Below are 57,671 nucleotides of genomic sequence, written 5' to 3'. Positions count from 1 at the left end.
CTACGTCTGATGTTCAGGAACGTTTAGAGAAAAATCGTTCATATATTGAGCGCTTCACGAACCCAAGTGTTCTTGAAATTGGCACAGATGTCCCAGCTAGTGATAAAGCGATGACGGCTGTTATTTCTGGAGCAGAACTCATTCTGCCGCTTGAAGGCTTAATCAACTTAGATGAAGAAATTGCTCGTCTGCAAAAAGAGCTTGATAAACTGACAAAAGAAGTGGAACGAGTTCAGAAAAAGCTTGGCAATGAAGGCTTTATGAAAAAAGCGCCTGAAAGTGTCGTAGAAGAAGAGCGTGCGAAAGAACGTGATTATGTCGCAAAACGCGAAGCTGTTCAAAAGCGTATTGAAGAGCTGAAAGCATAAGAGTGAAAAGACGGCTCCTAATGAATTGGAGTCGTCTTTTTTGAAAATTTCGTATGAAATGAGAGATGACATTGTTTACAACCTATCATGAAGCCATTGAATGGATTCATAGCAGACTCGCTTTCGGTGTCAAACCGGGACTTGAACGAATGAAATGGCTGATGGACAGACTAGACCATCCTGAACAAAAAATAAAAGCGGTGCATGTAGCTGGAACAAATGGAAAAGGATCAACGATTGCATTTACGCGATCCATTTTACAGTCAGCGGGCTATTCAGTTGGAACCTTCACCTCGCCATTTATTTTAACGTTCAATGAACGAATTAGTGTTAATGGGGAGCCGATTTTAGACGAAGAGTGGCTGAGTTTGGTGAACGAAATCAAGCCTTTAGTTGATGAATTAGATGACACTGAGCTTGGTGCAGCAACAGAGTTTGAGATTATTACAGCATGTGCGTTTGCTTATTTTGCCTATGTGCACCAAGTAGACTTTGTCCTCTTGGAAACAGGACTTGGCGGAAGGCTTGATTCTACAAATGTAGCAGCGCCCATCTTAACAGCAATTACGTCGATTGGACACGATCATATGGCCATTTTAGGCGACACACTTGATCAGATTGCAGCAGAAAAAGCTGGCATTATTAAAGCTGGGATTCCGATAATCACGGCCGTTCATCAAGCGGAAGCTCTTACTGTGATTCAACACAAAGCCGAAGAAAAGAATGCGCCGTTTATCTCGTTACATGATACTTGTACCTTTAGGGACCAGCATCCGACTGAAACAGGTGAACGCTTCACATTCACTACCCCAAAAAGGGAGTACTCGCAGCTAGAGACAGGGTTAATCGGAACGCATCAACGGCAAAATGCTTCCCTTGCTGTTCTACTCATTGAATGGCTGGAGCAAGAAGGATATATCCATGTGCTAAATGAGCAAGTTTATGAAGGAATTCGGCAGGCGGTGTGGGCTGGAAGATTTGAAAAGGTCCAAGATCAGCCTCTTGTTTATTTAGATGGTGCTCATAACGAAGAAGGAATGGACCGTTTAATCGAAACTGTACAAGCTCATTTTTCTAGTAAACAGGTTCATGTATGTTTTAGTGCGTTAAAAGATAAACCTTACAAACAAATGATCGAAAAGCTTGAAAGGATTAGTTCATCGATTCATTTTGTTTCCTTTGACTTTCCAAGAGCTGAATCAGCGGAAAAGCTTTATGCTTGCAGTCATTTAGAAGCAAAATCGTTTGATGAAGACCCTCGTGCAGTGCTTGACTTCATTCAGAAGAAAAGAGATGACCCTTCAGCAATGATTCTGGTGACAGGTTCCCTTTATTTTATCTCAGATGTACGAAGTCGTATTTTACAGTAAGGAAAAGACGCAAATTGCTTCTATGCAATGTGCGTCTTTTTTCTTTTGATATGTAGGAGAGGGGGAAAATCACTTTTTCGCAAGGTGATCAAAGGTGAATCGCTATGGTACAATCCGGTCTATTCTATTTCCGGAAGGAGTCACCTAATTTGATTGATTTTTTTATGTTTTTCACAGGCATGGTCATGGGGTCATTTTTTCATCTTGTTGGTGAGAGGCTTCCAATGAAGCGGTCTATTCTTTTTCCTCGTTCACACTGCGGAGCTTGTAAAGAGCCGCTTTCTTTTCGCGACATGCTCCCGCTTATTTCTTATATTGTATTGAAAGGGTCATGTAAGCATTGCGGAACCCGGCTCTCTTTGCTTTATCCAATGGTTGAGCTGTTGACAGGCGGCCTTTTTTTACTCGTTTATAGACATGCTGGTTTCTCTTTTGAGGGCCTTTTTCTTGTGAGTCTATGTAGTTTATTCGTGATTGCTGTCGTGAGCGATCTTTTTTATATGAGAGTACCCAACGAGCTCTTTCTCTTCTTTTTTCCTCTTTTCGTCATATACCGCACGCTAGAACCGCTTTTTATTTGGTGGGAAGGAGCGGCATCTCTTCTTATTTGTCTTCTTTTGTTTTATAGTTTAGAACATTTCAAGCCAAATAGTATGGGGGGAGCGGATGTCAAACTATTTGGTGTGCTTGCATTTTGCTTCGGATTTAAGCCGTTTCTGACCATTCTTTTTCTTTCGTCTGTCACGGGAATGGTTTACGCAAAGGTGTTTTCTTACAAGGCAAATGAACCCTTTCCTTTTGTTCCTGCCATCGCTTGTTCTTTCTGGTTTTATCTTTTTTTGTGTGATCTGTTAAACCCAATTGGTGATTTTTTTGGATGAGAAAATTGGCGAACACTTTTTGAACCTGCCGACAAAAGTCTTGTTCTTTTTTTTATTGGCTATGTTAAAGTGTGAAACAGAAAGAAGGACGGGTTACATTCGCGCTATTTCATTGGACAGAAAGGTCTTTCTTACAAACAATGTCAGAAAGCGGGGAATGACAGTGAAAAAAAGGCAGGCAAAAAAACAAGGGTTAAAGGTCAATATTAATGGCAAGGAAGAAATGCTGCATGGAGAAGAGCATCAGCCTCAAAAACAGCAAGAGGATCAAGTGACGTTTTCGAACTGGGAGGAAAAGAGGCAGTCGGAACAGGAGACAGCCGCTTCCGGGGAAGAACCGTCTAAACCGAAAGAAGAAGATTTTCAATGGGACGATGCGGCTGATCACATTTATCATTCGGATCCAAAGGTCGTCACACCTTATCAAAAGAAAAAAGGTTCTTTTGAACAGAAGTTCAGTAAAAACCGCGGTCCCTTCAAACGAGTGATGACAACGATTGTGTTTGCAGTCGTTCTAGGGACAGGCCTCGGTGTATTTGCACTAAGTTTAAGTAAAGATGGATCTGCCAATCCATCAGGAGGCGATCATATCAGCGTCTCAGCATCTGGAAGCGGGCCTTCGGCGAAAGCTGGGGGAGATGCACCACCGGCTGATCTTGCAGATACGTCAAAGGACAATGAAGGTGAAAAAAGTGCAGCAGGTCATTTTTCAACCTTTGTGGTGCAGGCTGGAAAGTTTTCTTCTGAAAAAGGAGCAGATGACTTAGTTGACAGTTTAAAAGAGGCAGGATATGCAGGTAAAAAGGTATCAATGGATGATGGATATTATGTTATTGCCGGACTTGCCACAGAACAAGGTATGACAAGTGCCGTTGGGAAAAAATTGATCGATCAGCACTTTGAAGCATGGGGAGGAAAAGAGCTCTCATTTCAAGTGCCGGATGAGCTGACAGGTTTAATAGAGAAGGCATCTGTCCTATCCTCTAAGGTGATTGCAGGAGAAGATGTGGATCAAAAAGAAGTCACTCAGTTGATTTCTGAGCTTGAAAATGCCAAAACAACCGACGCACCAGCTAAAAGCAGTTTGCTGAAAGCTGTACAGCTTTTAAATGACCCATCTGCTGAAAATGGCTGGAAATCTCAGCAAGCGCTATTAGATCAACTAAATACGTAAAATCATGTTTTTAACAGCCAAACTAGTCTAAAAATGACTAGTTTTTTTCTTTTGCTTCCAACATAATGATGTAGGAACATGAAAATGGCATTTTCGTTAATTGTCGGTAAGATGTTCATTTGATAGGATGAATGGGTATCTTACTTCTTAGGCTAAACCCTGAAAGGATGAACAAACATGAACCAGTTAATACTCGCATCTCAATCACCTAGAAGAAAAGAATTGCTTGATTTAGCAGGGTTTTCTTATGACATTCAAGCAAGTGATTTAAAAGAAGAAATAAATCGAAACCTTTCTCCTGCTGAGAACGTCCAATGGTTGGCAGAACAAAAAGCAAATGATATTCAAAAAATACATCCCAAAGCTGTGATCATTGGTGCAGATACAATTGTTGCAATTGATGGCAAATGTCTTGGGAAGCCAAAAGACAAGGAAGATGCAGCCTCAATGCTTCAATTATTGTCAGGTAAGACACATCAAGTCTTGACTGGTGTCACGATTCAATCAGAGAATAGAAAAGAAACATTTTATGAACAGACAGACGTGACATTTTGGCCGCTTACACAAGATGAAATAGACCGCTATATTGAAACAGGTGAGCCCCTTGATAAAGCTGGAAGCTATGGCATTCAAGGAAAAGGTGCCCTGTTTGTACAAAAAATAGACGGTGATTATTTTTCCGTTGTAGGACTCCCTATTGCTAAAACAGTCAGAGTGCTTGAAACATTTGGTATCACCCCTTTTTGATGACGGGAAGGAATCAAAAAAGGAGTGTAGATCTTGAATCATTTCCCTATGCTGCTGAAGCATTTTCCTCATGATGAAAAGCCGCGCGAACGATTTGTCAAATATGGCCCAAGCAGCTTATCAAGCCATGAACTTGTCGCAATTCTTTTGAGAACAGGCACAAAAAAGGAATCAGTTCTTCAAGTGTCCGCAAGACTTTTGCAAACATTTGGTGGTCTTCGTTCTGTGAAGGAAGCTTCGATTGAAGAACTATCAAAGATTCGAGGAGTTGGAAAAGCGAAGGCGATCTCTCTTTTAGCTGCTTTAGAACTCGGCACTAGATTACACCATCAAACGACGGACAATCGTTATGTGATCCGCACGCCGGAAGATGGTGCGAATTTTGTGATGGAAGATATGAGATTTTTGACGCAGGAGAATTTCGTTTGTCTTTATCTCAATACCAAAAATCAAGTTCTTCATAAACATACTGTGTTTATCGGAAGTCTAAATTCGTCGATTGTTCACCCGCGCGAAATTTTTAAAGAGGCCTTTAAACGTTCGGCCGCTTCATTTATATGTGTGCACAACCATCCATCTGGAGATCCGACGCCCAGCAGGGAAGATATTGAAGTCACACAGCGACTTTTTGAATGTGGAAAGCTGATTGGAATACAGCTGCTTGATCATCTAGTGATCGGTGATCAAAAATTTGTGAGTTTGAAGGAAAAAGGGTATTTGTAACACTTTTTTTTTCAATGTTTTACGATATAATAGAGTTTATGAGTTTTTCCCTAAAGGGAATTTTGGTTTAAGAAAGGAAGATACATACATATGTTTGGAATTGGTACAAAAGACCTTGGAATAGATCTTGGAACAGCGAATACGCTTGTTTTTATTAAAGGAAAAGGCATTGTTGTGAGAGAACCTTCGGTCGTAGCTTTGGAAACTGATACGAAGTCTATAGTGGCGGTTGGAAATGACGCTAGAAACATGATCGGTCGTACACCTGGTAATGTTGTGGCACTGCGCCCAATGAAAGACGGAGTCATTGCAGACTACGAGACGACAGCAACAATGATGAAATATTACATTAATCAAGCATTAAAAGGTAAAGGGCTTTTTGCTCGTAAACCGTACGTGATGGTGTGTGTACCATCTGGTATTACAGCAGTAGAAGAGCGTGCAGTCATTGATGCAACAAGACAAGCTGGTGCTCGTGACGCATACCCTATTGAAGAGCCATTTGCTGCGGCAATCGGTGCTAACCTTCCTGTATGGGAGCCAACTGGAAGCATGGTTGTAGATATTGGCGGCGGTACAACAGAAGTAGCCATTATTTCACTTGGCGGTATTGTGACATCTCAATCGATCCGTGTGGCAGGAGACGAGATGGATGATGCGATCAGCAGCTACATTCGTAAAACGTATAATCTTATGATTGGTGATCGCACGTCAGAAGCGATTAAAATGGAAATCGGTTCTGCGCAGCCTGACGTACATGATGAGATGGACATTCGCGGCCGTGACCTTTTAACAGGTCTGCCAAAAACGATCTCTATTACGGCAGAAGAAATTGCAAAAGCGCTTCGCGATACGGTGGAAACAATTGTCGATGCGGTCAAAATGACACTTGAAAAAACGCCACCTGAGCTGGCAGCAGATATTATGGACCGTGGAATCGTTTTAACAGGCGGTGGTGCATTGCTACGTAATCTTGACAAAGTCATTAGTGATGAAACAAAAATGCCGGTCATTATTGCTGAAGATCCGCTTGACTGTGTGGCGATCGGAACAGGGAAAGCACTAGAACATATTCACTTGTTCAAAGGAAAATCTAAAGATAATCGATAATTGGGCGTAAATAAAGAGGTGTAAGACATGCCGCAGTTTTTTATGAATAAAAGATTAATGTTGCTCCTTGTCTGTGTCATCGTACTGGTGGCCATGATTGGTTTTTCAGTGAAAAGCGGCAGAGGTGCTTCATGGCCGGAAAAATTAGTGGGGGATACGACAGGCTTTTTTCAAGGTGTCTTTCATAAACCATCACAATTTATTGCCGGTATTTATGGGAACGTACAAGATTTAAAGAACACATATGATGAAAACGAGCGTCTTCGAAAAAAACTTGATGGACAAACCCAATATGAGGCGAAACTTCAAGAACTAGAAGATGAGAACAAAAAGCTTCGCAAGCAGCTCGGATATGTGAACTCTATTCGTGACTACACGCCCATTCTTTCAACAGTCATTGCGAGAAACCCGTCCCTTTGGGATAGTTTTGTCATGATTGATAAAGGGAAAAAACAAGGCGTTGAAAAAGATATGGCGGTCACCAATGAGAGTGGTGCGTTAATTGGGAAAATTGAAAGTGATAAGCTCAACAATTTTACGTCGACTGTAAGGTTGCTAAGCTCTACAGATCAAAATAATAGAATTTCAACGAAAATTTTTGCGAAAAAGGGCAAAGAAGAACTCAATGGAATTATTAACGGTTATGACAGCAAGAAAAAAATGCTGACAATGAACATTTTAAAATCCGATGCTGATGGGGATGTCAAAAAAGGAGATCTCGTTGAAACATCTGGAGCAGGGGGCGTATTCCCGCAGGGCTTGACGATTGGAAAGGTAAGCGAAATTGAGCCGGACCATTACGGACTGACAAAAATTATTTATGTAGAACCAGCTGCTGAACTCAATAATTTAGACCGCGTGATTGTTGTGAATCGCAGTACAAGTTCGGCAGATGCATCTCAATTAACGAAGGAGGAAGGCTCGTGAAACGTGTCCTTCTTGCTTTCGTCATGTTGTTTATTTTCGTATTTGACAGTATTTTTGTCGATTTAGTGAAGCTCCCATTTGTTTCAGATAATCAAATTTTAGCACCTCATTTCATCTTACTCGCACTTGTATTTATGACAGCTTTTGTGAATCAAAAATATGGTGTGATTTATGGATTTATCTTTGGACTTTTATATGATATTTCGTATACAGGTATTCTTGGTGTTCATATGTTTGGCTTTGGTGCGCTCTGCTATTTGTTAGCAAAAGCCTTCAAAGTTCTCCAAACGAATATGTTAGTCGTTGTCTTTCTATCGATGATTGCTGTTGCAGTGATGGAGTTTTATGTGTACGGCGTTCAAGCGACGATTCAACCAGGTATTATGCCTTTTAATACGTATGTCATCGAACGCTTTATTCCAACGATTCTTTTAAATACTGCTGCGTCTCTCATACTTGTTGTGCCGCTTAGGCTCTTTTTCATCAATGTGAAACAAGGACTGATCGACAAATAAAAGCAGGAGTTTGTCCAATTACGGCGAAATGAGTATGTTGTTGAGGTGAGCATCTTGAAAACTCAAAAACAGCAGTATGTGACAATAAAAGGTACAAAAAACGGATTAACATTACAGCTAAATGATGACTGTTCGTTTGAAGACCTTCTTTCTGGCTTGCGAGAGGTTCTTTTACTTGAGCAATATACAGATGGAAGAGAAGGACATAAAGTCAATGTGCATATTAAACTTGGTTTTCGATATTTAACAGAGGATCAAGAGGCGCGTTTAACTGAAGCGGTGTCTGAAAATGAACATCTCGTCATTCACTCTATTGAAAGTGACGTCATGTCAACTGAAGAGGCGAGACGTTTAAAAGCAGAGGCTGAGATTACTTCTGTAGCAAAAATTGTACGCTCTGGACAGGTGCTTTATGTCGAAGGGGATCTTTTATTAATAGGAGATGTCAACCCTGGCGGAACCATTCGTGCAGGGGGGAATATTTTTGTGCTCGGTGCATTAAAAGGTGTAGCGCATGCTGGATGTAATGGAAACAAACAAGCTGTGATTGCGGCATCTCATATGATTCCAACCCAGCTTCGCATCGCACAGGTGTTTAACCGTGCACCGGATCAAAAAGAAGATGGAAATGAAATGGAATGTGCTTATTTAGATATAGATGGCAATATGATCATTGAACGCCTGCAGCAATTGGCTCATATAAGACCTAATCTGACAAGGCTTGAGGGAGGAATGTGAAATTGGGCGAGGCTATTGTGATTACCTCAGGAAAAGGCGGCGTTGGCAAAACAACAACATCTGCAAACTTAGGCACAGCACTAGCAATTCAAGGGAAAAAAGTGTGTCTAGTTGATACCGACATCGGCCTTCGGAATTTAGATGTCGTGATGGGGCTTGAAAACCGCATTATTTATGATCTAGTCGATGTAGTAGAAGGAAGATGCAAGATTCACCAAGCGCTTGTGAAGGATAAGCGGTTCGAGGATCTGTTGTATCTTTTACCTGCTGCTCAAACAAGCGATAAAACGGCGGTAGAGCCGGAGCAGATCAAAGAATTAATTCAATCATTGAAACAAGACTTTGATTATGTTGTCATTGATTGCCCTGCTGGAATTGAGCAAGGCTTTAAAAATGCTGTATCAGGTGCTGACAAAGCGATTGTGGTCACGACACCTGAAATCTCAGCTGTGAGAGATGCAGACCGAATTATCGGCTTGCTGGAACAAGAGGATATTGAACCGCCTCGTTTGATTGTGAACCGCATTCGTACACACATGGCGAAAAATGGCGATTCGATGGATGTGGATGAAGTTGTTCATCATTTATCAATTGATCTTCTCGGCATTGTAGCCGATGATGATGATGTCATTAAGGCTTCAAACAATGGTGAACCGATTGTCATGGATGCTAAAAATAAAGTTTCCATTGCGTATCGCAATATTGCTCGCCGCGTACTAGGTGAATCTGTTCCTCTTCAATCCTTTGAAGAAGAAAACAAAGGGATGTTTGCAAAGCTGAAAGCATTTTTCGGTGTAAGAGCATAATGATTCACGTGAGATGAGACCGATTCGATGAGAATCGGTCTTTTTGGTGCATATCATATGAGGTCGCCACATAAAATGTACAAACTGTTTGTATGTAAAGGGTGATCTTATGAAAAGAGTGGACGAGTATCGAAAGAAAATAGCGCAGCGCCGCAAAATGAAGCAGCCAGCTGCAGCCCCTAAGAAGGCAGCTTTCAAGAAGAAAGATGATATTCCGCCATGGGTCATGTTAACAGAAGAAGAAAAGCATTCTGGCTCGGCTTCCTACGAGTCAACTTCTCATCAGCCGAAAAAATTTCGCCATCCGTTATTTCATTCAAATACATTTGTGCTTAAATGTTTACTTTCTGCCTCTCTTGTACTGATTGCCGCTATTTCATTTAAAGGACAGGCGGGGCCTTTTCAGCAGCTGAAGCCGATGATCAGTCAAACCTTTGAACAAGATTTTCAATTTGCCGCCGCCAACCGGTGGTTTGAGAAGACTGTCGGAAACCCACTTGCCTTTTTAACCGATAAAAAAGAAGGACAAAAGGACGTACAAGCCAATCAAGAGCTGGCTGTCCCTGCCTCTGGAAAAGTGCAGGAATCCTTTACGCAAAATGGTGCCGGAGTGAAAGTTGAAACATCTGCTGAAGCCATCGATAGTATGAAAGAAGGCTATGTCGTAGAAGTGAAAAAGAAAAGTGATACGGGGCTCACAGTCGTGGTGCAGCATGCAGATAACAGCTACAGCTGGTACGGCCAACTAAAAGAAGCTGATGTGGCTTTATACGATTTTGTCGATAAAGGGGAAAAAATTGGTCAAATTGCGCTTGATAAACAAGGCAAGGGGACATATTACTTCGCCATTAAGCAAAATGAACAGTTTATTGATCCCATTCAGGTGATGACCTTTGAATAGATGGCTGCTCATGCTGACAAAGGTCCATGTTCACCCGCTCCTTTGGATAGTCATGGCATTTGCCATGCTATCAGGTCAAATTAAGCCGTTGCTTTGTCTGCTCATCATCGTCTGTGTCCATGAGCTTGGACATGCAGCGGCTGCTTGTTATTATCACTGGCGGATTCGGCGGATTTTTTTACTGCCATTTGGCGGGGCGGTAGAAGTAGAAGAGCATGGGAACCGTCCGCTAAAAGAAGAGTTGGCGGTCATTTTATGCGGACCGCTTCAGCATGTCCCGCTCCAGCTCGTCGCCTGGCTTCTCATGGAAGCCTCACTTATCTCATATGATGTCTTTACGATGTTTACTTTTTATAATGTAGCGATTTTTTTAGTGAACCTTTTGCCCATTTGGCCACTTGATGGCGGGAAATTATTCTTTTTGCTCTTATCTGTTTTTTACCCTTTCCAACAGGCACATGCCCTTGCAATAAAAGGCTCTCTCATTTTTTTCGGTCTTTTGACAGCAGGGTTACTCTGTTTTGCTCCGCTGCAATTCAACGGCTGGATCCTGCTCACTTTTTTAGCCTACTCGCTTGTGATGGAGCACCGGCAGCGGCATTATATCAGGGTACGTTTTTTACTAGAACGTTATTACGGTAAAAAAGAGCAAAAGGTAGAGAAACTCATTCCGCTGAGAGCCAGTGCTGAGGAGAAAATATATGAAGTGATGGCGCGATTCCAAAGGGGCTGTAAGCATCCCATTATTATCGAACGGAATGGTGTGAAAATGAGCCAGCTAGATGAAAATGAATTGCTCCATGCTTATTTTTCAGATCGAAGAACCACCTCTTCCATGGAAGATCTTCTTTTGCCGTACTAATGGTGAAAATACATTGACATTCAGCGTCTAATTTGATATATTTTTTAATGTTATGGATATGTAGCACCCGTGCTACAACCGCGCGGAGCAGGTGTAAAGTGCCTATTGGCCCCCTGTATTCGGCGAGTCTGAGTTTATTAGGAGGTGCAGAGATGTACGCAATTATCGAAACTGGTGGTAAACAAGTAAAAGTTGAAGAAGGTCAAACTGTTTATGTTGAAAAACTAGCTGCTGAAGCAGGTGAAACAGTTACTTTCGAAAACGTATTGTTTGTCGGCGGAGACACTGTCAAAGTGGGTAACCCTTCAGTTGCTGGAGCAACAGTAACGGCTAAAGTTGAAAAACAAGGTCGCGGTAAGAAAATTACTGTGTTCAAGTACAAACCGAAGAAAAACAACCACAAAAAACAAGGTCATCGTCAACCTTACACTAAAGTTGTTATCGAAAAAATCAACGCTTAAGGCGTGTGAGTGATATGATCAAAGCAACCATTACTCGGTCGCCGGCAGATGAAAGCATTACGTCTTTTCAGATGACTGGACATGCCGAGTTTGCTGAAAAAGGTCAGGATCTCGTTTGTGCAGGTGTATCTGCTGTTGTTTTCGGATCAGTCAATTCAATTATTGCACTGACAGGAATGGATCCACTGCTTGATATTGGAGATGAAGGCGGGTATTTCTCTTTTGAACTGCCAGCTGATACAGATCCAGTCACCTTTGAAAAAGCCCAGTTGCTTTTAGAAGGCATGGTCGTTTCCTTAGAAACAATTGAACGAGATTATCACGATTATGTGAGAATATCTACAAAAAAATAGGAGGTGAACTTCATGCTTAGATTAGATCTTCAATTTTTCGCATCTAAAAAAGGGGTAGGTTCTACAAAGAACGGACGTGACTCTGAGTCTAAACGTTTAGGCGCTAAACGTGCTGATGGTCAATTCGTAACTGGTGGTTCTATCCTTTATCGTCAACGTGGAACGAAAATCTATCCAGGTGAAAACGTTGGACGCGGAGGCGACGACACTCTTTTCGCTAAAATCGACGGAACGGTTAAATTCGAACGTTTCGGTCGTGACCGTAAAAAAGTGAGCGTATATCCTGCGGCACAATAATTGCTAAAAACTCCGGTCATTGACTGGAGTTTTTTTCACTATTCAGGGAGCTTTTGCGCTTTTTACAAGTAGTACCGAAGATGATAAAAGAAGATGCACTCCATAAATATCAAAGAATGTTTGCTGACTTTGCCTCATTTTCTCCTATACGATCAGAAAAAACAACCTTTCCTCACATAACTAGTGTTTTTCTAAGCTGTCTTCTCTGTTATAATTCAGGGAGACATATTGATGATAAGACTCCTAAAAGAGAGACCAAACGATTGGGAGTGCGATAATGGAAGAGATACCAAGTAAACAAAACGAAAAATTAACTCACGTTGCATTAACGAATGAATTGATCCATTTGCTTAGTCGTTCAAGACACGACTGGATGAATAAATTGCAGTTAATCAAAGGCAACTTGACATTAGAAAAATATGACCGAGTGTTCGAAATAATAGAAGAAATGGTCATTGAAGCACAGCATGAATCCAAACTCTCAAATTTAAAAATTCCCCAATTGGCCTATTACTTTCTAACCTTTAATTGGGAGTCGCATTTTATCACCCTAGAATATGAAGTGCTTGGTGAAACCCGAGACTTATCAGCATATGAATCGCAGCTGCTAACGGTATCACGGGAGTTGTTTTCGATATTCGATCAATCAGTTTGCCAAAAAACTGAAAATCATTTAACGGTCACTTTCCAAACGGATCATGAAGAGAATGATGTGATCTTATATTTTGATTTCAAAGGAAAATTAACAAGTTTGGATGCGTTAAATGCGTTTCATGACGCAAACTATCCATGTATGAGTATAACGCAATTTCATGTGACGAATCACGAGTCCATGATTGAGCTTTGTTTGAGGCAAGAACGAGATATGTGATGCAGAGAAACGGAGGAAGTTATGTTTGTAGATCAGGTTAAAGTGTATGTTAAAGGCGGTGACGGCGGAAACGGTATGGTGGCGTTCCGTCGTGAAAAATATGTGCCAAAAGGCGGGCCAGCAGGCGGCGATGGCGGAAATGGTGCAGATGTAGTATTTGAAGTAGACGAAGGACTCAGAACGTTAATGGACTTTCGTTATAAGCGTCATTTCAAGGCGGACCGCGGTGAGCATGGAATGAGTAAAAACCAGCATGGCCGAAATGCGGAAGAAATGATTGTTAAAGTTCCGCCGGGTACAGTGGTGACAGATGCCGAGACGGAACAAGTACTAGCTGACTTGACAGAGCATGGACAGCGGGCTGTGATTGCCAAAGGTGGACGTGGTGGACGTGGAAATTCACGCTTCGCAACACCAGCAAACCCTGCACCACAGCTGTCTGAAAACGGTGAGCCAGGTAAAGAACGTGACGTCATCTTAGAATTAAAAGTACTTGCAGATGTTGGACTTGTTGGTTTCCCAAGTGTCGGGAAGTCAACACTGCTTTCGATTGTCTCTTCTGCGAAACCAAAAATTGCGGATTATCATTTTACAACGCTTGTGCCAAACCTCGGAGTTGTTGAAACAGACGATAACCGAAGCTTTGTCATGGCGGATCTGCCAGGACTGATCGAAGGAGCGCACGAAGGTGTTGGCTTAGGTCATCAATTTTTACGCCACATTGAACGTACACGTGTCATTGTCCATGTCATTGATATGTCTGGACTTGAAGGGCGTGACCCATACGAAGATTACGTGACGATTAACGAAGAGCTTGAGCAATACAACATGAGATTGACAGAGCGTCCGCAAATCATTGTAGCGAACAAAATGGACATGCCGGATGCAGCTGACAATCTAGCGGCATTTAAAGAAAAATTAACAGATGACTATAAAGTGTTCCCAATTAGTGCGATCACAAGAGAAGGGCTTCGTGAGCTCTTATTTGAAATTGCCAATCAGCTTGAAACAACACCGGAATTCCCGCTCTACAATGAAGAAGAGCTCTCTGATAACCGTGTGATGTACAAGTTTGATGAAGGAGAAGCAGCATTTGAGATCTCAAGAGATCCTGATGGTACGTTTGTCTTAACTGGTAAAGCACTTGAGCGACTGTTTAAGATGACAGATTTCTCAAGAGACGAGTCAGTGAAACGATTCTCTAGACAGCTGCGCGGAATGGGCGTTGATGATGCCCTGCGTGAACGTGGTGCAAAAGATGGAGACATCATTCGTCTGCTTGAATTTGAATTTGAATTTATCGATTGATCAAAAGGAGGGTCCAGTTCATGGGCTCTCCCGTTTTTAAAAGGGGAGAAAACAGGTGAAAGAAGAAACGTTCTATTTAGTAAGAGAGGATGTACTTCCGGATGCGATGCGAAAAACGCTTGAAGTCAAAAAGCTTCTCGATCGCAAAAAAGCGGATTCAGTTGCTGATGCTGTTCAAAAAGCGGATTTAAGCCGCAGTGCTTTTTATAAATATCGAGATGCTGTTTTTCCATTTTATACTATGGTCAAAGAGCAGATCATCACATTGTTTTTCCACCTGGAGGATCGGTCTGGGGCTCTGTCTAGGCTGCTGCAAATTGTGGCTGACTCTGGCTGTAATGTGTTATCCATTCACCAAACGATTCCGCTGCAAGGAAGAGCGAATGTTACCCTGTCGATCAGTACGGCCGGCATGGCAGATGATATCAATACAGTCATGAATCAATTAAGAAAACTTGAATTTGTCGAAAAAGTTGAAATTCTAGGTTCTGGGGCGTAAAAGGAGAGATCATAGCAGATGAAGCAATTAACGGTAGGTTACTTTGGACCAGAGGCCACATTTACTCATTTGGCTGTCTGTTCTTGTTTTCCAAAAGAAGCAGAGCAACGGGCTTATGCAACCATTCCGCAATGTATGGATGCCGTGTCAAAGGGAGAAGTAGATTTGGCGGTCGTTCCACTTGAAAATGCACTCGAAGGATCTGTGAACTTAACGATTGATTATTTAATTCATGAGGACGCTTTGTCCATTGTGGGCGAAATGACAGCACCGATTCGCCAGCACCTGCTTGTCCATCCATCGAGAGCGGAGAGCTGGGAGACATTAGATGTGATTCAGTCACATCCGCACGCCATTGCGCAGTGTCATCAATTTTTGAAGAGGCAGTTCCCTGATATTCCGCATCGGCCAGTGGAATCAACAGGCTATGCAGCAAAATACATCAGTGAGCATCCAGATGAAGCTGTTGGTGCGATTGCGAATGAAATCGCCGCAAAAACGTACGGATTGACGATTGCGAAAAAAGACATTCATGATTATCCGCACAATCATACACGCTTTGTTATTTTACATAAAGAGGCGAAGGCATCGTTCCCAATGAATTCTGGTTTTTCTTCAAAGCCAAAAACGACCATTGTTGTCAGCCTGCCAAAGGATGATCAGTCAGGTGCATTGCACCGCGTGTTATCAGCTTTTTCATGGCGGAATCTCAATTTGTCCAAAATTGAATCGCGTCCGACAAAAACAGGCCTTGGACACTATTTATTTATCATTGATATCGAAAAAGAGATGGATGATGTACTTGTCCCTGGCGCCATTCAAGAATTAGAAGCGATTGGCTGTGAAGTGAAACTACTCGGCAGCTATCAAACATATGAATTAACGAATGAAAAATAGTGTCCTGCAGGGGACACTATTTTTTTAGTCTTTAATGAGAAATCCAGCGTCATCAAGCGCTTGAATGGCTTGGTCAAGCTGCTTTTGGCTGTAGGAAGTAAGGGTATGTAAGTGTACGCCGTCTGTCAGCTCTGATAAGTAGGAGGCGCCTGTATTAGAAATATGATGTACGAAGTCAGCCACTTGTTTGCGCGTACTCACTCGAATAGAGGCCGTTAGCTCCCCGTAGACAGGGTGCTCAATCATCACGTCTTTCACCGTTACACCGTAGTCTACAATCAGTGTGAGCTCCTCTTCTGTACGATGAGGATCGTGCTTGCAAGCGATAATCTGTTCAATTTCAGTTTCCGGTGTATGCTGCGCCATATACACATAGCCTTGGCTTGTGGCAATAATGGGTTCGTTTTTTGCTTTGAGTAATGAAATATCTTGTACAATGACTTGTCGTGAGACAGCGGCTTTTTTGGCTAAAAAACTTCCAGTGAGTGGTGTATCAGTCTCTTTCAGCCACTTTAAAATGGCGTTTCTTCTTTCTTCGCCAATGAGTTTTCTCTCTTGTTCCACGTTTTATGCTCCTTTCTTCTCCTTTTGCAAGCGCTCAAATGTATGCAAAAGCTGATCGATGTCATCCTTTGATGATCCTCGTCCAAATGATAGTCGAATAAATTGAAGGGCATCACGATCTGATACATGTAATGCCTTTACAGCAGGGGAAGGGTGATGATAACCAGAAGCGCATGCACTTCCAGTAGATATACAAATTCCCTGCCGGTTACAAGCTAACATTACATATTGTCCTTCAAACCCTTCAAAAAAACAACCAATAATATGAGGCAGCGTGCGGCGCTGGTCATTTTCTTGCAGCATGCGGACAGGCAGCTGCCTTTTTTTTAGCTGCTGAAGAAAATAATCACGAAGCTGAATATCTAGCTGTTGCTGTTGATCTATTTTCAGCATGATTTGCTCGCTCGCGGCCACAAAAGCACCAATGCAAGGTACGTTCACTGTCCCTGGGCGTAGACCATTTTCCTGTACAGTATGTTGATATATAGGCTTCCAAGGGACATGTGCTCCCATATAGACAGCACCGGCGCCCTTAGGTGCATACACTTTATGACTCGAAATGGAGAGGGCATCAACCCCAAGTTCTTTAATCGACACATGCATTTTTCCGAATGTCTGCACTGCATCTGTATGAAAAAGAATATCTCTTTCTTTTAAGAGCGTCGCTAATTCAGCTAATGGCTGAATAATCCCAGTTTCTGAGTTGGCATGCTGGATGGATACTAGTCCGGTTTCAGGCAATAGAGCCTGTTTGAGAATCTCCTTTGTGATAATTCCTTCTTGATTCGGGTCTATGACCGTCACCTTCACACCGAGACGCTCCAAGGCATTGACCGCATGATGAACGGAAGGGTGCTCTACTGATGTGGTAATGACATGCTGTTTATGTGGAGGTAGCCCATTTATGATCGATTGAATCGCAAGGATATTGGATTCAGTTCCGCCACTTGTAAAGTAAATGCCATCAGGTTCGCCCCCTAGAATCGCTGCAAGTGATTGTCTGCTGTAAGCCAAGATTTCATTTGCTCTTCCTCCTGCATCATGCAGGCTGCTCGCATTTCCGTAACATTCTTTGCTCAACTGCTGAAATACATGCAGTGATTCCTCAGAAACAGGTGTAGAAGCTGCATAATCTAAATAAATCAAATCCATCCATCTCCTGTGTGAAAATTTTTTCTTGTATTTATTGTAGTGTTGTGTAATGATATGTGTCAAGACAGGTGTAAATGACAGGAGGGGCAATTGTGTCATCTATTAAAAAAGTCATTGTGGTGGGGTCGGGCATTGCGGCTCTTTCCTTTGTGAATACGATCTCAGAGAACTGCCAAGTCATCATGATGACAAAAAAACAATTTTCCTCTAGTAATTCCATGCTCGCACAAGGGGGAATCGCTGCAGCCTTTTCCGCACATGATTCTGTCGATCAGCATGTGCAAGACACTTTAGCTGCGGGGTGTGGTCACAATGATGACAAAACTGTACAGGAGATCGTCCGTCATGGAAAAGATCTTGTAAAGAAGCTCGTAGAAGAGGGCTGCCCATTTGATCGAGATGAAACGGGAATCCCGCAGTTAGGTAAAGAGGGAGCCCATACGACCCATCGTATTCTGCATGCAGGAGGAGATCAAACGGGAAAAACCCTCGTGCAGTTTTTGAAAGGGAAGCTCGGCTCACACATTCATGTATACGAAAATCATCATGTCATGGATCTGTTAGTTCATGATGGGGTATGTACAGGTGTTGTGTGGAAAGACGAAAAAGGTCATGTACATACAATGACCGCAGATGCAGTTGTATTATCCACTGGCGGCTGTGGATCCTTATATGAGACAAACACAAATGATCCGTCTGTGACAGGAGATGGTCTGATGATGGCCTATCGCGCAGGGGCACAGCTAGTAGATCTCGAATTTGTGCAATTCCATCCGACCCTTTTGACCACTTCAGGTAAAGCGATCGGGCTCGTATCAGAGGCAGTCAGGGGAGAGGGCGCCTATTTAGAAGATGAATCAGGCAGGCGGATCATGAAAGGAATCCACCCACAGAGCGATTTAGCGCCTAGAGATGTGGTGGCAAGGACCATTTTCCATGAGCAGCAACTCGGTCATTCCATTTATCTGAACATCCGTGATATTCCGCATTTTTCTGCACGTTTTCCTGCGATTGCTTCGATGTGTCAGCGTGCGGGAGTTGATATGGCAAGCGGGAGGCTGCCAGTTTCACCCGGTATGCACTTTTTAATGGGTGGAATTAAGGTGAATGAACATGGAGAAACAACAGTTCCATCACTTTTCGCCATTGGTGAAGCTGCTTGTACAGGTTTACACGGCGCCAATCGACTGGCAAGTAATTCGCTCTTAGAAGGTCTCGTTCTAGGAAACAACGCAGCACGGTATATTGAGCGGTTGCAAGCCCGGCAAGATAAAAAACTTGCTCCTTCCATTCAAGAAGTATGGTCTGTCCCAACGGTGTCACTGGCTCAGCTCAGAAAATGGATGACAGCATATGCCGCAATTGTGAGAGATGAGAAAGGCTTACAGACTTTGCTCGATCATTTAGAACAAGTCTCTTTTCAGCAAATCAATGTGAAGAATATCACAAATGAACAGATCGAAATAACTAATCAATGGGCTTTAGCCATATGCCTTGTCAAATCTGCATTACTCCGAACAGAAAGCAGGGGCGGTCATTATCGCACCGATTATCCTAATCGGCACGATGCCTCGTGGCGAGCAAAACAGATTGTACATGAACAGGGCCATATTTATATCGTAAAAAATGAAAGGATTGGTGCCAAATGGAACGTTTACAGTTAAAGCAAATGCTCACTCATTTTTTAAAAGAAGATATTGGGTTTGGAGATGTATCCGCTGATGCCATTTTTGGAGACAAGAAAGGAACAGCTTATATCATGGCGAAACAATCAGGCGTATTGGCCGGGACGCAAGTCATTGATATGGGATACAAACTGCTGAATGAACAAGTTCAAACTGAGCTGTTTTTCCAGGAAGGTGATTGGATTCAGGAAGGGGCTGTACTGGCACAAATAACTGGCCCCGTTAACGACTTGCTGAAAGGGGAGCGGGTGGTGTTGAATATCCTGCAAAGAATGACAGGGATTGCTACACTAACGCATGAAGCAGTAGAGCGATTAGCTGATCCATCTATTACGATTTGTGATACGAGAAAGACGACACCCGGTTTGCGCATGATGGAGAAGTACGCAGTAAAAGTCGGAGGCGGAAAGAATCATCGTTTCGGCTTATCCGATGGGGTGATGATTAAAGATAATCATATTGCGGCTTGTGGTTCTATCAGGGAAGCTGTGGAGAAAGCAAGAGCATACGCCGGTCATATGGTGAAAATTGAAGTGGAAATTGAATCAGAAGCACAGCTGATGGAAGCCATTGATGCCAAAGCAGATGTCATCATGTTTGACAACTGCTCTCCAGACGAAGTGAAGCGCTTTAAACAAATGACTCCTGAAACCATATTGACAGAGGCATCTGGCGGCATCACGTTAGAGAATGTGGCTAACTACCGGGGGACAGGTGTAGACCTTATTTCACTTGGATTCCTCACACATTCTGCTCCATCATTCGATTTTAGTATGAATATGGAATTCAGCCATAAAGGGGGAACGACTCATGTCCATGCTTGATGTGTTAGCAGCGCAGCATACAGCCATGATGCCAGATGAATATAAACAGCGCTCTTATGATGAAATGAAAGAGAGAGTATTAGAGATTAAACGCGCCTTTGGATCAAAGCTTTTTATACCGGGTCATCATTATCAAAAAGATGAAGTCATCCAATTTGCTGATGTGACAGGTGATTCATTGCAGCTTGCACAAATTGCTGCTGACAATCACGAAGCAGAATACATTGTATTTTGCGGGGTTCATTTTATGGCAGAAACGGCCGATATGCTATCAAAAAAGAATCAGCACGTCTTTTTGCCAGATATGAGAGCAGGTTGTTCAATGGCAGATATGGCGAATATGAAACAAACAGACAGGGCGTGGGATAAGCTCACTGAGCTGTTTGGAGATACGATCCTTCCGCTGACTTATGTAAACTCAACGGCTGATATTAAAGCATTTGTCGGCAAACATGGCGGATCGACTGTCACATCTTCAAACGCTAAAAAAGTATTGGAGTGGGCGCTGACCCAAAAAGAGCGGATTCTTTTTCTTCCTGATCAGCATTTAGGGCGTAACACGGCCTATGATTTAGGGATTCCGCTAGAGGAAATGGCTGTCTGGGATCAAATAGAAGAAAAGCTCATCACCGACCAACCGCTTCATCGAATCAAAATGATTTTATGGAAAGGTCATTGCTCTGTTCATGAGAAATTTACCATTGAGAATATTGAACAAACGAGAAAACGAGACCGTGACATACAGATTCTTGTTCATCCAGAGTGTACACATGAAGTCGTAAAGGCTTCTGATCTAGCTGGTTCAACGAAATTTATTATTGATACGATCAAGCAGGCACCAGCAGGAAGCAAGTGGGCCATTGGAACAGAAATGAATTTAGTGAAACGCATCATTGACCAGCACCCTGACAAACAAATCGAATCCCTTAATCCAGATATGTGTCCATGTTTGACAATGAACCGTATTGATCTGCCTCATCTACTATGGTCACTTGAAAGCATTGAAAAAGGGGAGCCGGTCGGTTTGATTCAAGTGAATGAAGAGACGACAAAAGAGGCATTGCTCGCTTTAAATAAAATGCTCACCATTAAATAATGAAGTGTCCCCTCCTATCAGAAAACAAGTTTTTATCATATCGGCTTGTAAATAGGCATAAATTTATGTTGAAACATATTGTACTTCTGACATAACCGCTACGTTCACGTTTTGCATAGGAGGGGAAAACGTTGAAAATTCATATTGTGCAAAAAGGAGACTCCCTTTGGAAAATTTCAAAGAAGTACGGAGTCGACTTTCAAGAATTGAAAAAATTAAATTCGCAGCTCAGTAATCCAGATTTGATCATGCCAGGAATGAAAATCAAAATTCCATCTAGTGGTGTTCCTGTGAAAACCGATCATCACAAAGCAAAAGAAATGCCAAAAGCAAAAGAACACCCGTATGTAAAAGAAAAGCCAAAGGATGTCGTGCAAGTTCAAGATACGAAGCCGAAGGAAAAGCCGAATGAACCGGTACCTTATGTGCCACCAGTACCAAAGATTGAACAGCCAGTTTTTCCACAAGTTGATGTAAACTATTATCAGACGAATCTCTACCAGCCATTCACGCCTCCTCCCAAAAAAGAACATCATGAGAAAAAAGATCACGTTCATGAAAAGAAAGATCATGTTCATGAGAAAAAGGATCATAAAGATCACAAGGACCATTTTCATCATGAAAATAAGGATCATTTCAAAGATGAAGTGGCAAAGGGATATGATCCATTCATTCATATCCCACATCAAAAAGAGGAGGGAAAAGATATGGAACATAGTAATTACCCAAACCTTCCTAATTTCCCGCAAATGCCGAATGTTGGAGGGGCAGCAGTAGGGGGCATGGCTGAAAATAAAGAGCATCACCACCATCATCAAGAGTCATATGATCCTTATTATGGTTATGGTCATGGTCATTACATGCCAGCAATGTATCCATATCCGCAGCAAATGGTACCCGCTTCTCCTATTTTACCGGGATCAGGCCTTTGTTATCCGGTACAGCCGTATTATCACCATCACATGATGCCGTATCCTTACCCGGCGGCTCAGCCTTATTATCCTGCGTATCAAGCACCGGCTTATTACGGTGAACATCATGAGCATCATGCAAACGATGGGCATCACTGGCACCACTATATGCATCCAAATGCAGGCGCAAATGTAAATGCAAATGCAAATGCAAATGCCAATCAAGGCTTTTATCCAAACGCTCCAAATGAAGCATATGGCAAGGAAGACTGCGGATGCGATGATGGGATGAAGCATCATCAACCATGGCCTGGACATTATCCAAACCCTGTTCCATATGGTCAAATGGGTGCTTATCCAGCACAGCCTTATATGCAGCAGCCTTATCAAAACCCATCTGTCTTTGCAAGACCAGAAGAAGACGAAGAAGATTAATGACACAAGGGACGATCTCAATCGTTCCTTTTTTTGTTTATAACTGACAGCTTGTTTTTGTCCTCAACTGTACATGCTAAAATAGAGCCTGTTTTGCGCTCATGAGATTCAATTTGTACAGGGGGTTTTTCGTTTGAGACAAAAATGGCAAAAAACAATCGCCTTAGTGCTTCTACCTATTGGATTAACGGCATGTGGTACAAATAACAATGCGGGTGTAGATACACGTCATAATCAATCAGGTCAGCCAGTTGGATACCACTCCAATCAACAGGCAACAGACAACAACCAAGATCATCAAGGACCAGTTTCTGAGCTTATGGAGGGAATGAACGGAAGAAATACAACGAATGTTGATGATCGTTCACGCCCTACACAGGATCAAGTGAGAATGCCACTTACTGGTGGAGATGGACGCTACAGTCATGGAGATATGAACTATCATAACCAAATGTCGTTCTCTGGCTACGATAAACAAGAGAACATCCAGCGTTCAAGAAAAATCGCCAACCGAGTGAACAAAATGAACCATGTGACAGACTCACAAGTTATGGTGACGGATGAAAATGTGTATATTGCTCTTAAAACAGATGGGCGCTTGACATCAGAGGGTGTATCACAAGTAGAAGAAGCAGCGACTCGTTATGCAGATGGAAGAGCTGTCCAAGTCATTAAAGACGAAGGCGCATTTACACGCTTCAGAGATATGAGAAAAACGCAATTTGAAACAGGTCAGACAGGCATGACCCGATAGGCTGGAATAAAAAAGGCTAAAGTTCATGACGAACTTTAGCCTTTCTTTAAAAATAAACTTTGATCCCGATATAAAATTCATAAAAGAAATAACAGCCAAATCCAAGTAATAAAATACCGGCAATAATGGATGTCCACTTAATCATGGTTCGGTTCATCACTTTTCTTGTTAGGGAAACAATCGTGAGAAGACCGATGTCATGAAGAAGAATCCCTGCCAAAATACCCGTAGCAGCCAATATAAATTCAGATGAATTTGTATTTTTATAAGCATCTGCCAGTACAGCACCAAACACAGATACCCAGAACACAAGGTTTCCAGGGGATACCGCGACGAGCAGCCCATTTCGGTATGTTTTAGCGAATGATTTATTCACTTTTTCTCCTGCTAAATGGATGTCTTGATCCGCATTTTTAATCGAATCGTAGGCAAGAATCATTAAAAAGATGGCACCGATCAGCCAGAGCGGAATTTGGATAAAGGGCAAAGATAAAAATTGAGCAAATCCAGCATATAAAGCCAAGATGAGCAATATATCGATGGTCATACCACCAGCGCCTACAGTTAATCCATGAAAGAATCCGTTTTTTAATCCCTGCTTTGTCATTTCAACCGTGATCGCTCCAACAGGTAGAGCAATTGAGAATCCAACGACGATAAATGTAAGAAATGTTTGCAATCGACTAGAACTTCCTTTGAATCATGTTTGTATAAAAATTCTCCGTTTAGATTAATTATACATAATAGGAGAAAAGGATCAATGATTATTTCTGATTTAATCGAAATGAGAGAGATAAATCGTGTATAGAAAGATGTATATCGTGAAGAGCATGTATTCATTGTAGGGGAAAGGAACTATTTTCCTGAAACTTCTTTTTTTCATTTCTCAGCTATGCTACACTGTTGTGGAAATCAATATAAGTGACTAGGGGTGCCCGGAAATGCGGGCTGAGAGAGAAGACAAGCTTCTTAACCCTTTGGACCTGATCTGGCTCGTACCAGCGTGGGGAAGTTGAAGATGATACATGTGCCATATGAATGGCATACATGTTTTTTTCTGACGACGAAACCAGGTTCTTTACATAGAATCTGGTTTTTTGCTGGTGCTGATTCCATCCTGACCGGTCACACGAAAAGAAGGAGAGAACAGCAAATGAATGAAAAGACAAATGTTCCATCAACGCAATCTTTATTATCAAATTTTGAAGGCAGTCGAAAGGTATATGAACAAGGTTCAAGACCTGACATTTTGGTGCCAAAAAGAGAAATCGTGCTCACAAATACAGTGACACAAGCAGGTGATATCCAAAATGAACCGATTCGTGTGTACGATACAAGTGGACCGTATACAGATGAGGAGGCTCATATTGATGTCACAAAGGGATTAAAGCGTCTGAGATCAAAATGGATTAAAGAAAGAGAAGATACTGAAAGCTATGAAGGGCGTCAAGTAAAGCCAGAAGATAATGGATATCGCTTGAATGGGAAAGAATCCTATCAAGCTGCCCATACAGATTTTCATCATGTGCCGCTCCGCGGGAAACAAGGTGCTTGTGTGACGCAAATGCATTATGCAAAAAAGGGGATTATTACGCCTGAAATGGAGTTTATCGCTTTGAGAGAACAGCTAAGTCCTGAGTTTGTTAGAGAGGAAGTGGCTAGTGGAAGAGCGGTCATTCCAGCGAATATTAACCATCCTGAAAGTGAGCCGATGATCATCGGGAAGAATTTTCATGTGAAAATTAATGCGAATATTGGCAATTCAGCTGTGACGTCGTCCATTGAAGAAGAGGTGGAGAAGATGACATGGGCAATTAGATGGGGGGCAGATACGATGATGGACCTGTCTACAGGAAAGGATATTCATACAACGAGAGAATGGATTATCCGCAATTGCCCAGTCCCAGTAGGAACTGTCCCGATTTATCAGGCACTTGAAAAAGTGAATGGAATCGCAGAAAATTTGACGTGGGAAGTATACCGAGACACATTAATTGAACAGGCAGAGCAAGGGGTTGACTACTTCACCATTCATGCGGGCGTCCTGTTAAGGTATATTCCGCTCACAGTCGACCGGGTCACAGGAATTGTTTCAAGAGGCGGAGCCATTATGGCAAGATGGTGTCTCGCTCATCATCAAGAGAACTTTCTGTATACCCATTTTGAAGAAATTTGTGAAATCATGAAAACGTATGACATTGCCTTTTCGCTTGGGGACGGGCTCAGACCGGGATCCATTGCGGACGCAAATGACGAAGCGCAGTTTGCAGAGCTGGAAACGTTAGGGGAATTGACAGAGATCGCTTGGAAACATGATGTACAGGTCATGATTGAAGGACCTGGTCATGTTCCAATGGATAAAATCAAAGAGAATGTCGATAAGCAGATGGAGATATGCAAAGAGGCACCTTTTTATACGTTAGGTCCTCTAACAACAGATATTGCACCGGGATATGATCATATTACATCCGCGATCGGTGCGGCGATGATCGGCTGGTACGGAACCGCCATGCTGTGCTATGTGACACCAAAAGAGCATTTAGGTCTGCCGAACAAAGAAGATGTAAGAGAAGGCGTCATCGCCTATAAAATTGCCGCACATGCAGCTGATGTAGCAAAAGGACATCCTGCTGCTCAAAAGCGTGATGATGCCTTATCGAAAGCGAGATTTGAATTCAGATGGCGGGATCAATTTCACCTGTCACTTGACCCAGAACGAGCGCTGGCATTCCATGATGAAACATTGCCTGCTGAAGGTGCTAAAACCGCTCATTTTTGTTCCATGTGTGGACCAAAGTTTTGCAGTATGAAAATTTCCCATGACATCCGCAACCAATCAGAAGAAGTGAAAAGAGAGATGGAGAAGAAGGCAAAAGAGTTTATCAATCAAGGTAGCCAAATCTATCAATCCTAAAAAAAACCTCGCACTCCTCTAGTGCGGGGTTTTATAAAACGGCTGAAATGGCTTTTCTCACGAGGTGGAAAAATGCTCTTACTGCAATCGCCATCGTTTCAATACTTGGGATGAGGGCATCTGTTAAATGAAACAGGACTGTTTGTCTCTCTGGAGATGTTCGTTTTTTCTTTTGTTTCATAAAGGCAGCCTCCTTTTCATTCAATATACATCTTTTGAACAGTATATAGATAGATATGTTGTGCGAATTTAAACAAAATTTAAACTTCTTGTGTTTAGAAGGAAAGAAGCAGGGGAAACGGATTGAATAGAGAATGAATGAAAAGAGCTGACCGATTTGGTTAGTGAACAAGACAGAGTGGAAGGTGATCTTATGATGAAAGTATTTAAGGTAACATTTCATATGAACAATGGGGAAGTGCTCGATTTCGAGCTAAAACGTCCAGCTACCTATGATGTGTATAAAAAAATTGAGGAAGCCAATCATTGGTTTAAGCTGAATAATGAAATCATTAACCTATTAAATGTGAATAGTATCCATGTAGAAACAGAATAAAACAGAAAGCCGCTCAAAGAGAGCGGCTTTCAGCGTGTAGACAAACCCTCGCATTCTTTGTCAGTCCTGCGTGCCGGTGCTCACGAATGTCAAATTCGCTCCGCGCCGGTACTCGTTCTTCCTAGACTGCAAAGGTTTTCTATCACGCTGAAAAGAAGACAAAGGGCTAAAATTAAGTTCATTTTAGCCCTTTGTCAACAATCTGAAAGCCGCTCTTTTCGAGCGGCTTTCATTATGCAGTAAAATCATTTCGGTTGTTCAGCTGACCTCGAGACAGCCAGTTTTTCTTATACAAATAGGCAATCACTTCAAGCCACAGCCGCGGCGCTTTTTTAGGGAAAAAAGGTTTTTGATAATAGGCGTATGCAGCTTTTAAATCATCCCATTGATGACATGTTTTCGTTTGCGTGAAGCGGGCGACGTCAATGACCCTGACGCGGCCATCCTTTGTTAAAATTAAATTTCGCAGATGAATATCAGAAGGATTTAAACCTTTCGCGCGTGCTTCTTCCAATGCATCATCTACTTGTTCAATCATTTGTTTTTTGATCGGAATTCCTTTTGTCAGGCATTCATAGAAAGTATAACCTTTAATATATTCCATTAAAATATACTGATCCCCAGACTCGTAAATCTCAGGATAATAGGAGGAGCCGGAAAGTTTTTCATAAATTGCAGCCTCTTTGCGGGCGATGTTTCGATAAGAAGGAAAAAAGACTTTTAACGCCATTTTCTTGCCGTCTTTTTTGTATGAAAATACATAGGCACTTCTTCCTTTGCCGCACAGCTCAAGCTCAGCCGGTTTAAAGACGAGCTTATTAAAACGCTTTTCTTCTTGATACTGAATCGATTCGGCTAATCTTTTGACATCTGACATTGACTTCACCTTCTTTGGTTTCAGTTTATGCGGCTGAAAAACGAATGATGAAAAAACCATGTAATTCGGTAGAGCAATGGATTGTATAAAACATAACATTTACGCACGAAGGATACAACGAAAGACTCTCATTATGTGTCAAGACATCGATTTGGTTAATGTTTAGGAAAATGGGTCAAACTACATATGTCATGCATCGATCTTATGTTCTAAAGAGGTGTAAATAGTGAAAGTGAAAATAAAGTATTTCGTTACAGGACTTATCATGACAAGTGTACTCTTTTTCGCTGTTGATATGGAAGCAGCAGAACACTTGCAAAAAGAGTCAAAAACCATCAACGTTCAGCTTGAAAAGGTCTATCTAGACGGCGATGTAAGTATTGAAAGACAGCGGGCATCATTAGAAGACAAAGACACATTTTGGGCCCAGTATAAGGGCTGGACATTGGTAGAACAGCGAGAGGATTTTGCCCTTTTTAGAAAACAAATTGACGATATATCACCTTTGAGTAAAGCAAATGGATATATCGGATTATCAGAAGACGGCGTGATTTCTACGTTTCATGGAAGGCCTGACGGGTGGGCGGAGCCTATTCATCTCTTTTTTCAAATTGATACGTCACGCTTGGAAAGTCATGTAGAGCAGCAGCTTGCACAAGGCATTCCGTTTCGAACAAAAGATGAATTTGAGCATGTGCTTGAAGTCATGAAACCTTACCGAAATGAACAATCGTTTTAATCGTATGACAGCTTGCTGGTGTGAAGACCGCAAGCTCTTTTTCATGGGTTAACTATGAAAAAAGGCTGAGCGAACGTATGTTAACTTTTATTACGGTTTTCTCTTCGATTTATGTTACAATGGAGAACAGTCAAAGAGGTGAAAACGGTGATAGAGTTTGTAAAAGGGACCATTGATTATGTGTGCCCGCAATATGTTGTCATTGAAAACGGCGGAGTGGGATATCAAGTCTATACCCCAAATCCGTTTATCTATCGAGTATCAAAACAAGAAACGATTTATACGTATCATTACATAAAGGAAGACGCTTTTTCGTTATATGGATTCCAAACACGAGAAGAAAAAGCGTTGTTCACAAAACTGTTAAATGTCACAGGGATTGGACCGAAGGGTGCGCTTGCGATTCTTGCTTCCGGTGACCCTGGCGCTGTCATTTCAGCGATCGAACGAGAGGATGAAGCTTTCCTCATTAAATTCCCGGGTGTTGGCAAAAAAACAGCACGTCAGATCATTCTAGATCTGAAAGGGAAGCTCGCAGATGTGGTGCCTGAAATGATAGGAAACTTATTTAACCACGAGGATCATATTCAAATTGAAACGCAGCAAAGCGCTTTAGATGAAGCGGTTGAAGCCTTAAGTGTCCTTGGGTATGGTGATCGTGAAATCAAAAAGGTTCTTCCTTTATTAAAAGAAGAGAAGAATCTTACAACCGATCAATATGTGAAAAAAGCTTTACAAAAAATGTTGAAATAGGGTGATGTCTCATGGATGAACGGCTCGTCTCAACTGAAGCAGACAACCATGAATCAGCCATTGAGCAAAGTCTGCGTCCACAGACGCTTAGTCAATATATTGGCCAGCAGAAAGTAAAGGATAATCTCAGCGTATTTATTGAAGCTGCCCGGATGAGGCAGGAAACACTGGATCACGTCCTTTTATATGGACCGCCGGGACTTGGAAAAACAACGCTTGCGTCGATCATTGCCAATGAAATGAATGTTCAGCTGCGTACAACGTCTGGACCAGCGATTGAACGCCCTGGCGATTTGGCGGCGATCTTAACATCTCTTGAACCTGGCGATGTTCTGTTTATTGATGAAATTCATCGCTTGCAGCGTTCAATAGAGGAAGTGCTATATCCAGCGATGGAGGACTTTTGTCTAGATATCGTGATTGGAAAAGGAGATACAGCACGCTCTGTGCGGCTTGATTTACCGCCATTTACGCTTGTAGGTGCTACAACCCGTGTTGGGCTTTTAACAGCGCCGCTTCGTGATAGGTTTGGGGTTCATGCAAGATTGGAATACTATGAGCAAAGAGATTTGGCTCACATTGTAGCAAGAACAGCCGAGCTGTTTGAGATTGGGATCGACATTCGTTCAGCTGAAGAGATTGCAAGAAGATCTAGAGGCACACCGAGGGTCGCCAATCGTTTGCTCAGAAGAGTAAGAGATTTTGCGCAGGTGCTTGGAAATCATGCGATCACACAAGACATTGCAGAAGATGCTCTTGAGCGTCTGCAAGTTGACAGACTCGGACTTGATCATATCGATCATAAGCTGCTTTTAAGTATGATTGAAAAATTTAGAGGCGGTCCTGTTGGACTTGATACGATCTCAGCGACAATTGGAGAAGAATCACATACGATTGAAGATGTGTACGAACCGTATTTACTGCAAATTGGTTTTCTGCAAAGAACACCAAGAGGGCGGGTCGTCACAAGAGAAGCGTATGAACATTTTCATATGGAGGTTCCGATTCGTGACTGAATTCCCTAAAATGTTGATGATTTTAGGTGGTGTCCTTTTTGCCGCAGGTTTAGTGTTTCAATTGGTTGGGAAACTTCCAGGCGATATTTTCGTGAAAAAAGGGAACGTAACGTTCTTTTTTCCTATGATTACATGCATTGTCATTAGCATCGTCCTAACCATTTTACTCAATGTCTTCGGACGGATGAAATAACGTTAACTAGTTAACTACAGAATAGGTGAAGGAAATGAAGTTAGAACTATTTGATTTTGATTTACCAGAAAGATTGATTGCACAAGTGCCGCTTGAAAAAAGAGATGCATCAAGACTGATGGTCTTAAATAAACAAACAGGTGACATCACACATGATACATTCTCGCAAATCACAGATTACTTTCAAAAGGGTGATTGTCTCGTTTTAAACAATACACGTGTATTGCCTGCACGTCTGTTTGGAACGAAAGAGGATACGGGTGCTAAAGTGGAGCTGCTTCTTTTGAAACAAGAAGAAGGAGACAAATGGGAAACGCTCGTGAAACCAGCAAAACGTGTGAAAAACGGAACAGTCATTACATTTGGTGATGGACGATTAAAAGCGGTATGTACAGAAGAACTGGAACATGGCGGAAGAAAAGTTGAGTTTCAGTATACAGGCATTTTTTATGAAGTACTTGAATCTTTAGGTGAAATGCCGCTGCCTCCGTACATTAAAGAGCAGCTTGACGATCGTGAGCGTTATCAAACCGTTTATTCCAAAGAGGTTGGTTCGGCTGCTGCGCCTACTGCCGGTCTTCACTTTACAAATGAACTGCTGGATGCACTGAAAGCAAAAGGAGTGCATATTGCGTTTATTACGCTCCATGTAGGGCTTGGCACATTTCGACCGGTCAGTGCTGAACGCATTGAAGAACATGAAATGCACGCAGAGTTTTACGAAATGAATGAAGAAACGGCAGAAGAGCTTAATCGCGTGTGCAAAGAAGGCGGGCGGATTATTTCAGTCGGAACAACTTCGACAAGAACGCTTGAAACCATTGCAAGTGCTTATGATGGTGAATTCAAAGCGTCAAGCGGCTGGACGTCGATTTTTATTTATCCAGGCTATACATTTAAGGCAATTGATGGCATGATCACGAATTTCCACTTGCCAAAATCGTCTTTAATTATGCTTGTCAGTGCATTAGCTGGACGAGAACACGTCCTAAAAGCGTACAATGAGGCTGTAAAAGAGGAATACCGATTCTTCAGTTTTGGCGATGCCATGCTGATTCAATAACATCATACAACAAAGACAGGAGGGCTCATTTTTGTCGCAATTACCGATACGTTATGAGTTCATTAAATCATGCAAACAAACAGGTGCACGTCTTGGGCGCGTTCATACACCGCACGGCTCCTTTGAAACACCTGTATTTATGCCAGTTGGTACACTGGCTACAGTGAAAACAATGGCGCCTGAAGAGTTAAAAGCGATGGAGGCAGGCATCATTTTAAGCAATACGTATCATCTATGGCTGCGCCCGGGGCATGACATTGTCAAAGAAGCAGGCGGCCTGCACAAATTTATGAACTGGGATCGAGCGATTCTCACTGATTCAGGCGGATTCCAGGTGTTTTCTTTGAGTGAATTTAGAAAAATTGAAGAGGAAGGCGTTCACTTCCGTAATCACTTAAATGGAGATAAGTTGTTCCTTTCTCCTGAAAAAGCGATGGAGATTCAAAATGCGCTCGGCTCAGATATTATGATGGCATTTGACGAATGTCCTCCGTACCCAGCAGAGTACGATTATATGAAACGTTCTGTAGAGCGGACAAGCAGATGGGCAGAGCGCTGCTTAACAGCGCACCAGCGTCCAGAGGATCAAGGACTGTTTGGCATTGTACAGGGCGGAGAATACGAAGAGCTTCGTAAACAAAGTGCAAAAGATCTTGTTTCACTTGATTTCCCAGGCTATGCCATTGGAGGTTTATCTGTTGGTGAACCAAAAGACGTGATGAACCGAGTGCTGGAGTTCACAACGCCATTTTTACCGGATGACAAGCCGAGGTACTTAATGGGTGTCGGCTCACCAGATTCATTAATTGACGGCGCGATTCGCGGTGTCGATATGTTTGACTGTGTACTGCCAACGCGAATTGCAAGAAATGGTACGCTCATGACAAGTGAAGGACGCCTTGTTGTGAAAAATGCTAAATATGAGCGTGATTTCAGACCAATCGATGAAAACTGTGACTGCTACACATGTAAAAATTACACACGCGCTTATATTAGACATTTGATCCGTACAAATGAGACGTTCGGAATTCGATTAACAACTTATCATAATCTTCATTTTCTGTTAAAATTAATGGAGCAAGTGAGAGAAGCTATCCGTGAGGATCGTTTAGGTGATTTTAGAGAAGAGTTTTTTGAGCGTTATGGCTTTAACAAGCCGAATGCGAAAAACTTTTAACGCATAAACGAAAAGCTTTACAATGCTTTAGAAAGGGGTGAGATAGAATGGATGGTGGTATGGGTTCAATCATTATGATTGTTGTCATGTTTGCTGTGCTTTACTTCTTGTTAATCCGTCCACAGCAAAAGCAACAAAAAGCTGTGCGTCAGATGCAGCAATCTTTATCAAAAGGCGATAAAATCGTCACAATCGGTGGTTTACACGGTGAAATCGACTACATTGATGAATCAAAAGTGGTCATCAAAACAAGCGAAAACAACCGTTTAACTTTCGACCGACGTGCTATTAGAGAATTAGCTGACAAAGGTTAATCCTCCAATACATAGCGATAAAAAAAGAGCGATATCATTCGCTCTTTTTTTATTTGCCCCGAAGATTAACGCCAATCATTCCCCCTAGCATACAAATTCCCAAAAAGGCTGCATGATAGATGAATTGTTCTGGTGAAAAGGTTTCTCCAAACCCTAAATATTGAAATAAAAAAACAGTGAGTGAAAAGATAAAAGAGGTCATGGCGCCAATGAGCCAGCCCCGTTCCTTTGCTTTCCCTCCAGAAATCATACCTCCTAGAAAAAGTGCCGCAAAGGACAAGATCATGATCATCCATTTAAACGATGATTCCTGCATACTTGTGAAGGTAAGCATCAGTGATACAAGTAAGCTTGTGACAATCATCACGACAAAAATAGCAATTAAGCCAGATAAAATGCCTTTTCCTATTTGTTTCGTTTCCTGCATGTGATTCGTCTCCTCTCCAATTGACCGAAGCTTGTCTTTTACTAAAATGTATTCACGGAGAAGAAAAAATAGACATGTTTCTCGTGATAAAAACCGAGGCTTTCTTTTCTACATAAATAAAGTGTTTTGACACAAGCTATGGTGGAGAAGGAGGGTTTACATCATATGCAGGACATCTTAATTATCTCCATGAGAACAATCATTTTATATTTTCTCATTTGGTTTATCTTTCGTTTAATGGGCAAAAGGGAGATTGGGGAACTGAGTATTTTAGATCTTGTTATTTTTATGATGATCGCTGAAATTGCGGTGCTCGCCATAGAAGAAGTAGAGGATCACATGTTACATACAGTATGGCCGATCCTGCTGTTAACCTTCATTCAAATCACCCTTGCCTATTTGTCACTAAAATTCCAAGGTGTCCGTCGTTTTCTCGACGGTAAGCCGGCCCTGCTCATCATCAACGGAAAAATAGACGAGGGTGCGATGAGAAAACAGCGATACAATTTTGATGATTTGCTGATTCAATTAAGAGAAAATAACATCGATAGTATCCAGGATGTCTCATATGCCATCTTAGAGCCTTCAGGAAAGCTCGCCGTTGTTGAAAAAGAAAACAAGCGCAAACATGCAGCGCTTGAGCTCCCGCTTATTGCAGACGGTGTGGTTCAGCATGATCATCTCAAGCAGATCAACCATGATGAACAGTGGCTGATAAAGGAGCTTGCCAAAAGAGGCTATCATGATATCGAGCAAATCTCTTACTGCAGCTTTAATCAGAAGAATTTTTATATTGATTTGAAAGATGAAATTATAAAGAAAAGATGAGCTACAGCAGCTTCCCAATAAACGGGATGCGGCGCAGCTCTTCTCGTTTCACTAGCCCAAGACAGATTAATAGAATGACATACAGCACGCACGTCAAAAAGATCATCATGACAAGCTCTAAAGGTGCGGAAAAGAGTCCGCTCGCTTGATGTTTCATCCATAAGCTGACTGCCCCAGTGCCGATGATCACAAGGACGCAAAGTCCATATTCTTTTAATGGTAAATGAATAGGCAGCACTTTACCGACAGTTGCCGCATGGAGCAACGTGACAAGAACGATGCCAATGAGGATCGCAAGCGCTGCTCCCATAATGCCAAAGCTTGGCTGTGAAGCAAGAACAAAGATCATGCCTGTTTTCACAACAGCTCCTATCAAACTGTTGGTCATCGCTGCCCCCGCTAAATTTAATGCTTGAAGGACAGCCTGCAGCGGCCCTTGAAAGTAATAGAGCAAAAAGAAGGGCGCCATGAATTTTACATAGACAGCGGCATGAGATGAACCATACATGAAGAGGGTTAAATTTTCTGCATACACGAAAAGGATAATACATGAAATGCCCCCGCTTAATAAACAAAGGCGCATCGCCTGCTTGAGCCGGTATTCGACCGTTTTGCGTTTGTTCTGTTCCATCCCCTCACTAATCGCTGGAACTAGTGCGGTGGAGAGAGAATACGTGATAAAACTAGGAAGTGTCAAAAGGGTGAGCGCAAGTCCCGTCAATTCTCCATACTGCCTTGTTGCTTCCACAGCTGCATAACCGGCAATCGCAAGGCTTTGTGCGACTACAATCGGTTCTAAAAACCAAGAGATATTGCCGATGAAACGGCTGCCTGTCGTTGGCAGGGCAATACTCATGAGCTGCTTAAACGTATCCTTTCCATCATGAATTGCCTTGAAAAAACGTTTTCGGATACGGATGGTCTTTTTATAACGAAAGGCAATCAGTAAGTAAGCAAGTGAAATCATTTCCCCGATGACAGATGAAATCATAGCGCCTGCTGCTGCGTATTCAATTCCATAAGGCAGGAACGCTGTTGTACATACTGCCACGAGTGAAATTCTTGCGACCTGTTCTAGTACTTGCGACATCGCAAGCGGGCTCATTTGCTGTCTTCCTTGGAAATAGCCCCTTAACACACTAGAGATCGCAATAACGGGTACGACGGGTGTAATGGCAAGCAGAGGATAGACCGTTCTAGGATCTGTCAGCATATTTTCCGCCATAATAGGGGCAAACCATAAAAAGAGCGGCGTGAAAATCAGGCTGAGTGTTCCTGTTATTGCAAGGGACATCACTAGAATGCGTTTTGTTTTCTGTTTGTCACCACGGGCTTCTGCTTCTGCGACTAGCTTACTAATAGCAACAGGAAGTCCGAATTGTGTCAGCGTCACGGCGAGAAAAAAGGTAGGCGCTGCCATCATATAAAGCCCTACGCCTTCTTCACCAATGAACCTTGCAATCACAATTCGATTGACAAAACCCAATATTCTTGTAATAAAACCTGCTAAAATTAAAATAATCGTCCCTTTTAAAAACGTTTGCTTCGTCAAATCACAGATCACCTGCCTTCTCAAACGACATAGAATCATATACAATAAGATATGCGTGTATATCGTCCAAGCATGACAAGTCTCTCGATAAAAAACTGAAAAGGGGGAGCCTCACAATGACACAACATCCGGCTGCTATATACAAAGACCATCTAAAGCCTTTTCTGTTCAGTAAGCTTGAAGAATTCATCGTTTTGGGCTATAAAGATGTAGATTTAGAGGAATTATGGTCATACTTAGAGAATAAGAAGTGGAAGAAAAAACAAGAGTATCCGATTCATGAAATGGTTGCAGATATTTTATCTGTGAAAATTGGCGAATTTATGAACTATGCAACCGTTCAGTCGTTCAAAACGTCTGCTTTTTTGGACAGTGAAGATGGCAAGAATATGCTGGACGAACTGTTGAAATAAGCCATCTAAATGGATTCAGGTGTTTAAGGAGGAAATACATAATGAAAAAAGGGCGCATACTTGCGTTTTTCTTAGTGGTTCTGTTAATCGGAACTGGTGTGGGCTTATTAACGAAGCCCGTTGCGAAAGATATGACGCTAGGGCTGGACTTACAGGGTGGATTTGAGGTTCTGTATGATGTACACCCAGTGAAAAAAGAAGACAAGATCACAAATGGTGTTCTCGTCAGTACAGTAGAGGCTTTAAACCGAAGAGCCAACGTGCTTGGGGTCAGTGAGCCGAACATTTCGATTGAAGGAAACAACCGTATCCGCGTACAGCTTGCGGGTGTAAAAGATCAAAACAGAGCACGGGAGATTCTATCGACTGAAGCACAGCTTTCCTTCAGAGATACGAATGACAAAGAACTCCTAAACGGATCTGATCTTGTTGAAAATGGTGCAAAACAAACATTCAATCAAACGAATGAGCCGATCGTGACGGTCAAACTAAAGGATGCGAAAAAGTTTGGTGACGTGACAAAAAAAGTAGCGGCGATGGCACCAAACAATCAGCTTGTCATTTGGCTTGATTATCATAAGGGAGATTCCTTCAAAAAAGAAGTCTCTAAATCAAATCATAAGTATGTATCTGCGCCGAATGTAAACCAAGAAATTAACAGCAGTGACGTACAAATCGAAGGAAACTTTACGGTTCAAGAGGCAAAAGACCTTGCGAGCATTTTAAATGCCGGCGCATTGCCAGTAAAATTAACCGAAAAATATTCAACATCTGTGAGTGCACAGTTTGGTGAGCAAGCACTAAACGAAACAGTCTTCGCAGGAATTGTAGGAATAGCATTTATCTTCTTATTCATGCTGTTTTATTACCGATTACCAGGTCTTGTTGCTGTCATTACACTGTCAGCTTATATCTATATCACACTGCAAGTCTTTGACTGGATGGGGGCGGTCATGACACTGCCTGGAATCGCTGCATTGATTCTTGGGGTAGGGATGGCTGTCGATGCCAACATTATTACGTATGAGCGGATTAAAGAAGAGCTCAAGCTCGGTAAATCTGTCCGTTCTGCTTTCAGATCGGGTAACCGCAGATCGTTTGCCACGATCTTTGATGCAAACTTAACAAGTATTATTGCCGGCGGGGTTCTATTCTTCTTTGGAACAAGCTCTGTCAAAGGGTTTGCAACCATGCTTATCCTATCAATTTTGACAAGCTTTATCACGGCTGTCTTCCTATCAAGATTCCTTCTTGGCTTACTTGTAGAAAGCCGTTATCTCGATCGCAGAAAAGGCTGGTTTGGTGTTCGTCAGAAAGACATCATTGATATTCATGAAACAACTGAAAATACTGAACCGAAAACACCATTTGATAAATGGGATTTCGTCAGCAAACGTAAAGGCTTTATGATTTTCTCAGCAGCCATTACCATTGCCGGAATCATTGTGCTGTCGATCTTCAAGCTCAATGCAGGTATTGACTTTGCAAGTGGTACTAGAGTTGATATTCAAAGTGACCATAAACTGTCAACAGAACAGGTGGAGCAAGATTTTAAAAAGCTAGACCTTGAGACAGACAGTGTTGTGTTATCGGGGCAAAAAGAAAATCAAGCAGCAGCTCGATTTGTCGGTGTTCCGAATAAAGAAAAAATTGCTGAAGTGAAAGATTACTTCAAAGATAAATACGGAACGGAGCCTAACGTAAGTACAGTGTCTCCGACAGTCGGAAAAGAGCTGGCACGTAACGCATTATACGCTATCATCATTGCTTCGATCGGGATTATCTTATATGTATCTATCCGATTTGAGTATAAAATGGCGATTGCAGCCATTGTCTCTCTGCTATACGACGCATTCTTTATCGTTGCCTTCTTTAGTATTACGCGCTTAGAGGTGGATGTCACCTTCATTGCAGCGATACTCACGGTCATTGGGTACTCGATCAATGACACGATTGTCACCTTCGACAGGGTGCGTGAGCAAATGAAGAAACGCAAACCGAAAACGATCGAAGATTTATCGTACATTGTGAATTTAAGTTTACAGCAAACCTTTACGCGTTCTGTGAACACCGTGCTTACCGTACTTGTAGTGGTGATTGCACTTCTCATTTTCGGTTCAGCATCTATTACAAACTTCTCCATTGCCTTACTTGTCGGCCTATTAACAGGGGTGTATTCATCCCTTTACATTGCGGCACAAATTTGGCTGATATGGAAAGGTCGTGAGCTGAAAAAGCCGGCGAAAATCGACACAGAACAAGATATTTAAACAAGAAAGACTGCCAGCTTGGCAGTCTTTTTTTCATGCATCATATTTGTCAACGTCACAACAATAAGATGATATGTAAAAACATTTCGGGTTTCATTGATCTTGAAATGGTCTTTTGCTATAATGACATACGTTTAGATCAGTATAGAAAGCAAGTGTCCGTTTGGGGCATTTCGCTTTTATTCATTGGAGGGGCTGTTATGAAGGTTCGGGAAACTGAACTGCCAGGTATCGGTCACAAAGCCGAAATGATCACAAGAAATAATGAGAAGCTTGCCATTATCACACATGATGACGGCAGAAGAGAGATGTATCATTTTCAAGAAGATGATCACGAAGAATGTATTTCTGGTATCTTGCTTAGCGATGAAGAAGCAAGACAAATCTCGGCTATTTTAGGCGGCATGGTCTATAAACCAAAAGCGCTTGAGACAGTTGAGGTGGCCATTGATGAACTCATCATTGAATGGTTTAAGATTGAAAAGAACGCACCGGCTGTTAACCAGACGATCGGAGACCTGAGTGTTCGCCAAAATTATCAAGTAACAGTCATCGCCATTGTGAGAAAATCACATGAGAAAATTTTAAACCCAGGACCAGATACGGTGATTGAAGAAGGAGACACCCTTGTCATCTCTGGAGAAAGAAAAGAATTAAAGAGCCTTATTAAAGAAAAACTCAGCAGCTAAGCGCCCATGCTGATAGAAAACCTTCCACCATGTTCTTTCTGTGTTTAAAAAGGACAAGAAAGAGGGAAGAATAAAAGAAAAAGCTTGGGGGATTTGTAGATGAATAAACAACAATGGACCATCATACTCGCATTTATTTTCGTATTAATTGTCTCAGTATTTGCTGTTATTAACGTGCGGCCTGTACAGGTAGACTACTTATTTGGAACGGCTGAATGGCCGCTGATCCTTGTCATTATCGGTTCTGTTCTGATGGGCGGACTCATTGTGGCTTTTGCGGGGATTTTCCAAATTGTGAAACTAAAACGTGAATTAAAAGCATTAAAAGCTGAACGTGCAGCCACTGTGACTGCCCCTACTGCTTCTCCAAAAAAGGTAGACAAAGACGTTCAAAAGAAAACGAATGTCACACCTTTAAAAGAACAGCCAGCGTCTTTTGACCGGAAGGAAAAATAATCTTCCAGTACAATTTCATAAAATAAAAATTGAAACCCCTCAGTCCACTCTAGTATAATAGTGTGGTTGAGGGGTGAATTTATGTTATTATCCAAAATGCGTTGGGAATATGAACATCCTAGCGAAGAAAAAGTGAAATCACTCTCTGAAAATCTGAATATTTCAGCGCTGACTGCATCACTTCTTGTACAAAGAGGGCTCGAAGAAGTAGAAGAAGCGAGGTCTTTTTTATTTGATCAAAAAGCCGAATTTCATGATCCATTCTTATTAAAAGGAATGAAAGAAGCAGTAGAGCGCATCAACAAAGCGATCGAAGAGCAGGAATCGATTGTGATCTTCGGAGATTATGATGCAGATGGTGTGACAAGTACTTCTGTACTTTTACATACACTTAAAGAACGATCTGCGAAGGTAGACTTTTATATTCCAGATCGATTTAAAGAAGGATATGGGCCAAACGAACAGGCTTTCCGATATATCAAAGAGCAAGGAGCATCGCTTGTCATCACTGTGGATACAGGGATCGCTGCTGTAAATGAAGCACGTATTGCAAAAGAAATAGGATTAGACCTGATCATCACAGATCACCATGAACCAAGCGAGGAACTGCCTGAGGCACTTGCGATTGTACATCCTAAGCAGCCAGGGTGTGAGTATCCGTTTAAAGAGCTGGCGGGTGTCGGTGTTGCGTTTAAAGTGGCACATGCACTCCTCGGTAAACTCCCAGTAGAATTATTAGATCTTGCTGCAATCGGTACAATTGCGGATCTTGTCCCGCTGCATGATGAAAATAGATGGATTGCCAAAAAAGGTCTGATGCAGCTTCGTCAATCTAGACGGCCTGGATTAAAAGCGTTATTAAAAGAAGCAGGCGCCACTCTTGAAGAAGCAAATGAGGAAACGGTCGGCTTTCAAATTGCGCCAAGGCTGAATGCTGTTGGACGAATTGAGCAGGCAGATCCGGCTGTTCATCTTCTCATGACTGAGGATATGGATGAAGCAGAAGAACTCGCTCGTTTTGTACAAGAATTGAACAAAGAACGGCAGAAAATTGTGAGTACGATCACGGAAGAAGCCATTCAAATGGTCGAAGAGACAGGCGCTGACCAGTCTGCTATCGTCGTAGCAAAAGCTGGCTGGAATCCAGGCGTTGTCGGCATTGTTGCCTCAAAATTGACGGATACATTTTCTCGTCCGGCGATTGTGCTTGGAATAGATGAAGAAACGCAGATGGCGAAAGGGTCAGCACGAAGTATTCCTGGCTTTGATTTATTTTTCCATTTGAGCAAGTGCCGTGACATCCTGCCGCATTTCGGTGGACACCCGATGGCAGCTGGAATGACACTTCAAGCGGATGATGTTCCTTTACTTAGGGAAAGATTGAATCAATATGCAAATGAAACGTTGACAGAAGAAGATTTCATTCCAATTCAACGGGTCGATGCAGTATGTAAAGTGGACGAAATGACGGTGCAAGCCATTGAAGAAGTGGGACTGCTGTCCCCGTTTGGCATGCAGAATCCTAAGCCGTTCATTATGATTGAAGACGCCCAGCTTGAAGACATCCGAACGATCGGGGCCAATCAAAATCACATTAAAATGTCACTAAAAGACGAAGACAAGCTGCTCGACTGTGTCGGTTTTCACCAAGGCAAACTAAAAGAAGAACTTGTCCCAGGGAGTCAAATCTCTGTCGTTGGCGAGGTCTCGATTAATGAATGGAATAACCGAAAGAAACCTCAGCTCATGCTAAAAGACGCTAGAGTCGATGAATGGCAGCTGTTTGATTTACGCGGGAAAAAAGATTGGGAAAAGAAAGTATCAACACTTGATCCAGCAAAAACAATGGTCTTCTGTTTTGACGAAGAAACAAAAAAGCAATCGGAGCTGGTGGATATTCCGATTCACCTTATTGATGCAGAAAATGTATCCACGTTTGATGTGCAGGAAAAGTATGTGATCTTTGCCGATGTTCCTGCCGATGAACACTTGCTCAAGCTGCTTTTAGAAAATCAACAACCAGCAAGAATTTATACGGTGTTTCAGCGGAAAGAAGATCACTTTATGTCCTCATTCCCGAGCCGTGATCAATTCAAATGGTTTTATGGGTTCTTGTTCAAACGGGGAAGTTTTCCTATTAAAGAACAAGGCATGGAGCTTGCCAAACATAGAGGTTGGACAAAAGATACAATCATTTTTATGACAAAGGTGTTTTTTGAACTCGGTTTTGTTAAAATAGAGAATGGTGTGCTGTCAATAGTGCGTGATGCCCCTAAAAAAGATTTAACCGCATCATCGTCTTATACAGCAAAACAACGATTGATGGAACTCGATCAAACACTAACATATTCCTCAGCCAAAGAGCTGAAGGAATGGCTGAATAGCATGATGAGCGAAGTCTCACCTGTGCTTTGACGTACGAGGAGGAAAAGGAAAAGATGGATTTAAAACAATATGTGACAGTTGTACCTGACTACCCAAAGGAAGGTGTACAATTTAAAGATATTACAACGTTAATGGATAAAGGCGAAGTGTACCGTTATGCAACGGATCAAATCGTTGAATACGCGAAGGAAAGAGACATTGATCTCATTGTTGGACCTGAAGCGCGTGGATTCATTATTGGCTGCCCTGTAGCATACGCACTTGGTGTAGGTTTTGCCCCAGTTCGTAAAGAAGGAAAGCTTCCTCGTGAAGTCATCAAAGTCGATTACGGTTTGGAATACGGTAAAGATGTATTAACGATTCATAAAGATGCAATTCGTCCTGGTCAGCGTGTACTGATCACAGATGATTTGCTTGCGACAGGTGGAACGATTGAAGCATCCATCAAGCTGGTTGAAGAATTAGGCGGCGTTGTGGCAGGGATTGCATTTTTAATTGAGCTGACGTATCTTGATGGCAGAAAGAAGCTTGACGGTTACGACATCTTGACGTTAATGCAATACTAATGGAGTTTTACGAAAAAAGCACTCAGTAAGAAGGGTGCTTTTTTCCTATCAAAAATCTTTTAGCGGACTTCTTCTCTTTACATCTATCGAATTTTTCTTGATAATAAACTACAATACAGTTTTCATTTAAAAAGGTGATTCCATGGCGAACGAACAAGTTTTAACGGCGCAGCAGGTCATTGATAAGGCAAGAGAATACCTGTCCGCTGAACATATTCAATTTATAGAGCGTGCATACGAATATGCTGAAAATGCTCACAAGGAGCAATACCGGAAATCCGGTGAGCCCTATATTATCCATCCTATTCAAGTGGCGGGAATTCTTGTTGATCTTGAAATGGACCCTTCGACCATTGCTGGCGGCTTCTTGCATGATGTTGTCGAAGACACGGATGTGACATTAGAAGATTTAAAAGAGCATTTTAACGAAGAAGTAGCCATGCTTGTTGATGGTGTGACAAAGCTCGGAAAGATTAAATATAAATCACAAGAAGAACAACAGGCTGAAAACCATCGTAAAATGTTTGTTGCAATGGCGCAGGATATTCGCGTCATCTTAATTAAGCTGGCAGACCGTCTTCACAATATGAGAACACTCAAACACCTTCCGCAGGAAAAGCAACGAAGAATTTCAAATGAAACCCTTGAAATCTTTGCACCGCTTGCGCACAGATTAGGGATTTCAAAGATTAAGTGGGAGCTTGAAGATACAGCCCTCCGCTATTTAAATCCGCAGCAATACTACCGGATTGTGAATCTCATGAAGCGCAAACGAGCGGAACGTGAGGAATACTTGGACGAGGTTGTCAATGAAGTAAAAGACCGCGTGTCTGAGGTGAACATTAAGGCTGAATTCTCCGGCAGACCGAAACATATTTATAGTATTTATCGAAAAATGGTCATGCAAAATAAGCAATTTAATGAAATATATGATTTGCTGGCTGTACGTATTTTGGTTGACAGCATTAAAGACTGCTATGCGGTACTTGGTATTATTCATACATGCTGGAAGCCGATGCCAGGCAGATTTAAGGATTATATTGCGATGCCAAAGCCGAACATGTATCAGTCTCTTCATACAACGGTGATTGGTCCAAAAGGGGACCCGCTTGAAGTTCAGATTCGTACAGTGGAAATGCACGAAATTGCTGAATACGGAATTGCCGCACATTGGGCGTATAAAGAAGGCAAAGAGTCAGCAGAATCGACGGAAGAAGCCGTTTTCCAGAAGAAGCTGTCTTGGTTTAGAGAAATCCTTGAATTCCAAAATGAATCCACAGATGCGGAAGAATTTATGGAATCGTTAAAAATCGATCTCTTCTCTGATATGGTGTTTGTATTTACACCAAAAGGTGACGTCATCGAGCTGCCGTCTGGTTCCGTACCAATTGATTTCTCATACCGGATTCATTCGGAAATTGGGAATAAAACAATCGGAGCCAAAGTCAACGGTAAAATGGTTACACTTGATCATAAGCTAAAAACAGGTGATATTATTGAAATTCTGACTTCTAAGCATAGCTATGGACCAAGCCAGGATTGGGTCAAACTTGCCCAAACCTCCCAAGCGAAGCACAAGATCAGACAGTTTTTCAAGAAACAGCGCCGTGAAGAAAATGTCGAAAAAGGCCGAGAACTTGTGGAGAAAGAAATCAAAAACCTTGAGTTCGATGTTAAAGACATCTTGACCGCTGAAAATCTGCAAAAAGTGGCCGATAAATTTAATTTCTCAAATGAAGAGGACATGTATGCAGCCGTTGGTTATAACGGAATTACGGCACTCCAAGTCGCCAATCGTTTAACGGAAAAAGAAAGAAAACAAAGAGATCAGGAAGAACAAGAGAAAACCGTTCAAGAAGTGTCTGTAGAGTCAAAACCATATCACGGGAAAAAACGGGAAGCTGGCGTGCGAGTGAAAGGCATTGATAACTTGCTTGTCCGTTTATCTAAGTGTTGTAATCCTGTTCCTGGTGATAGCATTGTTGGCTTTATTACAAAAGGCCGTGGCGTATCTGTTCACCGTGATGACTGTCCGAACGTGAAGACAGGAGAAGCGCAGGAACGGTTAATCCCGGTTGAGTGGGAGCATGAACAGCCTGCTCGAAACCGTAAAGAATACAATGTGGAAATTGAAATATTAGGATATGACAGACGCGGCTTACTTAATGAGGTGCTTCAAGCAGTCAACGAAACCAAAACGAACATCTCGTCGGTTTCTGGTAAGTCTGATCGTAACAAAGTGGCGACGATCCATATGGCGATCTTTATCCAAAATATTAACCATTTGCACAAAGTGGTCGAACGCATCAAACAAATCAAAGACATTTACTCAGTTCGCCGATTTATGAATTAGAAAGGAAGTATATCGTCTATGAGGCTTGTTGTTCAGCGTGTGACGAGTGCATCTGTGAAAGTAGAAGAAGAGATCACAGGTGCCATCAATGAAGGCTATATGGTGCTCGTTGGGGTTACACATGAAGACACAGAAGAAGATGTGCATTACTTAGCTGAAAAGCTCGCACACTTGCGTATTTTTGAAGATGAAAACGGGAAAATGAATCATTCTTTGTTAGATGTAAAAGGGAGTGTACTGTCTGTGTCTCAATTTACCCTTTATGGTGATACGAGAAAAGGCAGACGGCCGAACTTTATGAAAGCTGCCAAACCGGATGTAGCGAATTCACTTTACGAATGCTTCAATGAAACGCTTAGAGAAAAAGGCATCCATGTTGAAACTGGACGTTTTGGGGCGATGATGGACGTCTCATTGACCAATTCGGGGCCTGTCACCATGTTGATGGACAGCAAAGAATAGAAAGACATTAGACTGTAGATAAACTCTTGCTGAGAGTTTGTTTAGAGTCTTTTTCTTTTGGTATCAAAAAAGAGGCGCGCGGCCTCTTTTTTCTATCGGAAATATTGTTTTAATCCTTCTGTCATTCCTTCTGTCACTCGTTCTTGGTAAGAGGCGCTATAAATGATCGCTTCTTCTTGAGGATTGCTTAAATAGCCGAGTTCATATAAAAGGGAAGGGCGCTTGTTTTCTCTTAAAACAAAATAATCTCCAAATTTGACTCCTTTATCAGGGATCTGTGATCGTTTTGCGACTTCCGTATGAACGCTTGTCGCCAGACGTTCATCTTTGGATGCCTGATAATAATATGCGGTGCTCCCTCTGATACTTTGGTCCATAAAACTATCATAATGAAGACTAATAAATGCATCTGCATTTCGGTAATGTGAAGTGGCAACCCTCGATTGAAGGCTAATGAATGTATCATCACTTCTTGTTAAATAGACATTTGCTCCAGAAGCTCTTAACTTACCCGCCAGCAAATGAGCGGTTTTGATCGTGATATTCTTTTCAAATGCACCGTCTGCGCCGATTGTGCCGCTGTCTTTTCCGCCATGCCCAGGATCAAGAACAATTGTTTTGCCTTTTAAAGATCCAGTGCCAGACGATGAATCCTGCTGAGGTCTTGGTGCTTCGCTGCTATTTTTCTTTGTTTGAACGACCCAGCTTGCCACGTAGCCTGTTCCGCCGTTTGATAATGTCACCTCGTACCAGTCACCTTGCGTACGAACAATTTGATAAGCAGCTCCTTTTGTTGCTCTTTCTGCAATTCCAGCAGAGGTAGAAGCGCTTTTTCTAATATTCGTTCCATCATAAACGATGTACGCTTTCTGATGAGATGACGAAGAGGATGAATTCTTTTCAGGTGCTGCACTTGTTCCTTGGTTTGAGACAATATAATAACTTGCAACCCAGCCTTTAACGCCTTTTGCTTCGATTTCATACCAGCCATTTTGCTCCCGTAAAATGGTGACTTGAGTGTTGCGGGAAAGTGAAGCGGCCACTTGTGCGTTTGGTGCCGCCGATTTTCGAACATTCAAGCTTGATACGCCAACTGTGCCGGACTGTTTAGAACGAGCGGGCTCAGCTGAACTGGATGAAGAAGCGTTTTGTCCGCCAGAAATATAATCAGAGTGGACCCAGCCTTCCGCTTGTTTGTACGATATTTTTGTCCATTCGCCGCTTGTGTCCAGCTTTTTAGCGGAAGCGCCCTGCGGGAAAGTGCCAATGACTTGATAGGAAGTCCCTGGGCCTGTCCGAATGCGAAGGTCAGAGGCTGTTGACGTAATTGAACTGCTTCCTTGCGTACTTTGACCTTGCGTCTTTTGCTTAGCAGGCTTTTGTGCATCAGATGACTTGGTAATCAGCCATGAGACGACCCAGCCTTTTTGTCCGTTCGATAGCGCGATCTGTACCCATTCTCCTTGTTCAGTGAGAATCGGGTAGCTTTCTCCTCGTTTCACAACTGCTGCGATCCCGTAGCTTAAACCAGGTCCGGTTCGCACATTGATTTCATCTGTTGCAACGACAGCTTGATCTGTTTGAGCCGTCGCATGTGTCATTGGCCAAGTGCTGGCAATGAGGACAAAACAGGTGAGCAGCAACATCATGTGATGGTGTGTTTTCAGATTCAAAACGGTGTTTTCCCCTCCCTTGTAAAACCGATGAATGTTAATTCGTTATGTAATGGATGAATTCCTTGCAGTTTCCCTAATAAAATTGAATCAATCTGTTTATACTAGATAAAAATGTGATAAAAGGATGTACAAACATGAGATTAAGCAGAAAATTAGGACGAGTGCAATATAATGGACATCGTGATATCGACCGCTGGCAGCACGACGAAATGGATCAACCAGGCTTCCTTGAAGAAACGGCATCTGAATACGGATGCACGTCAAAAGAAGAGCTGGAAAAGAAAAAGAGACACGGCAAGGGTTGACAGAGTGGCAGCACCGACCTTATTATAATATAAATCAACACACTTGAAAATTTAAAATGTGGAACTGATGATAGAGAATAGTAGGGTAAATTGCGTGAGCAGAGAGGAATCGCCTTAGGCTGAAAGCGAATCCGCATGGCATTTATCACGAAAGAACACTCTGTAGGTTTCCTGCTGAACACTCAAAAAATGAGTCATTAGGCGGAGAACGTGAATCTGCGTTAAGGATTTGAGCGGGAACATGGCTAGATCATGTTCCAACTAGGGTGGCACCACGGGTATAACTCTCGTCCCTACTATACACATAGTAGAGGCGGGGGTTTTTTATATGTCCACATAAAAAATGAATGATGGTCGTAGGAGGACGAAAAATGAGTTTTAATATTCCAAGAGGCACACAGGATATTTTACCGGGAGAATCAGAACGCTGGCAGTATGTTGAACAAATTGCGAGAGATACATGTGCAGCCTTTCAATACAAAGAAATCCGCACACCGATTTTTGAGCATACAGAACTGTTTGCACGAGGAGTAGGCGAGTCAACAGATATCGTTCAAAAAGAGATGTACACATTTGAAGACAAAAAAGGACGTAGCATCACACTTCGCCCAGAAGGAACAGCTTCAACTGTCCGTTCTTATGTTGAAAATAAACTGTTTGCACAGCCTTCACAGCCTACAAAGCTGTACTACATTGGACCAATGTTCCGCTATGAGCGTCCGCAAACGGGAAGATATCGTCAATTTTATCAATTCGGAATTGAAGCGATCGGTTCAAAAGATCCTGCCATTGATGCAGAGGTCATTTCATTAGCGATGAGTGTGTATGAGAAAGCAGGTCTTTCCAACTTAAAACTCGTCATTAACAGCCTTGGTGACAAAGAAAGCCGTGCAGATTACCGTCAAGCACTTGTTGAGCATTTTGAACCAAGAATTGATGAATTCTGTCACGACTGCCAAATTCGTTTACATCAAAATCCATTACGTATTCTTGATTGTAAAAAGGACCGCGATCACGAACTGATGGCAACGGCACCATCCATTCAAGATTACTTAAATGAAGAATCACGGACTTATTTTGAAAAAGTAAAACAATACTTAACCGATCTAGGCATTGAATATGTCGTCGATCCGAACTTAGTGCGCGGTCTTGATTATTACAATCACACTGCCTTTGAGATTATGAGTAATGCAGAAGGCTTTGGCGCGATCACAACATTAGCCGGCGGCGGCCGTTATGATGGACTTGTTGAAGGAATTGGCGGTCCTGAATCACCAGGTATCGGCTTTGCGATGAGTATTGAACGTTTCCTATCAGCGATTGATGCAGAGAAGATTGAGCTTCCTGTTCAAGACGGCATTGATTTATATATTGCGGCATTAGGAGATCAAGCAAAAGATTATGCTGTTGGCTTATTGAATCGCCTAAGAAAAGAAGGCATTTCAAGTGAAATGGACTATACAGGGAAAAAGCTAAAAGCACAATTTAAAGCGGCAGACCGCTTGAAAGCCAAGTTTATTGCAGTTCTTGGTGAAGATGAGCTGGCGCAGCAAATTGTAAATGTAAAAGATACGACAACGGGTGAGCAAATTGAAGTGAAGCTTGATGAGCTGATTCAAATGATGAAAGCCCACCAGAAAGCGTAAAGAAGGAGTGGAATGTTTGTGTTTGGTAGAACTTTTTATTGTGGAGAAGTAACAGAAGACCAAATCGGTCAAACCGTTGTATTAAAAGGATGGGTACAAAAACGTCGTGACCTTGGCGGATTAATCTTTATTGACCTGCGTGATCGTACAGGCATTGTGCAAGTTGTCTTTCATCCAGACCAATCAAAAGAGGCTCTTGAGACAGCAGAATCGATTCGGAATGAATATGTCCTTGATATTAAAGGGACAGTGGTCGCAAGAGAAGAAGCCACGATCAACCCAAATTTAAAAACAGGTAAAATTGAAATTCAAGTCGACACAGTCACTGTTTTAAATGAAGCCAAGACGCCTCCATTTGTGATTTCTGATCAAGCAGATGAGGTATCAGAAGATGTGCGCTTAAAATATCGCTACCTAGATCTTCGCCGCCCTGCGATGTTTGAAACGATGAAAATGCGACATGAAGTCACAAAAGCATTCCGCCATTTCTTAGATGATCACGGCTTTCTAGACATTGAAACGCCAATTTTAACAAAAAGTACGCCAGAAGGTGCGCGTGACTATCTTGTGCCAAGCCGTGTACACGAAGGAGAATTCTATGCGCTGCCGCAGTCTCCGCAATTATTTAAGCAATTGCTCATGGTGTCTGGGATGGACCGCTACTATCAAATCGCTCGCTGCTTTAGAGATGAAGACTTGCGTGCTGACCGTCAGCCGGAATTTACACAAGTCGATATTGAAATGTCCTTTATGAGCCAAGAAGACATCATGACGCTTGCTGAAGAGATGATGGCAAAGGTGATGAAAGATGTCAAAGGCGTTGACCTGACATTGCCATTACCTCGTATGACGTACGATGAAGCGATGAATTCATATGGTTCTGACAAGCCAGATACCCGATTTGACATGAAGCTTGTCAACATTTCAGACACGGTAAAAGACTCAGATTTCAAAGTCTTCAGCGGTGCTGTAAACAATGGCGGAGCTGTCAAAGCCATTAATGTCAAAGGGGCTGCAGCAAACTACTCAAGAAAAGACATCGATGCACTTGGTGCATTTGCAGCGAACTATGGTGCAAAAGGTCTCGCTTGGCTAAAAGCTGAAGGGACAGAGTTAAAAGGACCAATCGCTAAATTCTTTGATGAGTCAAAACAAGCAGAATTAAAAGAACAGCTTCAAGTTGAAGAAGGCGACCTTTTACTTTTTGTCGCTGACAAAACGTCTGTTGTCCATGATGCGCTTGGCGCACTTCGTTTAAAACTTGGCAAAGAGCTTAAACTCATCGATGAGTCTGTCTTCAATTTCTTATGGGTAGTCGACTGGCCGCTCCTTGAAAAAGATGAAGAAGAAGGCCGCTTCTATGCTGCTCATCATCCTTTCACAATGCCAGTTCGTGATGATCTTGAATTAATTGAAACAAGTCCAGAAGATATGAAAGCTCAAGCGTATGATCTTGTGCTGAACGGCTATGAGCTTGGCGGAGGTTCTATTCGTATTTTTGAAAAGGACATTCAAGAGAAAATGTTTGGTTTACTTGGCTTTTCTAAAGAAGAAGCGTACGATCAGTTTGGCTTCCTTCTTGATGCATTTGAGCATGGTGTGCCTCCGCACGGCGGAATTGCGCTTGGACTTGACCGCTTAGTGATGCTGCTTGCCGGCCGATCTAACCTAAGAGATACCATTGCGTTCCCGAAAACGGCAAGTGCAAGCTGTGTTCTCACAGATGCTCCTGGCACTGTAAGCGCAGCGCAGCTAGATGAACTGAGTTTGGCTATTAAAACAAAAGTAAAACAGTAAAATAGGCGCATGTTTATAGGCATGTAAACGCTTGAAAAAGGGACATGCCTATGATATGCTTTCATCAACCAATAAATAAAGTCCTGATACGTACGGTGGTTACCTAGTTTTGACCGAACATTTTTTTCTACGGGAGCTTGCCTTTCCTTTCTGCATAAATGCCTCTTCTGAGGACTTATAAAGTGAGGGAGAAAGCACCCACCTGCATGGTGCGGGGTTCAAAACGAAGGAAAAGCTGGCGGCGTGATCGGGACTTTTTTGTGTTTTTTTCTATTTGAGAAGGATGACGGAGAACTCTGAATATGATATGATTCTTTCGATTCATTTTAAATAAAGGTGGAGTGAGGCACTTGTTACATCAGTTTTCAAGAAACGAGCTTGCCATTGGCAAGGAAGGCTTAAATATATTAAAAAACAGTACAGTTGCAGTGCTTGGAGTAGGCGGCGTAGGTTCTTTTGCAGTAGAAGCTCTTGCTCGTTCAGGTGTTGGCCGTATTGTTCTTGTTGATAAAGATGATATTGATATTACAAATGTAAACCGGCAGCTGCCAGCTCTGCTATCAACGGTTGGTCAGCCTAAAGTTGACTTAATGCAGGCAAGAATTGCTGACATCAACCCAGAATGTGAAGTTGTTGCGCTCAAAATGTTTTATACAGAAGAAACATATGAACAATTCTTTGAGTATCCACTTGATTATGTCATTGATGCATCAGATACAATTCATTATAAAATTCATTTAATGAAAGAGTGCCTGAAACGCGATGTGAACATTATTTCGAGTATGGGTGCTGCAAATAAAACAGATCCGACACGCTTTAAAATTGATGACATCTCGAAAACACATACAGACCCAATTGCGAAAGTCGTCAGAACACGCCTGCGGAAGGAAGGCATTCGTAAGGGAATAGAAGTTATTTTCTCTGATGAAAGTCCGATTGTCATTCGTGAAGATGTGAGAAAAGAAGTTGGAAATGATGAAGCGAAAATTCGTAAGGCACAAATGCCGCCATCATCCAATGCGTTTGTTCCATCTGTGGCTGGACTGATCATGGGTGGTCATGTCATTATGAAACTGTTAAAAGACATTCCGATTACACGTGTGAAAGATAAATAAACAGCCCGCCTGCCTAGAGCAGGGGGCTTTTTTTATTTTTGCCGTCTTAAATTTTCATACACTTGCTTTAGTGCACCTTCAAATTTTCCAGTTTGCTTTGGTTCATAATATTGTTTGTTTTTCAGCGGATCAGGTAAATATTGCTGCTTCACCCAGCCATTTTCATAATCGTGCGGATATAAGTAATCGGCGCCCCTTCCAAGTGCTGCTGCTCCTTTATAGTGGGCATCTTTTAAATGAACGGGAACTTCACCAATTTTCCCCGTGCGAATATCATGCAGTGCCGCATCAATCGCTTGGTAAGCGGAGTTTGACTTTGGAGAAAGACACAGTTCAATCACGGCATTAGCGAGTGGAATTCGTGCTTCTGGAAAACCAACTCTCTCAGCTGTTTGAACAGCGCTTAACACACGTGGCCCTGCCTGCGGACTGGCTAAGCCAATATCTTCATAAGCCATCACAAGTAATCGTCTCGAAATGCTTTCAAGGTCTCCCGCTTCAATGAGTCTTGCAAGGTAATGAAGCGCAGCATCTGCGTCAGATCCTCTAATGGATTTTTGAAAAGCCGAGAGGACATCATAATGGGCATCACCGTTTTTATCATGCGAGAAGCTCTTTTTTTGTAAACATTCTTCTGCTGCAGCTAGAGTGATCGTGATCTGTCCAGATTCATCCGCTTTTGTCGATAAGACGGCTAGTTCAAGTGCATTTAAAGCGGAACGCACATCTCCTCCGCATCCATTTGCAAAATGATTCATTGCCTCCTCATCAACTTTGACCGAATAACCGCCAAGCCCGCGATGTTCATCCTGTAAAGCTCGAGATAATGCAGCTTTAATTTGCTCTGTTTCCAGCGGCTTCAGCTCAAATATTTGTGTCCGGCTGCGGATGGCTGGGTTAATCGCATGATACGGATTAGCTGTTGTCGCGCCAATTAAAATGATCATGCCATTTTCTAAATACGGAAGAAGAAAATCCTGCTTCCCTTTATCGAGTCTGTGGACTTCGTCTAAAATCAAGATGACCTGACCACTCATTTTCGCTTCAGCGGCGACAGCTTCCATATCTTTTTTGTTATGAATCACCGCATTCAATGTACGGAAGGCAATGCTTGTACTGCCAGCGATTGCAGTTGCAATGGATGTTTTGCCGATTCCCGGCGGTCCGTATAAAATCATCGAGGACAAATGTTTTGCCTCGACCATTCGTCTAATAATTTGACCTTCCCCAACGAGATGCTCCTGCCCAATAATGTCTCCAATATGACTTGGGCGCATCCGATACGCTAAAGGTTTCATGATTATCTCTCCTAAAGCAATGTCTTGTTTGTATAGAGTACCGAAATTTCTTCAAATAGAAAAGGGATGCGTCCTCGTTTTGAGCTCAGAACCCGCAAATGAAAGTTGGCTAAAAGTATGATATAATTGCTTTTGGTCTATATAAGCGTATATGAAATCAGAAAAATAATTGATGACATAGAAATAGAAAACGCAGAGGTGTTTAACTTGAAAATTTCTACTAAAGGCAGATATGGTCTGACGATCATGATCGAATTAGCCAAAAAACATGGCGAAGGCCCTACATCATTAAAATCAATCGCTCAAAACAATGATTTGTCTGAGCATTATTTAGAGCAGCTTGTATCACCACTTCGCAATGCACGTCTTGTGAAAAGTATCCGCGGAGCGTATGGCGGCTATGTGCTTGCCCATGAGCCAAACGAGATTACAGCCGGTGATATTATTCGTGTATTAGAAGGACCTATTAGTCCTGTTGAAGTGATTGAAAACGAAGAACCAGCAAAGCGTGCACTTTGGATTCGTATTCGTGATGCAGTAAAAGACGTACTGGACAATACAACTCTTGAAGACTTGGCAAGCTATAAAGATGACGAGGATCAAGAGGCGTATATGTTCTATATTTAGATCAGAGGTGTACCGTAAATGGAACGTATCTATTTAGATCATGCAGCTACAACGCCGATGGATCAGCGAATTGTGGACAAGATGATGCCTTACTTTACAGAGATATTTGGCAATCCCTCTAGTATTCATTCATATGGGCGCGAGGCAAGAAAGTGGCTCGATGAAGCAAGGGAAGTCATTGCAGGAGAATTACACTGTAAGCCGCAGGAGATCATCCTCACAAGCGGGGGAACAGAGGCAGACAACTTGGCCATTACAGGTGTGGCAATGGCAAGGCAGCATGAAGGAAAACATATCATCACAACAAAAACTGAGCATCATGCAGTGCTGCATACATGCGAACGCTTAGAGAAGCTTGGTTTTGATGTGACGTATTTAGATGTGGATCACACTGGATTGATTCATCTTGATCAATTAAAACAAGCACTAAGAGACGATACAATTCTTGTGACCATCATGTATGGCAATAATGAAACGGGTGTGATTCAGCCAATTAAAGAAATTGGTCAACTTTTACACGAACACACTGCTTATTTTCATACAGACGCTGTACAGGCATTTGGGACAATATCAATTGATGTCACAGAACTTCATATCGACCTCTTATCTGCGTCCGGTCATAAACTAAATGGCCCGATGGGAACAGGCTTTTTATATGTGAATGAGCGTGTAAAACTTTCTCCACAGCTATTCGGAGGAGAACAAGAGAGAAAACGCCGTGCTGGCACTGAAAATGTGGCGGGAATCATTGGGCTTGCAGAAGCAGTTCAATTAACAAAGCAAAATAGAAGAGAAAAAGCAGTGCATTATGGTAAGCTCAAAGAAGCGATGCTGCAAGTATTCGAAGAGGAATCACTCAATTTCTCTATCAATGGACATCCGAAAGAGACATTGCCGCATATTTTAAATGTCCACTTCCCGGGCGTTTCTATTGAATCGTTACTTGTGAACTTAGATATGGAAGGGATTGCTGTTTCAAGCGGGTCAGCATGTACGGCTGGATCTGTCCTTCCTTCGCACGTATTAAGCGCCATGTATGGTGAAGAAGCAAAAGAGCTGACATCCTCAGTCAGAATAAGCTTCGGTCTTGGAAATGAAGAGGAACATGTGAAGCAGGCGGCGCATAAGATAGCGGCTGTCGTGAAACGCCTAGCCAAATAAATGCTCCCTTTTGTTCGTGTGTGAAAAATGAAACAGCTAGGCACCTGAAGAACGAAACGCGCACGTTGTTTCATTGAAATTGGAGTTGATGAAGATGACAAAAAGACCTGAAGACACAAGAGTTGTGGTCGGTATGTCCGGAGGCGTCGATTCATCAGTTGCTGCGCTCATGTTAAAGGAGCAAGGCTATGATGTGATCGGCATATTTATGAAAAACTGGGATGACACAGATGAAAATGGTGTATGTACAGCAACGGAGGACTATGAGGATGTCATTCGTGTTTGTAACCAGATTGGAATCCCATATTATGCAGTGAATTTCGAGAAACAGTATTGGGACAAAGTGTTTCAATATTTTCTTGATGAATATAAAGCAGGCAGAACGCCGAACCCAGATGTCATGTGTAATAAAGAAATTAAGTTCAAAGCATTTCTTGAGCATGCATTGTCGCTTGGAGCGGATTATTTGGCAACAGGCCACTATGCCCGTGTCGACAGAACCGGCGATGAAGTGAAAATGCTAAGAGGTCTTGATACAAACAAAGACCAAACTTATTTCTTGAATCAGCTGACTCAAGAACAACTTGATAAAGTATTGTTCCCAATCGGCGATTTAGAGAAAAAAAGAGTGCGTGAATTAGCGAAAGAAGCAGAGCTCGCAACAGCAACGAAAAAAGATTCTACGGGCATCTGCTTTATTGGGGAAAGAAACTTTAAAACGTTCCTTAGCCAATATTTGCCTGCACAGCCCGGTGTGATGCAGACAATGGACGGAGAAGTAAAAGGTGAACATGATGGACTCATGTATTACACGATCGGTCAACGCCAAGGACTTGGCATTGGCGGAAGCGGTGATCCGTGGTTTGTTGTTGGGAAGGACTTAGAGAAAAATATCTTATTTGTTGAACAAGGCTTCCACAATCCGCTTTTATACTCTGAAAGTATTTCAGCTGTTAACATCAGCTGGACTCGTCCTCATATTGTCGGCGAAAACGGTGAACTCACATGCACAGCGAAATTCCGATACCGTCAAGAAGACCATCATGTAAAAGTCAAAATGACAGGTGAGCAGGAAGCAATGGTGATCTTTGATGAACCCGTTCGTGCTGTCACTCCAGGACAAGCTGTTGTTTTTTATGATGGCGAAGAATGTCTTGGCGGCGGGACCATTGACGATGTCTTTAAAGATGGCCAAAAGCTGTCGTATGTGTAACATGTGTTAAAAACCTCAACGTCGCTGTTGAGGTTTTTTAATGAAAGGATGAAGAGAGCGAATGAATCATAACGAAATCGGTATTGAAGCTTTAAATCAAGGGAACATCGAACAGGCAGCTGAAGCTTTTACGAAAGCCATTGAAGAAAGCCCAAAGGACCCGGTTCCATATATCAACTTTGCGAATTTACTTTCAAGTGTTCATGAATTTGAACGTGCTTTGAACTTCTTTCAAAAAGCCATTGAACTTGATCATACAGCAGCTGCAGCCTATTACGGAGCAGGAAATGTTTACACGATGAAAGAAGACTTTATGAAAGCGAAAGACTATTTTGAGCAAGCGCTACAAGCTGGAATGGAAAACAGTGATTTGTTTTATATGTTAGGGCAGACACTGATGAAATTAGAGCAGCCAAAGCTTGCGATGCCTTATCTTCAGCGTGCAGTTGAGCTAAACGAAGAAGACAACGAAGCAAGATTTCAATTTGGCATGTGCTTAGCGAATGAACATCTGCTGGAGGAAGCAGTCGAAGTCTTTACTGAAGTGATTACGCGAGATCCGCAGCATGCAGACGCCTTTTATAATGCAGGCGTTGCGTATGCGTATTTAGAAAAAAAGGACGAAGCGCTTGAAATGCTAGGAAAAGCCATTAACGTGCAGCCTGATCATATGCTTGCATTGCATGCGCAAAAGCTGATTCAAGAGGCAGAATAACCGGAAGGAGGGAAGACCTGTGCAGGAACATCCAGATCAAATGAAGCTTGAAGACGAACCGTTTTTAAAAGGGACGGTTCAAGCCGTTATTTTCCATAACGAAAGTAATTTATACTCGGTGTTAAAAGTAAAAGTCATTGAAACATCAGAGAATTTAGAGGAAAAAACAGCATCTGTCACAGGGTACTTCCCAGCGCTTCATGAGGAGGAAACCTACACCTTCTATGGCAAGGTCACAAGTCATCCGAAGTTTGGCGAGCAGTTTCAAGCCACTCATTTTCAAAAGGAAGTCCCTACAACAAAGCAAGGCATCATTCATTATCTCTCTAGTGACTTGTTTGAAGGGATTGGAAAAAAGACGGCGGAAGAAATCGTCGGCAAGCTTGGCAATCAGACGCTTCATCAAATTATGCGTGATCCGTCTGTGTTGTATGACGTCCCTCGCCTGTCAAAAAAGAAGGCCGATAAGCTGGCTGCCGCACTCCAAGAGCATCAAGGGCTTGAGCAAATCATGATCAGCCTGAATCAATATGGTTTTGGTCCTCAGCTTAGCATGAAGATTTACCAAGTATACGAGAGTGAAACGTTGCAGAAAATTGAAGAAAATCCTTATCAGCTCGTCAAAGACGTCGAGGGGATTGGATTTATTAAAGCAGATGAACTCGGCGCTAGAACAGGGATATCTGGAAATGATCCAGACCGCATTCGTGCAGCCCTTTTGTATACCGTTGAGACAGCAAGCCTGCAGGACGGTCATACGTACATACAAACGAAAGATCTGATTGTCGAGACCCGTAAACTGCTGAATCAAACCGGCAATGACTACAAAGTGACTGAAATGGACGTTGCCAATCAGATCATTGCACTTGGTGAAGGGAAAGACATG

At 42.3% G+C, this 57,671-nt stretch carries 61 protein-coding genes, 1 other RNA gene, 1 riboswitch and 2 other annotated features (2 of these 65 cut by a window edge); of the genes, 53 read left to right on the top strand and 9 right to left on the bottom strand.

Annotation, left to right across the window (positions count from 1 at the left end):
• From NSQ64_RS14420 to pheA, 20 genes are all read left to right on the top strand, one after another.
• On the top strand, positions 1–368 hold the 3' end of the coding sequence (locus NSQ64_RS14420; RefSeq protein ID WP_146270676.1) for a valine--tRNA ligase. It extends 2,275 nt beyond the left edge of the window; 368 of the gene's 2,643 nt are visible here — the last part of the coding sequence; its start codon lies beyond the left edge, outside the window; it ends in the stop codon at positions 366–368.
• 65 nt (positions 369–433) lie between these two features.
• On the top strand, positions 434–1,738 hold the full coding sequence (locus NSQ64_RS14415) for a bifunctional folylpolyglutamate synthase/dihydrofolate synthase (RefSeq protein ID WP_341017064.1): 1,305 nt from the start codon (positions 434–436) through the stop codon (positions 1,736–1,738).
• 149 nt (positions 1,739–1,887) lie between these two features.
• On the top strand, positions 1,888–2,619 hold the full coding sequence (locus NSQ64_RS14410) for a prepilin peptidase (protein ID WP_341017063.1): 732 nt from the start codon (positions 1,888–1,890) through the stop codon (positions 2,617–2,619).
• The gene (locus NSQ64_RS14405; protein WP_341017061.1) at positions 2,600–3,793 is read left to right on the top strand and encodes an SPOR domain-containing protein; all 1,194 of its coding nucleotides are present in this window, start codon (positions 2,600–2,602) and stop codon (positions 3,791–3,793) included. Before NSQ64_RS14410 ends, NSQ64_RS14405 begins: the two co-directional genes overlap by 20 nt.
• 177 nt (positions 3,794–3,970) lie before the next feature.
• On the top strand, positions 3,971–4,540 hold the full coding sequence (locus NSQ64_RS14400; RefSeq protein WP_007501543.1) for a Maf family protein: 570 nt from the start codon (positions 3,971–3,973) through the stop codon (positions 4,538–4,540).
• A gap of 48 nt (positions 4,541–4,588) precedes the next feature.
• Positions 4,589–5,263: a RadC family protein gene (radC, locus tag NSQ64_RS14395; RefSeq protein ID WP_341018333.1), complete on the top strand. Its 675-nt coding sequence runs from the start codon at positions 4,589–4,591 to the stop codon at positions 5,261–5,263.
• Between the two features lie 90 nt (positions 5,264–5,353).
• Positions 5,354–6,373 carry a rod shape-determining protein gene (locus tag NSQ64_RS14390; RefSeq protein ID WP_007501538.1) on the top strand — a complete coding sequence of 340 codons (1,020 nt, stop codon included), beginning with the start codon at positions 5,354–5,356 and terminating at the stop codon, positions 6,371–6,373.
• 27 nt (positions 6,374–6,400) lie between these two features.
• The gene (gene mreC, locus NSQ64_RS14385) at positions 6,401–7,300 is read left to right on the top strand and encodes a rod shape-determining protein MreC (RefSeq protein WP_024718400.1); all 900 of its coding nucleotides are present in this window, start codon (positions 6,401–6,403) and stop codon (positions 7,298–7,300) included.
• Complete coding sequence (gene mreD, locus NSQ64_RS14380) at positions 7,297–7,815, top strand: rod shape-determining protein MreD (protein WP_341017058.1); 519 nt, start codon at positions 7,297–7,299, stop codon at positions 7,813–7,815. Before mreC ends, mreD begins: the two co-directional genes overlap by 4 nt.
• A gap of 54 nt (positions 7,816–7,869) precedes the next feature.
• Positions 7,870–8,553, top strand: coding sequence for a septum site-determining protein MinC (gene minC, locus NSQ64_RS14375; protein WP_007501533.1), 684 nt, complete (start codon positions 7,870–7,872; stop codon positions 8,551–8,553).
• Positions 8,554–8,555: 2 nt separating this feature from the next.
• On the top strand, positions 8,556–9,359 hold the full coding sequence (gene minD / locus NSQ64_RS14370) for a septum site-determining protein MinD (RefSeq protein WP_017358134.1): 804 nt from the start codon (positions 8,556–8,558) through the stop codon (positions 9,357–9,359).
• A 109-nt stretch (positions 9,360–9,468) separates the two neighbouring features.
• Entirely contained in the window at positions 9,469–10,260 is a 792-nt protein-coding gene (locus NSQ64_RS14365; RefSeq protein ID WP_024718399.1) for a M23 family metallopeptidase, read from the top strand.
• On the top strand, positions 10,253–11,122 hold the full coding sequence (locus tag NSQ64_RS14360) for a M50 family metallopeptidase (protein WP_024718398.1): 870 nt from the start codon (positions 10,253–10,255) through the stop codon (positions 11,120–11,122). Before NSQ64_RS14365 ends, NSQ64_RS14360 begins: the two co-directional genes overlap by 8 nt.
• A 66-nt stretch (positions 11,123–11,188) precedes the next feature.
• Positions 11,189–11,262, top strand: a sequence feature (ribosomal protein L21 leader region).
• A 12-nt stretch (positions 11,263–11,274) separates the two neighbouring features.
• The gene (gene rplU, locus NSQ64_RS14355; RefSeq protein WP_003216781.1) at positions 11,275–11,583 is read left to right on the top strand and encodes a 50S ribosomal protein L21; all 309 of its coding nucleotides are present in this window, start codon (positions 11,275–11,277) and stop codon (positions 11,581–11,583) included.
• Positions 11,584–11,597: 14 nt separating this feature from the next.
• Entirely contained in the window at positions 11,598–11,936 is a 339-nt protein-coding gene (locus NSQ64_RS14350) for a ribosomal-processing cysteine protease Prp (protein WP_007501524.1), read from the top strand.
• Positions 11,937–11,948: 12 nt separating this feature from the next.
• On the top strand, positions 11,949–12,233 hold the full coding sequence (gene rpmA, locus NSQ64_RS14345) for a 50S ribosomal protein L27 (protein ID WP_003216586.1): 285 nt from the start codon (positions 11,949–11,951) through the stop codon (positions 12,231–12,233).
• Positions 12,234–12,510: 277 nt separating this feature from the next.
• Positions 12,511–13,104: a sporulation initiation phosphotransferase B gene (locus tag NSQ64_RS14340; RefSeq protein WP_007501522.1), complete on the top strand. Its 594-nt coding sequence runs from the start codon at positions 12,511–12,513 to the stop codon at positions 13,102–13,104.
• Positions 13,105–13,125: 21 nt separating this feature from the next.
• Positions 13,126–14,412 (top strand): GTPase ObgE, encoded by a 1,287-nt coding sequence (gene obgE / locus NSQ64_RS14335; RefSeq protein ID WP_007501521.1) that lies wholly within the window; start codon positions 13,126–13,128, stop codon positions 14,410–14,412.
• A 55-nt stretch (positions 14,413–14,467) separates the two neighbouring features.
• Entirely contained in the window at positions 14,468–14,911 is a 444-nt protein-coding gene (locus NSQ64_RS14330; RefSeq protein WP_008342790.1) for an ACT domain-containing protein, read from the top strand.
• An 18-nt stretch (positions 14,912–14,929) separates the two neighbouring features.
• The gene (pheA, locus tag NSQ64_RS14325; RefSeq protein ID WP_039167032.1) at positions 14,930–15,808 is read left to right on the top strand and encodes a prephenate dehydratase; all 879 of its coding nucleotides are present in this window, start codon (positions 14,930–14,932) and stop codon (positions 15,806–15,808) included.
• Positions 15,809–15,832: 24 nt separating this feature from the next.
• Here pheA and NSQ64_RS14320 read toward each other — a convergent pair whose 3' ends face one another.
• Positions 15,833–16,372, bottom strand: coding sequence for a transcription repressor NadR (locus NSQ64_RS14320; protein WP_024718395.1), 540 nt, complete (start codon positions 16,370–16,372; stop codon positions 15,833–15,835).
• Between the two features lie 3 nt (positions 16,373–16,375).
• Positions 16,376–17,524, bottom strand: a complete 1,149-nt coding sequence (locus tag NSQ64_RS14315) for an IscS subfamily cysteine desulfurase (RefSeq protein WP_341017053.1) — start codon at positions 17,522–17,524, stop codon at positions 16,376–16,378.
• Between the two features lie 92 nt (positions 17,525–17,616).
• On the opposite strand from NSQ64_RS14315, the gene nadB reads away from it, so the two are divergent.
• The 5 genes from nadB to NSQ64_RS14290 all read left to right on the top strand — a co-directional run bounded on the left by nadB (position 17,617) and on the right by NSQ64_RS14290 (position 23,229).
• Positions 17,617–19,188 (top strand): L-aspartate oxidase, encoded by a 1,572-nt coding sequence (gene nadB / locus NSQ64_RS14310; protein WP_341017051.1) that lies wholly within the window; start codon positions 17,617–17,619, stop codon positions 19,186–19,188.
• Positions 19,170–20,033, top strand: a complete 864-nt coding sequence (gene nadC, locus NSQ64_RS14305) for a carboxylating nicotinate-nucleotide diphosphorylase (RefSeq protein ID WP_341017049.1) — start codon at positions 19,170–19,172, stop codon at positions 20,031–20,033. The genes nadB and nadC overlap by 19 nt, the downstream gene beginning before the upstream one ends.
• Positions 20,020–21,129, top strand: a complete 1,110-nt coding sequence (nadA, locus tag NSQ64_RS14300; RefSeq protein WP_047947110.1) for a quinolinate synthase NadA — start codon at positions 20,020–20,022, stop codon at positions 21,127–21,129. The genes nadC and nadA overlap by 14 nt, the downstream gene beginning before the upstream one ends.
• A 131-nt stretch (positions 21,130–21,260) precedes the next feature.
• Positions 21,261–22,475, top strand: a complete 1,215-nt coding sequence (gene safA / locus NSQ64_RS14295; protein ID WP_341017047.1) for a SafA/ExsA family spore coat assembly protein — start codon at positions 21,261–21,263, stop codon at positions 22,473–22,475.
• 133 nt (positions 22,476–22,608) lie between these two features.
• Complete coding sequence (locus NSQ64_RS14290) at positions 22,609–23,229, top strand: YhcN/YlaJ family sporulation lipoprotein (RefSeq protein WP_008342769.1); 621 nt, start codon at positions 22,609–22,611, stop codon at positions 23,227–23,229.
• A gap of 46 nt (positions 23,230–23,275) precedes the next feature.
• Here NSQ64_RS14290 and NSQ64_RS14285 read toward each other — a convergent pair whose 3' ends face one another.
• Positions 23,276–23,908 carry a LysE family transporter gene (locus tag NSQ64_RS14285; protein WP_041090919.1) on the bottom strand — a complete coding sequence of 211 codons (633 nt, stop codon included), beginning with the start codon at positions 23,906–23,908 and terminating at the stop codon, positions 23,276–23,278.
• 238 nt (positions 23,909–24,146) lie between these two features.
• Positions 24,147–24,256, top strand: a riboswitch (TPP riboswitch).
• Between the two features lie 126 nt (positions 24,257–24,382).
• On the opposite strand from NSQ64_RS14285, the gene thiC reads away from it, so the two are divergent.
• Complete coding sequence (thiC, locus tag NSQ64_RS14280; protein ID WP_144667308.1) at positions 24,383–26,143, top strand: phosphomethylpyrimidine synthase ThiC; 1,761 nt, start codon at positions 24,383–24,385, stop codon at positions 26,141–26,143.
• A 31-nt stretch (positions 26,144–26,174) separates the two neighbouring features.
• Here the strand turns inward: thiC and NSQ64_RS14275 are convergent, their stop codons facing one another.
• Positions 26,175–26,324 (bottom strand): hypothetical protein, encoded by a 150-nt coding sequence (locus NSQ64_RS14275; protein WP_162835670.1) that lies wholly within the window; start codon positions 26,322–26,324, stop codon positions 26,175–26,177.
• Positions 26,325–26,516: 192 nt separating this feature from the next.
• Between NSQ64_RS14275 and NSQ64_RS14270 the strand changes: the two genes are divergently transcribed.
• Positions 26,517–26,699 carry a hypothetical protein gene (locus NSQ64_RS14270; protein WP_008342761.1) on the top strand — a complete coding sequence of 61 codons (183 nt, stop codon included), beginning with the start codon at positions 26,517–26,519 and terminating at the stop codon, positions 26,697–26,699.
• Positions 26,700–26,931: 232 nt separating this feature from the next.
• Here NSQ64_RS14270 and NSQ64_RS14265 read toward each other — a convergent pair whose 3' ends face one another.
• Positions 26,932–27,576 (bottom strand): serine/threonine protein kinase, encoded by a 645-nt coding sequence (locus NSQ64_RS14265; protein ID WP_017367714.1) that lies wholly within the window; start codon positions 27,574–27,576, stop codon positions 26,932–26,934.
• 226 nt (positions 27,577–27,802) lie between these two features.
• Here NSQ64_RS14265 and NSQ64_RS14260 point away from each other — a divergent pair, with 226 nt between their 5' ends.
• From NSQ64_RS14260 to yajC, 7 genes are all read left to right on the top strand, one after another.
• On the top strand, positions 27,803–28,315 hold the full coding sequence (locus NSQ64_RS14260) for an intercompartmental signaling factor BofC (RefSeq protein ID WP_008342756.1): 513 nt from the start codon (positions 27,803–27,805) through the stop codon (positions 28,313–28,315).
• Between the two features lie 147 nt (positions 28,316–28,462).
• Complete coding sequence (gene ruvA / locus NSQ64_RS14255) at positions 28,463–29,068, top strand: Holliday junction branch migration protein RuvA (RefSeq protein ID WP_024718387.1); 606 nt, start codon at positions 28,463–28,465, stop codon at positions 29,066–29,068.
• An 11-nt stretch (positions 29,069–29,079) separates the two neighbouring features.
• Positions 29,080–30,084, top strand: coding sequence for a Holliday junction branch migration DNA helicase RuvB (ruvB, locus tag NSQ64_RS14250; RefSeq protein WP_007501501.1), 1,005 nt, complete (start codon positions 29,080–29,082; stop codon positions 30,082–30,084).
• A complete protein-coding gene (locus NSQ64_RS14245) occupies positions 30,077–30,277 on the top strand; it encodes a DUF2905 domain-containing protein (protein WP_341017043.1) in 201 nt (66 codons plus the stop codon). Before ruvB ends, NSQ64_RS14245 begins: the two co-directional genes overlap by 8 nt.
• A 34-nt stretch (positions 30,278–30,311) precedes the next feature.
• Positions 30,312–31,340: a tRNA preQ1(34) S-adenosylmethionine ribosyltransferase-isomerase QueA gene (gene queA, locus NSQ64_RS14240; RefSeq protein WP_236809982.1), complete on the top strand. Its 1,029-nt coding sequence runs from the start codon at positions 30,312–30,314 to the stop codon at positions 31,338–31,340.
• 31 nt (positions 31,341–31,371) lie between these two features.
• A complete protein-coding gene (tgt, locus tag NSQ64_RS14235; protein WP_008342748.1) occupies positions 31,372–32,517 on the top strand; it encodes a tRNA guanosine(34) transglycosylase Tgt in 1,146 nt (381 codons plus the stop codon).
• Positions 32,518–32,564: 47 nt separating this feature from the next.
• The gene (gene yajC, locus NSQ64_RS14230) at positions 32,565–32,831 is read left to right on the top strand and encodes a preprotein translocase subunit YajC (RefSeq protein WP_003216659.1); all 267 of its coding nucleotides are present in this window, start codon (positions 32,565–32,567) and stop codon (positions 32,829–32,831) included.
• Between the two features lie 49 nt (positions 32,832–32,880).
• On the opposite strand, the gene NSQ64_RS14225 is transcribed toward yajC, so the two are convergent.
• The gene (locus tag NSQ64_RS14225; RefSeq protein WP_007501492.1) at positions 32,881–33,258 is read right to left on the bottom strand and encodes a TIGR04086 family membrane protein; all 378 of its coding nucleotides are present in this window, start codon (positions 33,256–33,258) and stop codon (positions 32,881–32,883) included.
• Between the two features lie 165 nt (positions 33,259–33,423).
• On the opposite strand from NSQ64_RS14225, the gene NSQ64_RS14220 reads away from it, so the two are divergent.
• Positions 33,424–34,086, top strand: coding sequence for a DUF421 domain-containing protein (locus NSQ64_RS14220; RefSeq protein ID WP_024718383.1), 663 nt, complete (start codon positions 33,424–33,426; stop codon positions 34,084–34,086).
• 1 nt (position 34,087) lies between these two features.
• On the opposite strand, the gene spoVB is transcribed toward NSQ64_RS14220, so the two are convergent.
• Positions 34,088–35,638, bottom strand: a complete 1,551-nt coding sequence (spoVB, locus tag NSQ64_RS14215) for a stage V sporulation protein B (protein ID WP_019743030.1) — start codon at positions 35,636–35,638, stop codon at positions 34,088–34,090.
• 116 nt (positions 35,639–35,754) lie between these two features.
• Between spoVB and NSQ64_RS14210 the strand changes: the two genes are divergently transcribed.
• The 8 genes from NSQ64_RS14210 (at position 35,755) to dtd (ending at position 45,232) form a co-directional block, all read left to right on the top strand.
• Complete coding sequence (locus tag NSQ64_RS14210) at positions 35,755–36,051, top strand: post-transcriptional regulator (RefSeq protein WP_003216788.1); 297 nt, start codon at positions 35,755–35,757, stop codon at positions 36,049–36,051.
• A 41-nt stretch (positions 36,052–36,092) separates the two neighbouring features.
• Entirely contained in the window at positions 36,093–38,321 is a 2,229-nt protein-coding gene (gene secDF, locus NSQ64_RS14205) for a protein translocase subunit SecDF (RefSeq protein WP_017367708.1), read from the top strand.
• Between the two features lie 200 nt (positions 38,322–38,521).
• Positions 38,522–39,010 carry a cation:proton antiporter regulatory subunit gene (locus NSQ64_RS14200; protein WP_008342734.1) on the top strand — a complete coding sequence of 163 codons (489 nt, stop codon included), beginning with the start codon at positions 38,522–38,524 and terminating at the stop codon, positions 39,008–39,010.
• 99 nt (positions 39,011–39,109) lie between these two features.
• A complete protein-coding gene (locus NSQ64_RS14195; protein ID WP_025207709.1) occupies positions 39,110–39,466 on the top strand; it encodes a LapA family protein in 357 nt (118 codons plus the stop codon).
• 81 nt (positions 39,467–39,547) lie between these two features.
• Complete coding sequence (recJ, locus tag NSQ64_RS14190) at positions 39,548–41,881, top strand: single-stranded-DNA-specific exonuclease RecJ (RefSeq protein ID WP_035390967.1); 2,334 nt, start codon at positions 39,548–39,550, stop codon at positions 41,879–41,881.
• A 23-nt stretch (positions 41,882–41,904) separates the two neighbouring features.
• Positions 41,905–42,417 carry an adenine phosphoribosyltransferase gene (locus NSQ64_RS14185; protein WP_008342729.1) on the top strand — a complete coding sequence of 171 codons (513 nt, stop codon included), beginning with the start codon at positions 41,905–41,907 and terminating at the stop codon, positions 42,415–42,417.
• Between the two features lie 142 nt (positions 42,418–42,559).
• The gene (locus NSQ64_RS14180) at positions 42,560–44,770 is read left to right on the top strand and encodes a RelA/SpoT family protein (RefSeq protein ID WP_008342726.1); all 2,211 of its coding nucleotides are present in this window, start codon (positions 42,560–42,562) and stop codon (positions 44,768–44,770) included.
• A gap of 18 nt (positions 44,771–44,788) precedes the next feature.
• Complete coding sequence (gene dtd, locus NSQ64_RS14175; RefSeq protein ID WP_008342725.1) at positions 44,789–45,232, top strand: D-aminoacyl-tRNA deacylase; 444 nt, start codon at positions 44,789–44,791, stop codon at positions 45,230–45,232.
• Positions 45,233–45,324: 92 nt separating this feature from the next.
• Here the strand turns inward: dtd and NSQ64_RS14170 are convergent, their stop codons facing one another.
• Complete coding sequence (locus NSQ64_RS14170) at positions 45,325–46,905, bottom strand: SH3 domain-containing protein (protein ID WP_341017037.1); 1,581 nt, start codon at positions 46,903–46,905, stop codon at positions 45,325–45,327.
• A 137-nt stretch (positions 46,906–47,042) separates the two neighbouring features.
• Here NSQ64_RS14170 and NSQ64_RS14165 point away from each other — a divergent pair, with 137 nt between their 5' ends.
• From NSQ64_RS14165 to NSQ64_RS14145, 5 genes are all read left to right on the top strand, one after another.
• Entirely contained in the window at positions 47,043–47,213 is a 171-nt protein-coding gene (locus NSQ64_RS14165; protein WP_003216250.1) for a YrzK family protein, read from the top strand.
• Between the two features lie 58 nt (positions 47,214–47,271).
• Positions 47,272–47,511 (top strand) — a binding site (T-box leader).
• A gap of 73 nt (positions 47,512–47,584) precedes the next feature.
• Positions 47,585–48,859, top strand: coding sequence for a histidine--tRNA ligase (gene hisS / locus NSQ64_RS14160; RefSeq protein WP_072368032.1), 1,275 nt, complete (start codon positions 47,585–47,587; stop codon positions 48,857–48,859).
• Positions 48,860–48,877: 18 nt separating this feature from the next.
• Positions 48,878–50,656: an aspartate--tRNA ligase gene (gene aspS, locus NSQ64_RS14155; protein ID WP_026050119.1), complete on the top strand. Its 1,779-nt coding sequence runs from the start codon at positions 48,878–48,880 to the stop codon at positions 50,654–50,656.
• Between the two features lie 77 nt (positions 50,657–50,733).
• Positions 50,734–50,914, top strand: a non-coding RNA gene (gene ssrS, locus NSQ64_RS14150) — 6S RNA.
• 92 nt (positions 50,915–51,006) lie between these two features.
• The gene (locus tag NSQ64_RS14145; protein WP_008342718.1) at positions 51,007–51,771 is read left to right on the top strand and encodes a tRNA threonylcarbamoyladenosine dehydratase; all 765 of its coding nucleotides are present in this window, start codon (positions 51,007–51,009) and stop codon (positions 51,769–51,771) included.
• Between the two features lie 32 nt (positions 51,772–51,803).
• Here NSQ64_RS14145 and NSQ64_RS14140 read toward each other — a convergent pair whose 3' ends face one another.
• Positions 51,804–53,069: a replication-associated recombination protein A gene (locus NSQ64_RS14140; RefSeq protein WP_008342715.1), complete on the bottom strand. Its 1,266-nt coding sequence runs from the start codon at positions 53,067–53,069 to the stop codon at positions 51,804–51,806.
• Between the two features lie 207 nt (positions 53,070–53,276).
• On the opposite strand from NSQ64_RS14140, the gene cymR reads away from it, so the two are divergent.
• The 5 genes from cymR to recD2 all read left to right on the top strand — a co-directional run.
• The gene (gene cymR / locus NSQ64_RS14135) at positions 53,277–53,696 is read left to right on the top strand and encodes a cysteine metabolism transcriptional regulator CymR (RefSeq protein WP_008342713.1); all 420 of its coding nucleotides are present in this window, start codon (positions 53,277–53,279) and stop codon (positions 53,694–53,696) included.
• Between the two features lie 18 nt (positions 53,697–53,714).
• On the top strand, positions 53,715–54,857 hold the full coding sequence (locus tag NSQ64_RS14130) for a cysteine desulfurase family protein (protein ID WP_058336590.1): 1,143 nt from the start codon (positions 53,715–53,717) through the stop codon (positions 54,855–54,857).
• 94 nt (positions 54,858–54,951) lie between these two features.
• Positions 54,952–56,070 carry a tRNA 2-thiouridine(34) synthase MnmA gene (mnmA, locus tag NSQ64_RS14125; protein WP_008342709.1) on the top strand — a complete coding sequence of 373 codons (1,119 nt, stop codon included), beginning with the start codon at positions 54,952–54,954 and terminating at the stop codon, positions 56,068–56,070.
• A gap of 61 nt (positions 56,071–56,131) precedes the next feature.
• Positions 56,132–56,785, top strand: a complete 654-nt coding sequence (locus NSQ64_RS14120; RefSeq protein WP_341017034.1) for a tetratricopeptide repeat protein — start codon at positions 56,132–56,134, stop codon at positions 56,783–56,785.
• Positions 56,786–56,804: 19 nt separating this feature from the next.
• Positions 56,805–57,671: the beginning of an SF1B family DNA helicase RecD2 gene (recD2, locus tag NSQ64_RS14115; RefSeq protein WP_061419791.1), read on the top strand. The gene runs 1,518 nt beyond the window's last position; 867 of the gene's 2,385 nt are visible here — the first part of the coding sequence; its start codon is at positions 56,805–56,807; its stop codon lies off the right edge, out of view.

This window comes from Bacillus sp. FSL W8-0183 (assembly GCF_038006825.1).
GTDB lineage: Bacteria > Bacillota > Bacilli > Bacillales > Bacillaceae > Bacillus > Bacillus altitudinis.
Note: the sequence above shows the minus strand (reverse complement) of the source record. Positions and strands in the feature narration are given on the sequence as shown.

What these genes read in the sequence shown, in the direction of transcription:
- NSQ64_RS14415 (WP_341017064.1), top strand. Translation starts at nt 434, where the DNA reads ATGACATTGTTTACAACCTATCATGAAGCCATTGAATGGATTCATAGC.
- NSQ64_RS14400 (WP_007501543.1), top strand. Translation starts at nt 3,971, where the DNA reads ATGAACCAGTTAATACTCGCATCTCAATCACCTAGAAGAAAAGAATTG.
- radC (WP_341018333.1), top strand. Translation starts at nt 4,589, where the DNA reads ATGCTGCTGAAGCATTTTCCTCATGATGAAAAGCCGCGCGAACGATTT.
- NSQ64_RS14390 (WP_007501538.1), top strand. Translation starts at nt 5,354, where the DNA reads ATGTTTGGAATTGGTACAAAAGACCTTGGAATAGATCTTGGAACAGCG.
- mreC (WP_024718400.1), top strand. Translation starts at nt 6,401, where the DNA reads ATGCCGCAGTTTTTTATGAATAAAAGATTAATGTTGCTCCTTGTCTGT.
- NSQ64_RS14365 (WP_024718399.1), top strand. Translation starts at nt 9,469, where the DNA reads ATGAAAAGAGTGGACGAGTATCGAAAGAAAATAGCGCAGCGCCGCAAA.
- rplU (WP_003216781.1), top strand. Translation starts at nt 11,275, where the DNA reads ATGTACGCAATTATCGAAACTGGTGGTAAACAAGTAAAAGTTGAAGAA.
- NSQ64_RS14350 (WP_007501524.1), top strand. Translation starts at nt 11,598, where the DNA reads ATGATCAAAGCAACCATTACTCGGTCGCCGGCAGATGAAAGCATTACG.
- rpmA (WP_003216586.1), top strand. Translation starts at nt 11,949, where the DNA reads ATGCTTAGATTAGATCTTCAATTTTTCGCATCTAAAAAAGGGGTAGGT.
- NSQ64_RS14340 (WP_007501522.1), top strand. Translation starts at nt 12,511, where the DNA reads ATGGAAGAGATACCAAGTAAACAAAACGAAAAATTAACTCACGTTGCA.
- obgE (WP_007501521.1), top strand. Translation starts at nt 13,126, where the DNA reads ATGTTTGTAGATCAGGTTAAAGTGTATGTTAAAGGCGGTGACGGCGGA.
- pheA (WP_039167032.1), top strand. Translation starts at nt 14,930, where the DNA reads ATGAAGCAATTAACGGTAGGTTACTTTGGACCAGAGGCCACATTTACT.
- NSQ64_RS14315 (WP_341017053.1), bottom strand. Translation starts at nt 17,524, where the DNA reads ATGGATTTGATTTATTTAGATTATGCAGCTTCTACACCTGTTTCTGAG.
- nadC (WP_341017049.1), top strand. Translation starts at nt 19,170, where the DNA reads ATGGAACGTTTACAGTTAAAGCAAATGCTCACTCATTTTTTAAAAGAA.
- nadA (WP_047947110.1), top strand. Translation starts at nt 20,020, where the DNA reads ATGTCCATGCTTGATGTGTTAGCAGCGCAGCATACAGCCATGATGCCA.
- thiC (WP_144667308.1), top strand. Translation starts at nt 24,383, where the DNA reads ATGAATGAAAAGACAAATGTTCCATCAACGCAATCTTTATTATCAAAT.
- NSQ64_RS14275 (WP_162835670.1), bottom strand. Translation starts at nt 26,324, where the DNA reads ATGAAACAAAAGAAAAAACGAACATCTCCAGAGAGACAAACAGTCCTG.
- NSQ64_RS14270 (WP_008342761.1), top strand. Translation starts at nt 26,517, where the DNA reads ATGATGAAAGTATTTAAGGTAACATTTCATATGAACAATGGGGAAGTG.
- NSQ64_RS14265 (WP_017367714.1), bottom strand. Translation starts at nt 27,576, where the DNA reads ATGTCAGATGTCAAAAGATTAGCCGAATCGATTCAGTATCAAGAAGAA.
- ruvB (WP_007501501.1), top strand. Translation starts at nt 29,080, where the DNA reads ATGGATGAACGGCTCGTCTCAACTGAAGCAGACAACCATGAATCAGCC.
- queA (WP_236809982.1), top strand. Translation starts at nt 30,312, where the DNA reads ATGAAGTTAGAACTATTTGATTTTGATTTACCAGAAAGATTGATTGCA.
- yajC (WP_003216659.1), top strand. Translation starts at nt 32,565, where the DNA reads ATGGATGGTGGTATGGGTTCAATCATTATGATTGTTGTCATGTTTGCT.
- NSQ64_RS14225 (WP_007501492.1), bottom strand. Translation starts at nt 33,258, where the DNA reads ATGCAGGAAACGAAACAAATAGGAAAAGGCATTTTATCTGGCTTAATT.
- NSQ64_RS14220 (WP_024718383.1), top strand. Translation starts at nt 33,424, where the DNA reads ATGCAGGACATCTTAATTATCTCCATGAGAACAATCATTTTATATTTT.
- NSQ64_RS14210 (WP_003216788.1), top strand. Translation starts at nt 35,755, where the DNA reads ATGACACAACATCCGGCTGCTATATACAAAGACCATCTAAAGCCTTTT.
- secDF (WP_017367708.1), top strand. Translation starts at nt 36,093, where the DNA reads ATGAAAAAAGGGCGCATACTTGCGTTTTTCTTAGTGGTTCTGTTAATC.
- NSQ64_RS14200 (WP_008342734.1), top strand. Translation starts at nt 38,522, where the DNA reads ATGAAGGTTCGGGAAACTGAACTGCCAGGTATCGGTCACAAAGCCGAA.
- NSQ64_RS14195 (WP_025207709.1), top strand. Translation starts at nt 39,110, where the DNA reads ATGAATAAACAACAATGGACCATCATACTCGCATTTATTTTCGTATTA.
- recJ (WP_035390967.1), top strand. Translation starts at nt 39,548, where the DNA reads ATGTTATTATCCAAAATGCGTTGGGAATATGAACATCCTAGCGAAGAA.
- NSQ64_RS14185 (WP_008342729.1), top strand. Translation starts at nt 41,905, where the DNA reads ATGGATTTAAAACAATATGTGACAGTTGTACCTGACTACCCAAAGGAA.
- NSQ64_RS14180 (WP_008342726.1), top strand. Translation starts at nt 42,560, where the DNA reads ATGGCGAACGAACAAGTTTTAACGGCGCAGCAGGTCATTGATAAGGCA.
- dtd (WP_008342725.1), top strand. Translation starts at nt 44,789, where the DNA reads ATGAGGCTTGTTGTTCAGCGTGTGACGAGTGCATCTGTGAAAGTAGAA.
- NSQ64_RS14165 (WP_003216250.1), top strand. Translation starts at nt 47,043, where the DNA reads ATGAGATTAAGCAGAAAATTAGGACGAGTGCAATATAATGGACATCGT.
- hisS (WP_072368032.1), top strand. Translation starts at nt 47,585, where the DNA reads ATGAGTTTTAATATTCCAAGAGGCACACAGGATATTTTACCGGGAGAA.
- NSQ64_RS14140 (WP_008342715.1), bottom strand. Translation starts at nt 53,069, where the DNA reads ATGAAACCTTTAGCGTATCGGATGCGCCCAAGTCATATTGGAGACATT.
- NSQ64_RS14130 (WP_058336590.1), top strand. Translation starts at nt 53,715, where the DNA reads ATGGAACGTATCTATTTAGATCATGCAGCTACAACGCCGATGGATCAG.
- mnmA (WP_008342709.1), top strand. Translation starts at nt 54,952, where the DNA reads ATGACAAAAAGACCTGAAGACACAAGAGTTGTGGTCGGTATGTCCGGA.
- NSQ64_RS14120 (WP_341017034.1), top strand. Translation starts at nt 56,132, where the DNA reads ATGAATCATAACGAAATCGGTATTGAAGCTTTAAATCAAGGGAACATC.